The organism is Lysobacter rhizosphaerae (assembly GCF_054779795.1).
The window spans coordinates 512665-568193 of record NZ_BAAGXO010000007.1 but is presented as its reverse complement, the minus strand read 5'-3'; the positions used below and the strand labels follow the sequence as shown (position 1 = coordinate 568193).

At 68.6% G+C, this 55529-nt stretch carries 52 protein-coding genes and 1 pseudogene (2 of these 53 only partly in view); 24 read left to right on the top strand and 29 right to left on the bottom strand.

Going from position 1 to position 55529, the window contains the following annotated elements; translation table 11 throughout:
• A protein-coding gene (locus ACYVGE_RS11665) for an ATP-binding protein (RefSeq protein WP_460730058.1) crosses the window boundary here: on the top strand, window positions 1–683 show its final stretch. 4114 nt of this gene lie to the left of the window's left edge; 683 of the gene's 4797 nt are visible here — the last part of the coding sequence; its start codon lies off the left edge, out of view; its stop codon occupies window positions 681–683.
• A gap of 92 nt (window positions 684–775) precedes the next feature.
• Here the strand turns inward: ACYVGE_RS11665 and ACYVGE_RS11660 are convergent, their stop codons facing one another.
• Both ACYVGE_RS11660 and ACYVGE_RS11655 read right to left on the bottom strand, forming a co-directional pair.
• The gene (locus ACYVGE_RS11660) at window positions 776–3019 is read right to left on the bottom strand and encodes a M4 family metallopeptidase (protein ID WP_460730056.1); all 2244 of its coding nucleotides are present in this window, start codon (window positions 3017–3019) and stop codon (window positions 776–778) included.
• A gap of 717 nt (window positions 3020–3736) precedes the next feature.
• Window positions 3737–4288: an NADPH-dependent FMN reductase gene (locus ACYVGE_RS11655; RefSeq protein WP_460730054.1), complete on the bottom strand. Its 552-nt coding sequence runs from the start codon at window positions 4286–4288 to the stop codon at window positions 3737–3739.
• Between the two features lie 131 nt (window positions 4289–4419).
• Here ACYVGE_RS11655 and ACYVGE_RS11650 point away from each other — a divergent pair, with 131 nt between their 5' ends.
• Complete coding sequence (locus tag ACYVGE_RS11650; protein WP_460730052.1) at window positions 4420–4872, top strand: EF-hand domain-containing protein; 453 nt, start codon at window positions 4420–4422, stop codon at window positions 4870–4872.
• 108 nt (window positions 4873–4980) lie between these two features.
• Here ACYVGE_RS11650 and ACYVGE_RS11645 read toward each other — a convergent pair whose 3' ends face one another.
• From ACYVGE_RS11645 to acs, 7 genes are all read right to left on the bottom strand, one after another.
• Window positions 4981–6753 carry a GGDEF domain-containing protein gene (locus ACYVGE_RS11645; RefSeq protein ID WP_460730050.1) on the bottom strand — a complete coding sequence of 591 codons (1773 nt, stop codon included), beginning with the start codon at window positions 6751–6753 and terminating at the stop codon, window positions 4981–4983.
• 79 nt (window positions 6754–6832) lie between these two features.
• Window positions 6833–7111, bottom strand: coding sequence for a hypothetical protein (locus ACYVGE_RS11640; RefSeq protein WP_460730048.1), 279 nt, complete (start codon window positions 7109–7111; stop codon window positions 6833–6835).
• A 79-nt stretch (window positions 7112–7190) separates the two neighbouring features.
• A complete protein-coding gene (locus tag ACYVGE_RS11635; RefSeq protein WP_460730046.1) occupies window positions 7191–7388 on the bottom strand; it encodes a hypothetical protein in 198 nt (65 codons plus the stop codon).
• 35 nt (window positions 7389–7423) lie between these two features.
• Window positions 7424–8245 carry an SAM-dependent methyltransferase gene (locus tag ACYVGE_RS11630; RefSeq protein ID WP_460730045.1) on the bottom strand — a complete coding sequence of 274 codons (822 nt, stop codon included), beginning with the start codon at window positions 8243–8245 and terminating at the stop codon, window positions 7424–7426.
• 65 nt (window positions 8246–8310) lie between these two features.
• Complete coding sequence (locus ACYVGE_RS11625) at window positions 8311–8850, bottom strand: GNAT family N-acetyltransferase (RefSeq protein ID WP_460730043.1); 540 nt, start codon at window positions 8848–8850, stop codon at window positions 8311–8313.
• Window position 8851: 1 nt separating this feature from the next.
• Window positions 8852–10135 (bottom strand): pepsin-like aspartic protease, encoded by a 1284-nt coding sequence (locus tag ACYVGE_RS11620; protein WP_460730041.1) that lies wholly within the window; start codon window positions 10133–10135, stop codon window positions 8852–8854.
• A 301-nt stretch (window positions 10136–10436) separates the two neighbouring features.
• On the bottom strand, window positions 10437–12383 hold the full coding sequence (acs, locus tag ACYVGE_RS11615) for an acetate--CoA ligase (RefSeq protein ID WP_460730039.1): 1947 nt from the start codon (window positions 12381–12383) through the stop codon (window positions 10437–10439).
• A 150-nt stretch (window positions 12384–12533) separates the two neighbouring features.
• On the opposite strand from acs, the gene ACYVGE_RS11610 reads away from it, so the two are divergent.
• Window positions 12534–14192 carry an MFS transporter gene (locus tag ACYVGE_RS11610; RefSeq protein ID WP_460730037.1) on the top strand — a complete coding sequence of 553 codons (1659 nt, stop codon included), beginning with the start codon at window positions 12534–12536 and terminating at the stop codon, window positions 14190–14192.
• A 60-nt stretch (window positions 14193–14252) separates the two neighbouring features.
• Here the strand turns inward: ACYVGE_RS11610 and ACYVGE_RS11605 are convergent, their stop codons facing one another.
• The gene (locus ACYVGE_RS11605; protein ID WP_460730035.1) at window positions 14253–14981 is read right to left on the bottom strand and encodes a response regulator; all 729 of its coding nucleotides are present in this window, start codon (window positions 14979–14981) and stop codon (window positions 14253–14255) included.
• Window positions 14978–16474 (bottom strand): annotated as a pseudogene (locus ACYVGE_RS11600) (sensor histidine kinase); the annotation flags it as partial. The pseudogene ACYVGE_RS11600 and the gene ACYVGE_RS11605, both read right to left, overlap by 4 nt.
• Window positions 16475–16700: 226 nt before the next feature.
• Between ACYVGE_RS11600 and ACYVGE_RS11595 the strand changes: the two are divergent.
• Together ACYVGE_RS11595 and ACYVGE_RS11590 are read left to right on the top strand one after the other, a co-directional pair.
• Entirely contained in the window at window positions 16701–18593 is a 1893-nt protein-coding gene (locus tag ACYVGE_RS11595; protein WP_460730570.1) for a potassium transporter Kup, read from the top strand.
• Window positions 18594–18680: 87 nt separating this feature from the next.
• Window positions 18681–20789 (top strand): M13 family metallopeptidase, encoded by a 2109-nt coding sequence (locus ACYVGE_RS11590; RefSeq protein ID WP_460730033.1) that lies wholly within the window; start codon window positions 18681–18683, stop codon window positions 20787–20789.
• 70 nt (window positions 20790–20859) lie between these two features.
• On the opposite strand, the gene ACYVGE_RS11585 is transcribed toward ACYVGE_RS11590, so the two are convergent.
• Together ACYVGE_RS11585 and ACYVGE_RS11580 are read right to left on the bottom strand one after the other, a co-directional pair.
• Complete coding sequence (locus ACYVGE_RS11585) at window positions 20860–21564, bottom strand: SGNH/GDSL hydrolase family protein (protein WP_460730030.1); 705 nt, start codon at window positions 21562–21564, stop codon at window positions 20860–20862.
• A gap of 163 nt (window positions 21565–21727) precedes the next feature.
• A complete protein-coding gene (locus tag ACYVGE_RS11580) occupies window positions 21728–22543 on the bottom strand; it encodes an MBL fold metallo-hydrolase (protein WP_460730028.1) in 816 nt (271 codons plus the stop codon).
• 94 nt (window positions 22544–22637) lie between these two features.
• Here ACYVGE_RS11580 and pdxR point away from each other — a divergent pair, with 94 nt between their 5' ends.
• Window positions 22638–24116, top strand: coding sequence for a MocR-like pyridoxine biosynthesis transcription factor PdxR (gene pdxR / locus ACYVGE_RS11575; protein WP_460730026.1), 1479 nt, complete (start codon window positions 22638–22640; stop codon window positions 24114–24116).
• 22 nt (window positions 24117–24138) lie between these two features.
• Here the strand turns inward: pdxR and ACYVGE_RS11570 are convergent, their stop codons facing one another.
• The 4 genes from ACYVGE_RS11570 to ACYVGE_RS11555 form a co-directional block, all read right to left on the bottom strand.
• Window positions 24139–25044: a ParB/RepB/Spo0J family partition protein gene (locus tag ACYVGE_RS11570; protein WP_457096179.1), complete on the bottom strand. Its 906-nt coding sequence runs from the start codon at window positions 25042–25044 to the stop codon at window positions 24139–24141.
• On the bottom strand, window positions 25041–25847 hold the full coding sequence (locus ACYVGE_RS11565; protein WP_460730024.1) for a ParA family protein: 807 nt from the start codon (window positions 25845–25847) through the stop codon (window positions 25041–25043). The genes ACYVGE_RS11570 and ACYVGE_RS11565 overlap by 4 nt, the downstream gene beginning before the upstream one ends.
• Before the next feature lie 202 nt (window positions 25848–26049).
• A complete protein-coding gene (gene rsmG / locus ACYVGE_RS11560) occupies window positions 26050–26703 on the bottom strand; it encodes a 16S rRNA (guanine(527)-N(7))-methyltransferase RsmG (protein WP_460730022.1) in 654 nt (217 codons plus the stop codon).
• 29 nt (window positions 26704–26732) lie between these two features.
• The gene (locus ACYVGE_RS11555; RefSeq protein ID WP_460730020.1) at window positions 26733–27338 is read right to left on the bottom strand and encodes a 4'-phosphopantetheinyl transferase family protein; all 606 of its coding nucleotides are present in this window, start codon (window positions 27336–27338) and stop codon (window positions 26733–26735) included.
• Between the two features lie 98 nt (window positions 27339–27436).
• On the opposite strand from ACYVGE_RS11555, the gene ACYVGE_RS11550 reads away from it, so the two are divergent.
• Window positions 27437–28819: an AMP-binding protein gene (locus ACYVGE_RS11550; protein WP_460730019.1), complete on the top strand. Its 1383-nt coding sequence runs from the start codon at window positions 27437–27439 to the stop codon at window positions 28817–28819.
• Window positions 28820–29050: 231 nt separating this feature from the next.
• The gene (locus tag ACYVGE_RS11545) at window positions 29051–29323 is read left to right on the top strand and encodes a GlsB/YeaQ/YmgE family stress response membrane protein (RefSeq protein WP_310054585.1); all 273 of its coding nucleotides are present in this window, start codon (window positions 29051–29053) and stop codon (window positions 29321–29323) included.
• A gap of 87 nt (window positions 29324–29410) precedes the next feature.
• On the opposite strand, the gene xth is transcribed toward ACYVGE_RS11545, so the two are convergent.
• Window positions 29411–30205, bottom strand: coding sequence for an exodeoxyribonuclease III (xth, locus tag ACYVGE_RS11540; protein ID WP_460730016.1), 795 nt, complete (start codon window positions 30203–30205; stop codon window positions 29411–29413).
• Window positions 30206–30261: 56 nt separating this feature from the next.
• On the opposite strand from xth, the gene ACYVGE_RS11535 reads away from it, so the two are divergent.
• The 10 genes from ACYVGE_RS11535 to ACYVGE_RS11490 all read left to right on the top strand — a co-directional run bounded on the left by ACYVGE_RS11535 (window position 30262) and on the right by ACYVGE_RS11490 (window position 39734).
• Window positions 30262–30816 (top strand): gamma carbonic anhydrase family protein, encoded by a 555-nt coding sequence (locus ACYVGE_RS11535; RefSeq protein ID WP_460730014.1) that lies wholly within the window; start codon window positions 30262–30264, stop codon window positions 30814–30816.
• A gap of 80 nt (window positions 30817–30896) precedes the next feature.
• A complete protein-coding gene (locus tag ACYVGE_RS11530) occupies window positions 30897–31466 on the top strand; it encodes an RDD family protein (RefSeq protein WP_460730012.1) in 570 nt (189 codons plus the stop codon).
• A 29-nt stretch (window positions 31467–31495) separates the two neighbouring features.
• On the top strand, window positions 31496–32179 hold the full coding sequence (locus ACYVGE_RS11525) for an RDD family protein (protein ID WP_457096188.1): 684 nt from the start codon (window positions 31496–31498) through the stop codon (window positions 32177–32179).
• Between the two features lie 267 nt (window positions 32180–32446).
• Complete coding sequence (locus ACYVGE_RS11520) at window positions 32447–33457, top strand: stage II sporulation protein M (RefSeq protein ID WP_460730011.1); 1011 nt, start codon at window positions 32447–32449, stop codon at window positions 33455–33457.
• Window positions 33458–33494: 37 nt separating this feature from the next.
• Window positions 33495–35051 carry a DUF4129 domain-containing protein gene (locus ACYVGE_RS11515; protein ID WP_460730009.1) on the top strand — a complete coding sequence of 519 codons (1557 nt, stop codon included), beginning with the start codon at window positions 33495–33497 and terminating at the stop codon, window positions 35049–35051.
• Window positions 35048–36295 (top strand): DUF4350 domain-containing protein, encoded by a 1248-nt coding sequence (locus ACYVGE_RS11510; protein WP_460730007.1) that lies wholly within the window; start codon window positions 35048–35050, stop codon window positions 36293–36295. The genes ACYVGE_RS11515 and ACYVGE_RS11510 overlap by 4 nt, the downstream gene beginning before the upstream one ends.
• A complete protein-coding gene (locus ACYVGE_RS11505) occupies window positions 36292–37317 on the top strand; it encodes an AAA family ATPase (protein ID WP_460730005.1) in 1026 nt (341 codons plus the stop codon). The genes ACYVGE_RS11510 and ACYVGE_RS11505 overlap by 4 nt, the downstream gene beginning before the upstream one ends.
• 116 nt (window positions 37318–37433) lie before the next feature.
• The gene (locus tag ACYVGE_RS11500) at window positions 37434–38759 is read left to right on the top strand and encodes a DUF58 domain-containing protein (protein ID WP_460730003.1); all 1326 of its coding nucleotides are present in this window, start codon (window positions 37434–37436) and stop codon (window positions 38757–38759) included.
• A complete protein-coding gene (locus ACYVGE_RS11495) occupies window positions 38756–39193 on the top strand; it encodes a hypothetical protein (protein WP_460730001.1) in 438 nt (145 codons plus the stop codon). Before ACYVGE_RS11500 ends, ACYVGE_RS11495 begins: the two co-directional genes overlap by 4 nt.
• A gap of 238 nt (window positions 39194–39431) precedes the next feature.
• Window positions 39432–39734: a hypothetical protein gene (locus ACYVGE_RS11490; RefSeq protein WP_460729999.1), complete on the top strand. Its 303-nt coding sequence runs from the start codon at window positions 39432–39434 to the stop codon at window positions 39732–39734.
• A gap of 23 nt (window positions 39735–39757) precedes the next feature.
• Here the strand turns inward: ACYVGE_RS11490 and ACYVGE_RS11485 are convergent, their stop codons facing one another.
• Together ACYVGE_RS11485 and aroE are read right to left on the bottom strand one after the other, a co-directional pair.
• Window positions 39758–40015 (bottom strand): YkgJ family cysteine cluster protein, encoded by a 258-nt coding sequence (locus tag ACYVGE_RS11485; RefSeq protein ID WP_460729997.1) that lies wholly within the window; start codon window positions 40013–40015, stop codon window positions 39758–39760.
• Window positions 40016–40029: 14 nt separating this feature from the next.
• Window positions 40030–40884 (bottom strand): shikimate dehydrogenase, encoded by an 855-nt coding sequence (gene aroE / locus ACYVGE_RS11480; protein ID WP_460729995.1) that lies wholly within the window; start codon window positions 40882–40884, stop codon window positions 40030–40032.
• Window positions 40885–41108: 224 nt separating this feature from the next.
• Here aroE and ACYVGE_RS11475 point away from each other — a divergent pair, with 224 nt between their 5' ends.
• Complete coding sequence (locus ACYVGE_RS11475; RefSeq protein ID WP_460729993.1) at window positions 41109–42026, top strand: TolB family protein; 918 nt, start codon at window positions 41109–41111, stop codon at window positions 42024–42026.
• Window positions 42027–42093: 67 nt separating this feature from the next.
• Here ACYVGE_RS11475 and hemB read toward each other — a convergent pair whose 3' ends face one another.
• From hemB to ACYVGE_RS11445, 6 genes are all read right to left on the bottom strand, one after another.
• Window positions 42094–43083 carry a porphobilinogen synthase gene (gene hemB, locus ACYVGE_RS11470; RefSeq protein ID WP_457096198.1) on the bottom strand — a complete coding sequence of 330 codons (990 nt, stop codon included), beginning with the start codon at window positions 43081–43083 and terminating at the stop codon, window positions 42094–42096.
• A 121-nt stretch (window positions 43084–43204) separates the two neighbouring features.
• On the bottom strand, window positions 43205–44299 hold the full coding sequence (locus ACYVGE_RS11465) for a sulfate/molybdate ABC transporter ATP-binding protein (RefSeq protein WP_460729990.1): 1095 nt from the start codon (window positions 44297–44299) through the stop codon (window positions 43205–43207).
• A 117-nt stretch (window positions 44300–44416) separates the two neighbouring features.
• Complete coding sequence (gene cysW / locus ACYVGE_RS11460; RefSeq protein ID WP_460729988.1) at window positions 44417–45277, bottom strand: sulfate ABC transporter permease subunit CysW; 861 nt, start codon at window positions 45275–45277, stop codon at window positions 44417–44419.
• The gene (gene cysT / locus ACYVGE_RS11455) at window positions 45270–46136 is read right to left on the bottom strand and encodes a sulfate ABC transporter permease subunit CysT (RefSeq protein WP_460729986.1); all 867 of its coding nucleotides are present in this window, start codon (window positions 46134–46136) and stop codon (window positions 45270–45272) included. Before cysT ends, cysW begins: the two co-directional genes overlap by 8 nt.
• A 42-nt stretch (window positions 46137–46178) precedes the next feature.
• Complete coding sequence (locus ACYVGE_RS11450) at window positions 46179–47198, bottom strand: sulfate ABC transporter substrate-binding protein (protein WP_460729984.1); 1020 nt, start codon at window positions 47196–47198, stop codon at window positions 46179–46181.
• 16 nt (window positions 47199–47214) lie between these two features.
• Entirely contained in the window at window positions 47215–48660 is a 1446-nt protein-coding gene (locus tag ACYVGE_RS11445) for an OprO/OprP family phosphate-selective porin (RefSeq protein WP_460729982.1), read from the bottom strand.
• Between the two features lie 198 nt (window positions 48661–48858).
• Between ACYVGE_RS11445 and ACYVGE_RS11440 the strand changes: the two genes are divergently transcribed.
• Window positions 48859–49740 carry an ABC transporter permease gene (locus ACYVGE_RS11440; protein WP_460729980.1) on the top strand — a complete coding sequence of 294 codons (882 nt, stop codon included), beginning with the start codon at window positions 48859–48861 and terminating at the stop codon, window positions 49738–49740.
• 16 nt (window positions 49741–49756) lie between these two features.
• A complete protein-coding gene (locus ACYVGE_RS11435) occupies window positions 49757–51307 on the top strand; it encodes a dipeptide ABC transporter ATP-binding protein (RefSeq protein WP_460729978.1) in 1551 nt (516 codons plus the stop codon).
• A gap of 117 nt (window positions 51308–51424) precedes the next feature.
• Here ACYVGE_RS11435 and ACYVGE_RS11430 read toward each other — a convergent pair whose 3' ends face one another.
• The 3 genes from ACYVGE_RS11430 to ACYVGE_RS11420 form a co-directional block, all read right to left on the bottom strand.
• A complete protein-coding gene (locus ACYVGE_RS11430; protein WP_310054552.1) occupies window positions 51425–51673 on the bottom strand; it encodes a hypothetical protein in 249 nt (82 codons plus the stop codon).
• A gap of 149 nt (window positions 51674–51822) precedes the next feature.
• Window positions 51823–52827 carry a chorismate transformation enzyme, FkbO/Hyg5 family gene (locus tag ACYVGE_RS11425; RefSeq protein WP_460729976.1) on the bottom strand — a complete coding sequence of 335 codons (1005 nt, stop codon included), beginning with the start codon at window positions 52825–52827 and terminating at the stop codon, window positions 51823–51825.
• On the bottom strand, window positions 52824–54242 hold the full coding sequence (locus tag ACYVGE_RS11420) for an NAD(P)/FAD-dependent oxidoreductase (RefSeq protein ID WP_460729974.1): 1419 nt from the start codon (window positions 54240–54242) through the stop codon (window positions 52824–52826). Before ACYVGE_RS11420 ends, ACYVGE_RS11425 begins: the two co-directional genes overlap by 4 nt.
• Before the next feature lie 107 nt (window positions 54243–54349).
• Here ACYVGE_RS11420 and ACYVGE_RS11415 point away from each other — a divergent pair, with 107 nt between their 5' ends.
• The 3 genes in view from ACYVGE_RS11415 to ACYVGE_RS11405 are tightly spaced (at most 57 nt apart) and all read left to right on the top strand, a layout consistent with a single transcriptional unit that may run on beyond the window.
• Window positions 54350–54625 (top strand): phosphopantetheine-binding protein, encoded by a 276-nt coding sequence (locus ACYVGE_RS11415; RefSeq protein WP_310056185.1) that lies wholly within the window; start codon window positions 54350–54352, stop codon window positions 54623–54625.
• A gap of 32 nt (window positions 54626–54657) precedes the next feature.
• Complete coding sequence (locus tag ACYVGE_RS11410; protein WP_460729972.1) at window positions 54658–55353, top strand: COG4648 family protein; 696 nt, start codon at window positions 54658–54660, stop codon at window positions 55351–55353.
• A gap of 57 nt (window positions 55354–55410) precedes the next feature.
• Window positions 55411–55529, top strand: partial view of a hypothetical protein gene (locus ACYVGE_RS11405; protein WP_460729971.1) — the start only. The gene runs 175 nt beyond the window's last position; only the first 119 of its 294 coding nucleotides appear in the window; the start codon lies at window positions 55411–55413; its stop codon lies beyond the right edge, outside the window.

Genomic DNA, 55529 nt, shown 5'->3' with positions numbered 1-55529 from the left:
CCTGGGCTCTGTTGCAACACCACCCAGGGCGTTACGGCCTGCTGCTTACGGACGCACAGATGCCGCGGCTGGACGGCTATCAGTTGGCCGCACGCATTCGCGAACAGGAGCGCCAAGAGGGAGCGCGCCAGGGAGGAGCGCGCCTCAAGATCGTGATGATCACCGCCGGCGTGCTGGCAGGCGAACGGGATCGCTGTCTCGCGATGGGCATGGATGGCTTTCTGTCCAAGCCCCTGTCGCTGGACGCACTGAACGACAAACTGACCGAGCTGCTGCCTGCCGCCGAACCGGACGGAACCACGAAAGCGGTGGAGCCGCCGTCCGCGACCGCGGAGGCGGCACTCACGGACCTGCTGGATCTGCTCCAGGGCAACCGCAATAACTTCCGGCGGATACTGGAGATGTTCATCGATACGACGCGCACGGACATGCAGGCGCTGGAGAACGCAGCGCAACGCGGCGATCGCCGGCTGGCAGGCGAGATGGCCCACAGGCTCAAGTCCGCCTGCTCGCAACTTGGACAGCAGGCCGCGGGCCATGCGCTGGAAGAGATCGAAAGGGCCGCACTGTCGCCGAAGGCCGACGATGCCGCATTCGAGGGACTGGTGACGACAGCGATGCGGGAAGTGTCCCTCTCCCAGACGCTGGTCGAGCAGTACCTGATGGCCGGGTCGGAACAGTAAGGCTGTCGCAGCGAGCGCGGCTGAGCAGCCGCAAAAAAAGCCCCGGCCAAAGGCCGGGGCTCTGCATCACACGGAAGATGGAACCCGTCCCATCAGAACGTGACGCTCCAGCTGTCGATCTTGCCGGTGTCGCCGGCGGCGTTGTCGTTGACGCGCAACTTCCAGGTGCCGTTGAGCGCCTCGGTCGACAGGTTCAGCGTCACCGTCTTGTTGATGTTGTCGGTGCTCGACCCGGTGTGGTTGTGGATGTTGTAGAGCGTGCCATCCGGGGCCACGAGGTCGACCTTCAGGTCACCGATGTAGGTGTGCACGATCGCCACCGTCACCGACGCATTGCTCGGGGCGTTGCCGGTACGGCCGGAGACCGTGATCGGCGAATCCACCGTGGCGTTGTCGTTGATCGCGTAGTCGGTCGTATTGCTGTAGGTCTGCGTGCTACCGCCACCGCCAGTGCTGTAGCTGCCGGTCAGGCTCATGCCCGAGTAGGTGCTGTAGCCGTGGACCGTCACGTAGTACGTGCCGGCCTGCGCGGTGGTGATGTTGCAGGTCTCGGCGGTGGTGCTGCCTTCGGACTTGCAGTCGTACGACGTGGTGGTCGGCTGCGCGCCGAACTTGACGTACAGGTCGGCGTCGCCGGTGCCGCCGGCGGTGACGAACTTCAGGTTGGTCGCACCGGCCGGCACGTCCAGCTTGTAGAACTTGTCCGCACCTGCCGAGGCACCGATGCCGGTCGCCGCGACGCCATTGCTCAGCGCTGTCACCGTGCCGCCACCGCCACCACCCGTGCAGCTCACGCCCACGGCAGTGAACGCCGCGGTCACGTCGGCCTTGTTGAGGCCCAGGTCGGTCGCCGCGGTTTCAACACCGCACGCACCCTGGTTGAAGGTGGAGCTCGCGGTCCAGTACAGCGCGTTGGCGCGCGCCATCACCTTGAACGCCTTCGGCGTATCCCAGCCGGCGGTCTTGGCGAGGTTGCAGAACGCCTTGTTGTACACGCCCGAGGAGTAATGCACGTCCAGGCTGGAGGTGTAGTTGGCGGCATTGTCGATCGAGCCGCCGTCGGCGGTCGGGTTGCACATGTAACGCAGCGCGCCCGAGCCCGACTTGAAGATGTCGCGGCCCACGTCGAAGTCGTTGCTGCCCTTCCAGTAGAACTCGGTGGCTTCGCCGCCCATGTCGGAGAAGGCTTCGTTCATGCCGCCCGACATGCCCGAGTAGGTCAGGTTGGAGTGCTGCTCGGTGAAGCCGTGCGAGACCTCGTGGCCGGCCACGTCGACGCTGACCAGCGGATAGAACGTGGTGGCACCGTCGCCGAAGCTCATGTTGGAGCCGTTCCAGAACGCGTTCTCATAGCTCGTGCCGTAATGCACGCGCATGATCAGCTGGAAGTTCAGTGCGTTGTAGCCGGTGTAGGCCGGGTACATCTTGGTGATCACGCCGCCGAAGAAGTGCGCGTCGTTGATCGGTGCGTAGGCGCCGTTGATGGCCTTGGTGGTGTTGCGCGGGCAGGTGTAGGTCCACGCCGTGGTGCTGGTGCCGGTGCTGCCGTTGAGGTTCACCGACTTCACGTTGGTGTTGCTCATCGTGCAGGTGGTGCCGCTCTGGACCACGTCGAGGAAGCCGTAGATGCCGCCCGAACCCCACTCGTACTGGCCGGTCTTGGCGTTGCCGCCGGGGCCGGTGCCGATGTCGGCGTGGGTGAGGCCTTCCCACTGCTTGAGCACCTTGCCGTTGTTGGCATCGACGATCACGAACGGACGCGTCGGCGCGCCGCCCTGCGAGGAGTCGGCGAAGTAGGACACGACGTAGACCAGGTGCGCGCGGTCGTTGCCGTCGACCCAGACCATCTGTTCCGACTTCTCGTTCTCGGTGCGCAGCGTGGCGAGGCGGTTGCCCAGGCCGGCCTGCTTGCCGATCGCCAGCGCCTGGCCCTTGTCGAGCTTGGCGGCGGCCGCCGGGATCTCACGTGCGAGGCCATCGACGCGCTGGCCGAACATGGTGCGCACGTTGCCGTTGCGGTCTTCGGCGACGATCACCTGTTCGCCGAACACCGGCAGGCCGCGGAAGGTCTGCTGGTAGCGGCGGACGGTGCCGTTGCTGGTGTCGGTGCCGAGCAGCTTGAGGCTGGACTCGGCGTCCAGGCCCAGCATTTCGGCGTGGCGGTCGGCGGCATCGGCGGCGGCGCCTGCATGCGCGGTGGCGGCCTTGTACTGGGCCTCCATCTGCTTGGCGTCCTGCTTGTGCAGGTCGACGTGCGATGCCGCCAGCGCGGTACCGCACACGAGCGCGAGCGCCAACGGCGACAGCGCGAGTAGGTTCAACTTGCTGCGTTCCACAACTCTCTCCTTGGGTAACGAACTTGGGTAACGATGGGATGTCGAGACCGCCGCCGGCGCGTCGCGTCTTGTCTTTGCGCGGCGTCGGTTGCCTGGACCCAACAGGCATGGCGGACTCGGATGGGCGGGACACCGGGCGGAATCGGATTGCCATGGACGGCCAAAGGGAGGCCATCGCTTCAAGAAACTGCAGCTACTGCACACCGTGAGCGCTGCCGGCGCGCGTTCAACGGAGATCCACCCGCGGGCCTGGGCCTGCGGGCAAACGGATTTCGTCAGGACGGCATGGGCTCTAACGGCATGCGCGCGAACGGCATGGACGCGAACGGCACGGACGCACCGTGGCAACGGCGCGGGGCGGGCGGGGAGTGGGCGGGCTGCATGCGTGATTCCGGGGCTGAGGGACGACAGGTGTCATCACCCCGGGGCGAGAGCGCGGGCCTTCCTTCGCGACGGCAGGCGTGGCGAGGGTCGGACATCCTTGTGCTTTCGCGTCCTCTGCGTGCCGGCCCCGCGATGCCTGCCAGGCGGCAGCACACCAGCGCATCGGCCTGCACAGCGCCGAAGAGTCGGTACGGAAGGTGACGGCGAGTGGACGACCGGCCCCGGTCTCCACTCCTGCCGCGGCCCATGCGGCGCGCGCATCGTGCCCACCCGCTCCCGCGGGTGCACGCCGCATCGCAACAAATCCCGATCCGCGCGCGGATCGGGATTCCCTCAGCCCGCGCGTGCGCGGATGAAGGCGACGTACTTGTCCATCCAGCCCTGCACGAAACCGCGGCTGGCCGCGCCGATGTTGCCGTCGTTGTCGAAGAAGCCCTCCGTGGCCTGGAGGAACGCCTCCGGCTGGCCGAGCGTGGCCACGTCCAGATAGGCGAGCGTGTTGCGCAGGTGCTGCTGCGCCAGCGCGGTACCGATCGAGCCGACCGAAATGCCGATCACGCCCGCGGCCTTGCCCGCGAACGCGCTCTGTCCGTACGGGCGCGAGGCGTGGTCGATCGCGTTCTTCAGCACGCCCGGCATCGAGCGGTTGTACTCGGGGGTGACGAAGATCAGGCCGTTGGCGGCCTTGACCTCCGTCTTGAGGCGCAACACCTGCGGCGCCTGGTGCGCGTCGTCGTCCTGGTTGTACAGCGGCAGGTCGCCGATCTCGAGCTGGTTGAAGCGGAATTCCGCGGGCGCGAGCCGGGCCAGCGCGGTGGCGAGCTTCCGGTTGAAGGAATCGCGGCGCAGGCTGCCGACGAACACGGCAATGGCGTACTGGCTCATGCAGGTCTCCCGGGGAAAGGTCGCGCCATGCTGCACCGCGGCTCGTTAAGGCCGTGCGCGGCCGCTCACGGCCGGTTCGCGACGGCTACGGCGTTGCTCCCTGCAACACCTACCTGCTCCCGGAGCCCGCCATGCCTGCCGCCCTTCCGCGCCTCGCCGTGCTGACGTTCGCACTTGCCCTCGCGATGCCCGCGCTCGCCGGCGACCCGGGCACCGGGTCCAAGCCCCGCAGCACGCTGCCCGCCGGGGCGCAGGCCCGCTTCACCTTCCTCGACGTCAACCAGGACGGCGTCCTGAGCAAGTACGAATACGACAGCGATGTCGCATTCGAGACGATGGACGCTGACCACAACCACCGCCTGTCGGCCGCCGAGCTGCAGGCGGGCCTGGGGGCAGTGGAGCCCGGTTCGACTTCCGCCGCCGACCGCATCGTGATCGCCGACCTGGATGCCGATGGCGAACTCGACGATGCCGAACTCCGCCGCTCCACCGAACTGCGCTTCGGCTGGCTCGACCGCAACAACGACGGCAACCTGGACCTGGCCGAAATGCAGGCCGGCTACGCGGCGCGCGTGCGTCCATAAGCCCACGGCGCCGCCAACCTCGCGGCGCGATTTCCTGTCGCCCAAAAAACAACAGCGAAGCCATCGCTTCGCTGTTGTCGGAACCTCCCGCCCGGGCGGGTCGCGCGGTTACGCCGGCACGTGCAGGCGCAGCGGCACCGGGCGGTTGTCCTCGTGCATGCAGATGCGGTCGCGGCCTTCCGCCTTGGCGCGATACATGGCGCGGTCGGCGTGCATGAAGAGTTGCTCGAAGCTGTGGCCGCACAGGTTCGTGCTGGCGCAGCCGAAGCTGGCGGTGATCGCGGGAATGCCGCCGTCGATCGCCGACGCATCGATCGCGGCGAGGTACTCGCGGCACTTCTGCGCGATGCGTTCGGCCGTGTGCAGGTCGCCGCCGCAGGAGAGGATGGCGAATTCCTCGCCACCCAGGCGGCCGAACAGGTCGCCCTCGCGGCACGAGGCGTGGCACGCCGCGGCCACCTGGCGCAGCACCCAGTCGCCGGTGGCGTGGCCGTGGCGGTCGTTGATGCGCTTGAAGTTGTCGAGGTCGAGCAGCACCAGTGCGGCCTCGCGCTCGGCGGCCTCGCAACGCGCCAGTTGCGCCTCGGCCTGCGCGCGGAAGTGGCCGCGGTTGAAGATTCCGGTGAGGCTGTCCACCTGCGCCTGCTTGCGGAACATCACCTGCACGCGCTTGATCTTGTAGGCCCAGTAGGTGCCCACGCCGAGCACCAGCAGCAGCATCAGCACCAGCAGGCGGTTGTTGATCGCCGACTTCTTGGCGACTTCCTGCTGCAGGCGCAGCACGTCGTTCTGACGCTGCAGCAATTCGATCGCCTGGTTCTTCTGCTGCAGTTCGTTGCGGCTGAGCTGGAAGGCAAACTCACGCGCCTTGATCTCATCCAGGCGGGCCTTGTCCGCTTCGGCATAGCGACGGTACTGGTCCAATGCCGTAGCCAGGTCTTTACGGCGAAGCGCAACCTCATAAAGCACCTTATGTGCCGTCACCAGCGGCAGCGAGTAGGCATCGTTGCCACCGCCTGCCAGTGCGGAGCGCGCATGCCTTTCGGCGCCTTGGACATCACCCAGGATCAGGCGATATTCGGCGAGCAACCCATGAATTTCGCCGACAAGGCGCGGGTAATGGGAGGCCTCCACCTCTGCGAGGTGCGATTCGAGCAGTTCAATCGCGCGATCAGTCTGTCCCTTTGCAGCCCAGCGACGCGCCAGGTATCCGCGGAGGAGATTGGAGATGATGAATTCCCGTTGCGCCTCGCAATCGGCGATGCCCGCGTTGATTTCATCCTCGTCCAGTTCAGAGCCCAGGCCGTGGAGTGCCTCCACGCGAATCTGCCTGGCGAAACAGCGGTTCCTTGGTGCCGGGTCTTGCGATAAGACCTGGTCTGCGTAGTGCTGGGCGAGGGCGTATTGGCCATGCTGGTTGTACAGAAGCGCGGCGACGCCGAATCCGGTCTGGCGGAGTTCGCTGTCCTGTATAAGATCCTGCATGGCCAGCGCCGACTCAAGGTGGCGCAAACCCAGGGAAAAGTCCCGGGTGATCGCGGCGGTATTGGCGACCAGCAGGCCAGCCCTGAACTTGATTGCTACGTCCGACGTCTCCTTGTGCACCTCGAGCGCTTGCTGGATGGCGGCGTCATACCTGCCCCTCATCGCAGACTGATAGGCCCTAAGCAGACGGAACTGCCACTGCTGGCTGGGGCTAGCAGCGGCCTTTACCTTTTCGATTTCGTCCAGCGCCGATGCAAAGGCCTTGGGATCAGTGCTGCGTGCCGACTCGGCTTGTTTCAACAAGCTGCCAATGTCCTCGCTGGCGTGTGCCGACAGCGGCAACAGCATCGCCAAACAAAAACCCATCAGCAATTTCTTCATCGACACGATCGTCATGAGCGCTTTCCCTTGCTGGCCAATGCATCTCTATTGGTGATCTCGTCCGCCGTCGTGGCAGAAGCTGGTCCGCGTGATTTCAGGCTGCGCGGGAAGTCGTTTCCTGCTCCGGCGCTTCTCCGCCGTCTTCCTGTTCCTCGCCTTCGTTGGGTTCTTCGTTGTCGGCGGGAAAAATCGCGCAGAACATGGCGCTACGACCGCCAAGCTCCCGGCTCAGGCCTTGGACGTCACGTTCCAGCAATGCCTTTCGGATGACGGGATCGAGGTTGGCGCCCACGACGGCTGCTATGAACTCTTCGTGCGACAGCGGCTTGGGGTTGCGGGCGAGAGCTTCCAGGAACTGCACGACATTCGACATCTTCGACTCCTACTACTCGTTGGTTGGACCGCGGGTGTTAACGCCGAAGCGGCGCTCGGCCGCTTCGGCTCTATTCAAATCAATCGGGAACAAAAACGAAGCAACGGGTTTCGGTACGACCACCGATCACTCGATTGACCGCGTTGGCATCCCGCGCCAGCAAGGCATCACGCGCGGCATCATCCAGCCCCAGCGCTTCCACGGCATGGGCGTAGTTGGCGGCGGACATCTGGTTCGGCGCGGCGCCGAGGGTTTCGAGGAACTGCACGATGGACATCACTACTCTCCTTGTGGTGTTGCGGTGGTTGAAAGTCAGGCCTGTTCGGTGGCCGCGGTTTCCGCTCGCTCCAGCGCTTCGATCCTGGCCAGCATCGCTTCGTCGCGTTGCAGCGGCTCGCACGGCGGCACGACCAGGGTGGAATGCATGTACAGCGGCGTGTCGGGCAGGTCGCGCAGGGCGACGGTCTCCATGCGCGGCTGGGTGATCGGCAGCGTCGCTGCTTCGTAAACGGTGACCGGATGGTCGGCCGGGTAGTCCTCGCGCAGGCGCTCGACCAGCAGGCGGCGGTATTCGGAGCCGGTGGCGAAACGGCGATAGGTGCGGTCGCCGGCGATGCCGACCTGCCACAGGATCAGGTAGGCGGACGGGTCGATCCGGCGCCGGTAGAACATCAGCTGGCTGGCCTCGTAGTGCTGGCAGCCCAGGCGGCCCGGGTCGATGCCGAGGTCGGCGTACAGGCAGTCCTCGGCGGAGACGCCAGGCTCCATGTGCGCGGCGAAGCCTTCGCGGCGGGCCTGGGCGATGGCGTCGTGCGGGGCCTTGGCGAACACGCCGGGGTGGCCGTAGAAGGCGCCGACGACGGTGCGGCCGGCGCGGACTTCCACCAGCATGGACTCGACCATGTCGCGGTAGGTCTGGTGGCGCGGCTTGCCCTCGGCGTAATGCGGCTGGAGGCTGCGCACGTCCGGGTGCATCTGCTGCAGCCACAGCTCGACCACCGGATCGGACACGGCGACGAAGACCACGTCGGCCTGTTCGATCTGGCTGCGCGCACGCGGGCCTATATGGGCCCCAAGCATCATCCCCAGGCCGACGCAGACCAGGCTGCCCGGCTTTTCAGCAGTCGTTGACACGTTTCGTCCATCCCCCCGGAAGAGTCAGGACGATAACCGACCGGCCTGATTCTGCAAAATCGGTCTCAGTTCGCCTGGCGCGCCTGCCAGTGGGCGCGCGGCAGTTCCCAGCGGCACAGGGTCTTGTCGGTCACCTTGTCCGGCGTGCGCACGAAGCCGAACCTGGCGAGCAGCTTGTCGATGAGCAGGGCGTGGTCATCGTCCGGGCGCTGCGCATACACCAACGCCAGGCCCATGCCGTTGCCAGCGTGGTCGTTGAAGGCGTGCTCGAGCAGCGGCGCGAAGGCTTCGCTCGACACGCCGCGGTTCCACCAGCCATTGCGCAGCATCACGCCGAGTTCGGCGCTGTCGCCCGTGCGCAGCAGGGCGGCCATGCCGATGGCGGTGTCCGACTCTTTGTCGTCGATGGCCCAGAAGCGGTGGCCGGGCGTGTCCTTCGCGTTGTGCCCGCACGCGCGCTGGAAGCTTGCCAATGCCGCTTCGGCCGACAGCGGCGCGACGATGCGGCGCATGACATCGGGATCGGTGTAGAGGTGGCAGAACATCGCTTCGTCGCGCGCTTCCATCGGGCGCAGTCGCAGGCGCGGTGTATCGAGCACGGCCATCTCAGTTCGACCACGCCGCATCGGCACCGCGCGCCTTCGCGACGCGCACGCAGCCGCCGTTGGGCGCGCTGCGGTCGAACACGCAATAGCGTTCCGCCATCAGCGGCAGGCCGAGGATGGTCTGGTTCGGCCAGTTCTTCAGCTGGCTCGACAGCAGGCAGTACGCCTGCCCGGCGCGCATCGCGTTGCGCGGCCAGTAGTGTTCCTGCGTGCAGGTGAGCCTGGTCTCGCTGCCATCGGGGGCGCGCAGGAAGAAATGCAGCTCGGGCCAGTCGAGCGCGTCGACGTCGGCGTTCGGCAGGCCTTGTTGCTGCTGCGCGAACGTCTGCTGGAAGCGTTCGACCAGCGCCGGCAGGCGCGCATCGCGTTGCGCGAAGGCGGCGAGCACGGCGCGATAGAGCGTGGCTTCGAGGATCAGGAAGCTGCAGCCGGTATCGAAGAAGGCGTTGCTGGCGGCGCGGTGTTCGTACTTCGGATCCAGCGCCGGCGCGTCGATGCGTGGGCCGTCGCCGACCTGCACCGCGACCAGATGCGCGTTGTAGTAGAGGTCGTGGACGATCTGGATGTTGCCGAATTCGCCCTCGTGCAGCCGGTGCGGCTGGTCCGCGTCGTGATCGGCGGAGCCGCCGAGCACCATCACGCCCTGGTTGAGCGGGTCGGCGGCGAGCAATGTGGCGTCGGCGCTGTCGTCCTCGACGTGCACCAGCGGCCGGCGCAGCAGCAGCGCGAAGCGGTTGTCGATGCGATGGGCGTCCGCCAGCGCGGTGAACAGTGGCGTCAATGTCACCCGCGGCTGCTGCTTCAACAGGGTGGCGAAGTCGCTGAGGTTCTCGTCTTCGCGGTCGAACGGCCATGGCCAGGTCAGCGGTGGCTCGACACCGCGTTCGCTGAGGTAGTCGCGCACGTCGTGTGCGATGTCCAGCTCGCTGTAGGCGAGGCCAAACAGGCCGTCGGCGTCGTGCATGTCCTGCGCCTGGGCCTGGGCGCGCGAGAACTGCGCGGCCTCGAGGTGCACGCTTTCGTGCAGGCCATCGAAGTGCACGTCCGCGCGCAGCACCGGCCCGGCCCACACGCCCCCGCCGTAGCGCACTTCCTGCGCCCAGGTGGTCGGCGTGTGGCTGGCGTCCTGGTCGGGATCGTAGGCGTGCGGCAACACCACCAGCGTGCTGCTGCCGGTATCGAGGACGAAGTTGCCGGGGCGTTGGCCGCTGCCGATCGACAGGCGAACGGTGTAGGCGCCCTTGGCATGGGCGAGGGTGATGGGCAGGTGCAGGGCGCGGGTCATGGGTCGATTGGAGCAGATGGTGCGCGGGCGCGGCAGCCCCCATCCCAGCCTCCCCCGCGAGCGGGGGAGGGAGAATTGCAGCCCGCATCCCGGCCTTCCCCCGCGCTCGGGGGAAGGAGAAAAGCCGCGAGCGCGCGAAGGAAAAGATTGCTCCCTCCCCCGAGCGCAGGGGTAACGGCACTACGCCTTGCTCCCTCCCCCGCCTGCGGGGGAGGGTTGGGGAGGGGGTATGTGGCGGTGGAGGTATGCAAAGCGCCCCCATCCCGGCCTTCCCCCGCGAGCGGGGGAAGGAGTCATCGCGCTACGGCACTCTGCGCTGCTGCACCAGCGATTCCACCACCGACGGATCCGCGAGCGTGCTCGTGTCGCCAAGCTGCTCCGGTGCGTTCTCGGCGATCTTGCGCAGGATGCGGCGCATGATCTTGCCGCTGCGGGTCTTCGGCAGGCCCGGCGCCCATTGCAGATGATCGGGCGCGGCGATCGGGCCGATCTCGTTGCGCACGTGGACGATCAGTTCCTTGCGCAGCTCTTCGCTCTCGCGCTCGCCCGCGATCAGGGTGACGTAGGCGTAGATGCCCTGGCCCTTGATGTCGTGCGGGAAGCCGACGACCGCGGCTTCGGCCACCTTCGGATGCGAGACCAGTGCGCTCTCGACTTCGGCAGTGCCGATGCGGTGGCCGCTGACGTTGATGACGTCGTCGACGCGGCCGGTGATCCAGTAATAGCCATCGGCATCGCGGCGGCAGCCGTCGCCGGTGAAGTACATGCCCGGATAGGTCTTGAAGTAGGTGTCGATGAATCGCTGGTGGTCGCCGAAGACCGTGCGCATCTGCCCGGGCCAGGAATCCAGCAGCACCAGGTTGCCTTCGGCCTCGCCTTCGAGCAGCACGCCGTTGGCGTCGACCAGGGCCGGCTGCACGCCGAAGAACGGCAGCGTCGCCGAACCCGGCTTGAGGTCGGTCGCGCCCGGCAGCGGCGAAATCAGGATGCCGCCGGTTTCGGTCTGCCACCAGGTATCGACGACCGGGCAACGCGAATCACCGACGACTTCGTAATACCAGCGCCACGCTTCCGGATTGATCGGTTCGCCGACGGTGCCGAGCAGGCGCAGCGATGCGCGCGAGGTCTTCTGCACAGGCGCCTCGCCCTCGCGCATCAGCGCGCGGATCGCGGTGGGAGCGGTGTAGAAGATGGTGACCTTGTGGCGGTCGATCACTTCCCAGAAGCGCGAGACCGTCGGGTAGTTGGGCACGCCCTCGAACACCAGCGAGGTGGCGCCGTTGGCGAGCGGCCCGTACACGATGTAGCTGTGGCCGGTGACCCAGCCGACATCGGCGGTGCACCAGTAGATGTCGTCCTCGCGCAGGTCGAACACGCTCTCGTGCGTGTAGGCGGCCCACACGAGATAACCGCCGGTGGTATGCAGCACGCCCTTGGGTTTGCCAGTGGAACCGGAGGTGTAGAGGATGAACAGCGGGTCTTCCGCGTTCATGCGCTCGGGCTCGCAGGTGGCCGGCTGGTCGTGGACGACGGCGTCGTACCAGCGGTCGCGTGGCATCTGCATGTCGACCGCGGCGTGCGTGTGGCGCACGACCAGCACCGTTTCGACCGAGTTGGTGCCGGGCAGCTTCAATGCGGCGTCGACATTGGCCTTGAGCGGCACCTTCTTGCCGCCGCGCAGGCCCTCGTCGGCGGTGATGATCAGCTTGGAGCGGCAGTCGTGGACGCGATCGGCGATGGAGTGCGGTGCGAAGCCGCCGAACACCACCGAATGCACCGCGCCGATGCGTGCGCAGGCGAGCATCGCCACCGCGGCTTCGGGAATCATCGGCAGGTAGATCGTGACGACGTCGCCCTTGGCCACGCCGAGCGCACGCAGGGCATTGGCAAGGCGGCACACGCGCGCATGCAGGTCGCGGTAGGTGACGTGCTGCGCGGGCTGGGTCGGGTCGTCGCGCTCGAAGATCAGCGCGGTCTTGTCGCCACGCGTGGCGAGGTGGCGGTCGAGGCAGTTGACGCTGGCGTTGAGTTCGCCGTCGGCGTACCAGTGGATGTGGAAATCGTCGAGCTGGTAGCTCACGTCCTTGACCTGCGTCGGCGGCCGGAACCAGTCGATCCGTTCCGCCACCCGGCCCCAGAACGCATCCGGCTGCGCCACCGATGCGGTGTACGACTGCTCGTATTGCGCGCGGGTGATGCGGGCCCCGGCGGCGAATTCGGCGCGGACGGGGTAGACGGCTTGCGTCATGGGAGTACGGCTCCGGCGTGGGGCATCGGGAAGGTCCTTCCGATTGTGCCGCATCGGCCAGCGCGATCGGGGGATCGGGGATCGTTGCGGCGGCAATCATTCCGGAGCCATGGCACTCTTGGGCCCGGTCCAGGCCAGGGGAAACCGCCGATGTCCACCGCGTCCGCCGTCGCGCCCGCACGCGCGCTCACGCAAGACCACAAGAAAGTGATCTTCGCCTCGTCGCTGGGCACCGTGTTCGAGTGGTACGACTTCTACCTGTACGGGTCGCTCGCCTCGATCATCGCCAAGCAGTTCTTCAGTGGCCTCGATGAAACCAGCGCCTTCATCTTCGCCCTGCTCGCCTTCGCCGCCGGTTTTGCGGTGCGGCCATTCGGCGCGCTGGTGTTCGGCCGCCTCGGCGACCTGGTCGGGCGCAAGTACACCTTCCTGATCACCATCGTGATCATGGGCGCGTCGACCTTCCTGGTCGGCCTGCTGCCGAGTTACGCGAGCATTGGCGTCGCCGCGCCGGTGATCCTGATCGCGCTGCGACTGCTGCAGGGGCTCGCGCTCGGCGGCGAATACGGCGGTGCGGCGACCTACGTCGCCGAGCATGCGCCGCACGGCAAGCGCGGCCTGTACACCAGCTTCATCCAGACTACCGCCACGCTCGGCCTGTTCCTGTCGCTGCTGGTGATCCTGGGCGTGCGCAGCCATGTCGGCACCGAGGCGTTCGAGGCGACGTACTGGCGCGTGCCGTTCCTGCTGTCGATCGTGCTGCTTGGCGTGTCGGTGTGGATCCGCCTGCAGCTGAGCGAATCGCCGCTGTTCCAGCAGATGAAGGACGAGGGCCGGACCTCGAAGGCACCGATCACCGAGAGCTTCTTCTCCCGCAACGGCAGGATCGTGCTGCTGGCACTGTTCGGGGCGACCGCGGGCCAGGCGGTGGTGTGGTACTGCGGCCAGTTCTACGCGCTGTACTTCCTGACCCAGTCGTTGAAGGTGGATGCGACCACGGCCAACCTGCTGATCGCCGGCGCGCTCGCGCTGGGTACGCCGTTCTTCATCCTGTTCGGCTGGCTGTCGGACAAGGTCGGCCGCAAGAAGATCGTCATGGCCGGCTGCCTGCTCGCCGCGCTCACCTACTTCCCGCTGTTCAAGGCGATCACCCACTACGCCAATCCGGCGATCGAGGAAGCGAGCGCGACCCGCCCGGCGGTGGTGCATGCCGATCCCCATACCTGCTCGTTCCAGTTCGATCCGGTCGGCAAGAAGGTCTTCAGCAATTCCTGCGACATCGCCACGGCCGCGCTGGCCAAGGCGGGCGTGCCCTACACGATCGCGGCGGCACCGGCCGGCAGCGTCGCCAGCGTGGCGATCGGTGGCATCAGCGTGCCGGGCTACGAAGGCGCGGGCCTGGGCAAGGACGAAGGCAAGGCTCACGGCGAAGCGTTCACCGCCGCATTGAAGTCGGCGTTGGGCACCGCCGGTTATCCGGAAAAGGCGGACCCGGCACGCATCGACAAGCCGATGCTGTTGCTGCTGCTCACCCTTCTCGTCGTGTACGTGACGATGGTCTACGGCCCGATCGCCGCGTGGCTGGTGGAGCTGTTCCCCACCCGCATCCGCTACACCTCGATGTCGCTGCCGTACCACATCGGCAACGGCTGGTTCGGTGGCTTCCTGCCGACCATCGCGTTCGCGCTGGTCGCCGCCAGCGGCAACATGTACCAGGGCCTGTGGTATCCGATCATCGTCGCGCTGGTGACCTTCGTGATCGGCTCGCTGTTCCTGCGCGAGACCAGGGACGTGGACATCCGCGAGTAGGCGGATGCCGCGGCGGCGCTTTCAGTTGGCGCCGTCAGTCGGCGCCGTCAGTCGGCGCCGTCAGTCGGCGCCGTCGAAGCGCACGAAACGCAGGCCCACGCCCGGCTCGGTCACGATCCAGCGCGGCGCCGCCGCATCGTCGCCGAGCTTCTGCCGCAGTTTCGCCACCAGGATGCGCAGGTAGTGCGTGTCCTGCTGGTGCGTGGGGCCCCACAGTTCGCGCAGCAGTTGCGGCTGGGTGACGACGCGCCCGGCGTGGCGCACGAGCAGGGCCAGCAGGGCGTATTCCTTGCGCGACAACGCAAGCGTTGCGCCGGCGAGGCGGACTTCGCGCCGCGCCAGGTCGACATGCAGATGGCCATCGTCGTACAGCGGCGGCGCATCGAGCGGTTGCGCGTTGGTACGCAGCAGTGCGCGCACCCTTGCCATCAACTCGGGCACGCCGAAGGGTTTGGTGACGTAGTCGTTGGCGCCGGCATCCAGTGCGGCGACCTTTTCGGCTTCGTTCGAGCGCACGGTAAGCACGATTACGGGGGCCTGCGACCACTGCCGCAGCGTCTGCAGCACGGCGTGGCCGTCGAGGTCGGGCAGGCCCAGGTCGAGGATGACGAGGTCGGCGCCATGCGTGGCGAGCGCGTCGAGTCCGGCCTGTCCGCTCTCCGCGAGCGTCACCGCATAGCCCTGCGCGCGCAGGCTGATCTCGAGGAAACGGCGGATCTGCGGCTCGTCGTCGATCACCAGCAGGCGTGCCGGGGTCGATGTCGCGACGTCGGCGGGCAGCGGGCTCATGGCGCGTCCCGGGCCGGTTCGATCACCGGCAGGGTGATGCGCAACGTGGTGCCGATGCCATCGCGGTTGGGCAACGCCTCCACGTCGCCGCCATGCGCGCCGATCATGCCGCGGCAGATCGCCAGGCCGAGGCCGGTGCCCTCGCCGCCGCGGTCGCCGCGGCTGACGCTGTAGAACATGTCGAAGATGCGCTGGCGCTCGGCATCGGGGATCCCGGGGCCGCGGTCGCGCACGTCGATGCGCAGGCGGTTGTCGGGCAGGCGCATGGCTTCGATCACGATCGCCTCGCCCGCCGGCGAGAAACGCGCGGCGTTTTCGATCACGTTGAACAGGGCCTGCTCCACCAGCGCCGGGTGCACCCAGATCAATCCGGCATCGCGCGCGACCTCGACGTGGAAGCGTGCGCCCGCCTGGTAACGTTGCAGGCGGCCGATGGCCGAGCCGATCAGCTCATCGACGCCGATCCAGTCGCGATGCAGGGTGAGCCCACCGTGGCCCAGGCGGGTCATGTCGAGCAGGTTCTGGATGTAGCGGTCGAGGCGTTCGCCCTCGGCGTGGATCGTTTCGAGCAGGCTGCGGCGGTCGTCGGCGGTCATCGCCTCGCCGTAACTGTCGAGACTGCCGGCCGCCCCGATGATCGCGGCGAGCGGTGAGCGCAGGTCGTGCGATACCGAGGACAGCAGCGCCGAGCGCAGGCGTTCGGTCTCGTTGGCCATGCGCTCGGCTTCCAGGTCGGCGACCAGGCGCGTGCGCAGCAGGGCCTGCGAGATGTCGTCGGCCATCGCGCGCGCGAGTTGCCGCTGCGTTTCGTCGAGGCGCGGCGCGTGCGTGGCGCGCTTGAGGCCGATCACACCGAGTGATGTAACGCCCAGCGAGGCCTCGGGCGCGCGCAGCGGCAGGAACCACCAGCCGTGCTCCTCCACCGATTCACGCGGTGCGGTGGCGGCATTCATGGCATCGGCAAGACGCAATGCGGCCGCATCGGGTGGCTGCGTGCCCGCGGTGTGCAGGCTGCGCTGATCCAGCCGCAACCATACGTCGGCATCCAGGCTGTGGCGGAACACCGCGTGCGCGGCCTCGACCACGGCGCTCTCGTCCGCGGCGACGGCGAGGCGCTGGGCGAGGTCCTGGCGTGCATGCGCGTGGCGGTTGGCGACACGCAGCGCCTGCACCTGCATCGCCAGCTGCGACGCCATGCGCCCCGCGAGCAACGCCGCCGCCAGGAACAACGCGACCGTGGCCACGCCCTCCCACGCGGTGATGTACAGCGTGTAGCGCGGGGCGATGAAGAAGAAGTTGTAGGCGAGGAAGCACAGCACCGCCGTCAACAGCGCGGGGCCGGTATGCGTGCGCGACGCGACCACGAGCACGGCCAGCATGAACACCAGGGACACATCGCGCAGGCCCAGCCAGCGCTCCGTGGCGACCGCCACGAGGACGGCGGCCACCGCGCCGGCGATCGCCAGTACATAGCCGCCGGCGGGCTGGGAGGGCTCGGGCGATGCGGCGGGCGCGGTCATCGGCATGTGCGCATTGTGCGCGCTATTGATGAAACGCCACCCGCCTGTTGCAGGGATGAGCGCCGCAGGCGCGAAGAATTTACGCGGAATTTACGCGCCCGGCGGCGCCAGCGGCTTCTGCCTTTATGCCCTGCAGGAAAACACTGGCGCCCTGCAATCGCCACGCCTCGTGGCGTCGGGAACATACGTGAACACCGCCATCACCCACTCCGTCTTCGAGCATGGCAGCGAGCGCCAGGCGAGCTTCCGCGCGATGATGCTGGGCGCCATCGGTGTCGTCTTCGGCGACATCGGCACCAGCCCGCTGTACACGATCAAGGAAGCGTTTTCGCCGCACTACGGCCTGTCGCCCGACTCCGCCACCGTGCTCGGCATCCTCTCGCTGGTGTTCTGGTCGCTGGTCATCGTGATCACGGTGAAGTACGTCGCGGTGATCATGCGTGCCGACAACGAGGGCGAAGGCGGGATCATGGCGCTGACCGCGCTGGCCCAGCGCACGCTGTCGCCGAAGGCGGCATACGTGATCGGCATCCTCGGCGTTTTCGGCGCCGCGCTGTTCTTCGGCGACGGCGTGCTGACGCCCGCGATCTCGGTGCTGTCGGCGGTGGAGGGCCTGCAGGTGGCGGCGCCGGCGCTGCAGAGCTGGGTGCTGCCGATCACGATCGGCGTGCTGCTGGTGCTGTTCGCCACCCAGCGCTTCGGCAGCGACTTCGTCGGCAAGGCCTTCGGGCCGGTGATCGTGGTGTGGTTCCTCGCACTCGCGGCGATCGGCGTGCACAACATCAGCGCGAATACCACGGTGCTGCACGCATTGAACCCGTGGTGGGGCCTGCGCTTCTTCCTCGCCCACGGCTGGCACGGCCTGTTCATCCTCGGCGCGGTGGTGCTCGCGGTCACCGGCGGCGAAGCCCTGTATGCGGACATGGGTCACTTCGGCCGCCGGCCGATCCAGTACGCATGGAACTTCATCGTGCTGCCTGCTTTGACCATCAACTATCTCGGACAGGGCGCCCTGCTGCTGGCCGATCCCCACGCGGTGGAGAATCCGTTCTATCTCGGCGTGCCGGCGTGGGCGCTGTATCCGATGGTGGCACTGGCCACCGCCGCGACCGTGATCGCCTCGCAGGCGGTGATCAGCGGCGCGTATTCGGCGACGCGCCAGGCCATCCAGTTGGGCTACCTGCCGCGCATGGCGATCCGCCACACCTCGCAAGCCACGATCGGGCAGATCTACGTTCCGTCGATCAACTGGCTGCTGATGCTGGCGGTGATCGCCACGGTCGTCGGTTTCGGCAGTTCGACCGCGCTGGCCACGGCGTACGGCGTCTCGGTGACGGGCACCATGCTGATCACCAGCATCATGCTGATCGTGGCGATGCGCGCGCGCTCGGCGCTGCCGGCGTGGCTGTTCTGGCCGCTGGCCACGCTGTTCGTCCTGGTCGACGTGGCATTCCTGTCGGCCAACCTGGTGAAGTTCTTCGATGGCGCGTGGTTCCCGATCGCGCTGGGCGTGCTGGTGTTCATCGTGCTGCGCACCTGGGGCCGCGGCCGCAAGCTGCTGCAGGCGGAAATCCTCAAGGACGGCATCCGCCTCGACACCTTCCTGCCGGGACTGATGCTGGCGCCGCCGACGCGCGTGCCGGGTACGGCGGTGTTCCTCACCGCGCAGCGGAACATCGTGCCCAGGGCGCTGCTGCACAACCTCAAGCACAACAAGGTCCTGCACGAACGCAACGTGCTGTTGACGGTGGAGACGCGCGCCGTTCCGTACGTGCCGGCGGGCGAGCGCCTCAGCATCGACGCCATCGGCGACGACTTCTACCGGGCCATCGTCCGCTTCGGCTTCATGGAGACACCGGACGTGCCGCTGGCGCTGATGCGCTCCGGCGACTGCGGCGCGCTGTGCTTCGACCCGATGGATACGACCTATTTCGCCAGCCGCGAAAGCATCGTCGCGCGCCCGCGCCGCGGCATGCCGATCTGGCGCGACTGGCTGTTCGCCTTCCTCCACCGCAATGCCGCGCCGGCCACGGATTTCTTCCGCATCCCGACCACGCGCCTGGTCGAACTGGGCGCTCCGGTGGAAATCTGAACGGTGTCGCGGTTTCGTGCCTTCCTGCACATGCAATGGCGCGCCATCCGGGCACCATCGCGACTTCTCCAGTGACTCCAGACGGCCATGCACCTGAACCGCAACCTGTTGAACCGCAACCTGTTGTTCCTCGCGCTCGCCTGCAGCCTCGCCGCGTGCAAACCCGCCTCCAACGAAACCGCGACCCCGGCCACCCCCGCGGCCACGGCCGCCGTGGCACCGGCGATGGGCGTCGACCTCGCCGGCATCGACAAGAACGTGAAGCCGGGCGACGACTTCGACGCCTACGCCAACGGTGCGTGGCGCAACGCGGCGCAGATTCCCGACGACCGCTCCAGCATCGGCACCGGCTACGAGGTGCAGAAGAAGGCCGAGCAGCGCAATGCCGACCTGATCAAGGGGCTGGCCGCGACCAACCCGGCCGCCGGCACCGACGCGCGCCGCATCGCCGATTACTACGCCGCGTACATGGACGAAGCCGGCATCGAGGCGCGCGGGCTGGAACCGCTGAAGCCGGAACTGGCGAAGATCGATGCGATCGCGTCCAAGACCGACCTCGCGCGCGTGCTCGGCAGCGGCCTGCGCGCCGACGTCGATCCGCTCAACGCGACCAACTACCACACCGAGAACCTGTTCGGTCTGTTTGTCGCCCAGGGACTGCAGGATCCCGAGCACAACGTCGCCACGCTGATGCAGGGCGGCCTGGCGATGCCGGATCGCGAGTACTACCTGTCGAACGACAAGGAGATGGTGGAGACGCGGCAGAAGTACCTCGAGTACGTGACCGCGCTGCTCAAGCTCGCCGCCGTCGAGGATGCCGACGCCAAGGCCAAGTCGGTCGTCGCGCTCGAGACCAAGATCGCCAAGGCGCACGCCTCCATCGTCGACACGCAGGACGTGCACAAGGCCAACAATCCGTGGGAGATGTCCGCGTTCGCGAAGAAGGCGCCGGGCCTGGATTGGACCGCGTATTTCACCGCCGCGGGCCTGTCCTCGCAGAAGACGATCGTGGCGTGGCAGCCGGCCGCGATCACGCACCTGTCCGCGCTGGTCGGCAGCGAACCGCTGCAGGCATGGAAGGATTACCTCACCTTCCACGCGCTCAACCACAGTGCCGGTCTGCTGCCCAAGGCCTACGCCGACCTGGGCTTCGGCTTCTACGGCACCACGCTGCAGGGCACGCCGAAGCAGAAGGAGCGTTGGAAGCGCGCGCTGGATTCGACCAACAACGCCCTGGGTGACGCGGTCGGCAAGCTCTACGCCGAGAAGTATTTCCCGGCGTCTTCGAAGGCGCAGGTCGAGGGCATGGTGAAGAACATCCTCGCCGCCTTCGGCGAACGCGTGGACACGCTGGAATGGATGACGCCGGAAACCAAGGCCAAGGCCAAGGCGAAGGCGGAGACCATGCGCGTGGGCGTGGGTTATCCGGAGACGTGGCGCGATTACGCGGCGCTGGAGATCCGCGCCGACGATCCGCTCGGCAACCGCCTGCGCGCCGAAGCGCAGGAATACAAGCACCAGGTCGCCAAGCTCGGCGCGCCGGTCGACCGCGGCGAGTGGTGGATGACGCCGCAGACGGTGAACGCGGTGAACCTGCCGCTGCAGAACGCGATGAACTTCCCCGCCGCGATTCTCGAAGCGCCGTACTTCGATCCCAACGCCGATGCCGCCGCCAACTACGGTTCGATCGGCGCGGTGATCGGCCACGAGATCAGCCATGGCTTCGACGACACCGGCGCGGAGTTCGACGCGCAGGGCCGCCTCGCCAACTGGTGGACGCCGGAGGATGCCAAGCACTTCAAGGCAGCCACGGCCAAGCTGGCGGCGCAGTACGACGCCTACGAGGCCCTGCCGGGCCTGCACATCAACGGCGAGCAGACGCTGGGCGAAAACATCGCCGATGTCTCCGGCCTGACCATCGCCCACGAGGCCTACAAGAAGTCGCTCGGCGGCAAGGAAGCGCCGGTGATCGACGGCCTCACCGGCGACCAGCGCTTCTTCCTCGCCTTTGCGCAGTCGTGGCGTTCGAAGATGCGCGACGCCGCGCTGCGCCAGCGCGTGCTCACCGACGGCCACTCGCCGGGCCGCTGGCGCGCGCAGACCGTGCGCAACATCGATGCGTGGTACGACGCCTACGGCGCGAAGCCGGGCGAGCAGCTGTACCTGGCGCCGGCGGACCGGGTGAAGATCTGGTAAGCCACCGCGTCACTGCTTCAACAGAAACGGCCGCATTGCGGCCGTTTCTTTTTTCCGGGTACGCATCGCGCTAGCACCAGCGGTTCACGATTCGCCAGGACAGGTGCTGCGCCCACCACGCGTAGGCGTCGGGGGCGGGATGGAAGCCGTCGGAAGCGATGAAGCGACCTTCCGGCACGTAGCCGGGGTCGACGAACTCGCAGCGCGGGTTGCGTTGCACTCGGTCGAGCGTGAGCTGGTTGAGGTGCGCGCTGCGCTTGCCCAGGTACCAGCCCAGCGGATGCGGCAGCGCCGGGAAGTACTGCATCGGGGGGATGCAGGCGAACAGCAGGTGCCGCACTTCGAACTCCATCGTCAGCAGCTCCACCAGCTGGCTTTGCATTTGCAGCCAGCGGCGCGCGCTGGTGCCGCCGGTGACGTCGTTGACGCCGACCGAGAGCACGGCGACATCGAAGGCCTGGCGCGGCGCGGCGTCGAGCTGTTGCACCAGGTCGGCGATGGCGATGCCGGTGCGCGCCATCAGCTGCCAGGACACGCAGAAGTGGTGGGCGAGCCCCGAGACGAGCCGGCCGGAAAGCGCGGCCGCCTGGGTCGCGGCGCCCACGCCGGCGGCGGCGGAGTCGCCGGCGATCAGCAGGCGCAGCGGCCGGCCTGCGCCGGTCGAGCCCTGGCGTGGCCCCGGGGGCTCCGGCAGTCGCGGGGTCACCCGGCGTGTGTATGCAGCCTGCGCGAGCAGCACAGGGGCCAGTCCGATTGCAGCAAGCCGGTAGGCCATGACGGCTGCTCCTCATACGCAGCGAAACATACGCGGCAGAACCGGCGAGCCGCACCAGATGCGGACTCGCCGGGTTTATCCGGGTAAACGTGGTTTGCCCCGGCAAGCGGCATTTTCGTCCGGCCGGCGCGAAGGTCCGGTCAGCGCTGCCAGGTCGTGCCCCTCACGCCGCGATGGCCCGCAGGTAACGCGCAAACGATGCATCCACGGCGGCACGGGCGCCGCCGATGATGTTGCGCTGCCAGGTGTAGCCGAACACGTCGTCGAAGTCGTAGCCGGCGAGCAGCGCCTGCATGTGGTGCACGTCGGACGGCTTCATCGGCATGTAGTTGGGATAGCTGTACATGAAGGCGACGTGGCGGCGATCGGACGCGACCTGCAGCGCATCGCCCGGCAGCAAGGTCGCGCCGCGCGGTCCGCGCTTCCAGTGCAGCGCGGTGCTGCCCTCGAAGTGGCCGCCGACGCGCAGCAGGGTGACATCGCCCGACAGCCTGAGTTCGTCGCCGCGCCAGAAGCGGATGTGCTTCGACGGCCGCTGTACCCAGGCCTGGTCGGCTTCATGCAGCAGGATGGGGATTCCACCGAGCGCTTCGCTCCATTCCACCATCGACGTGTAGAAGTGCGGATGCGAGATGACGATACGGTCGATGCCGCCGCGCGCGCGCAACGCGTCCACGGCTTCGGCGGTGACCAGGCTGACGCATTCCCACAGCACGTTGCCGGCATCGGTCGGCAGCAGCAGCGCGCGTTGCGGGATGGCGAAGTCGCCCGGCAGGCCGATGCCGAGCAGGCCGTCGTCGTCCTCGAGGCGCAGGCGGTACTTCCCGGCGAGCGCGGCGTGGGTGGTCCAGCGCTGTCCGTTCCATCCGACGTACTGGCGTTCGTCCTCGCACACGACGCAGCGTGCCGGCGGCGCGGCCGGTCGCGAGGGTGATTCCGCGTACTGGGTGCCGCAGGTCTCACAGAGAAAGCAGGTCATGGCGGGGTCTCCGTACGTGTCACGAAAGGCGGGGCTTGGTGCCGCGATGGGCTTACCGTAGGCTTGGACTGGCTCTGGAAGCAGGCCAGTAACGATGAGTGCGCAGGAACCAGTCTTCGAGTTCCCCATCCACTTCGACGAGGGTGGCGGCAGCGGCGGCCAGCACCAGCGCACCCGTCGCCTGCACGAGCAGCTGCGCGCCGCGATCCTCGACGGACGCCTTGCCGCCGACGCGTCCCTGCCGTCGACGCGGCAGGTGGCGGCGGGCCTGGGCATCGCCCGCAACACGGTGATCGCCGCCTACGACCTGCTCATCGCCGAGGGCTATGTGCTGCCGCGCCCGGGAGCGAAGGCCGTGGTCGCCGACGTCGCCATGCGCATGCACACGCGCGCGCAATCGCGGGCCGACGCCGGCGCCGATGCCCGGCTCAATCCGCAGTGGCGCCAGCCCGTGGGACTGGCGTCGCCGTCGCGTTCGCTGCCACCGCGCAACTTCCGCCTCGGCGTGCCCGACCATCGCCACTTCCCCCACGCGATCTGGCGCCGGCTGATGGCGCAATCGCTGCGCGCATGGTCGAAGACCGCGTTCGGCTATCCGCCATCGGAGGGCATTCCGGTGTTGCGGGAGGCGATCGCCAAGCACGTCGCGTTCGCGCGCGCCGTCGCGTGCACGGCGGAAGACATCGTCGTCACCTCCGGCGCGCAGCAGGCCTTCGACCTGCTCGCGCGCCTGCTGGTAACGCCCGGGGAAACCGTGGTGGCGGTGGAGGAGCCCGGCTATCCACCGGTCCGCGCCGCGTTCGCCGCCGCGGGCGCGAAAGTGCTGCCGGTGGCCGTGGACGACGAAGGCTTGTGCGTCGAGCGCCTGCCGCCGGGCGTGCGCGTCATCAGCGTGACGCCGTCGCACCAGTCGCCGACCGGGGTGGCCTTATCGCTGCGCCGCCGCGCCGCGCTGCTCGACTACGCGCGCGAGCACGACGCGGTGATCATCGAGGACGACTACGACGGCGAGTTCCGCTACGGTGGCCGTCCGCTCGACGCGCTGCAGATGCTGGACCGCGAGGCGCGCGTGTTCTACGTCGGCACGTTTTCCAAGAGCCTGTTCCCGTCGCTGCGCAAGGGTTTCGTGGTCGTGCCGGCGTGGGCGCGCGAGGCCTTCATCGCGGTGAAGCACATCGCCGATTCGCACTGCGACACCATCACCCAGTCGGTGCTCGCCGCCTTCATCCGCGACGGCCACCTGGCGCGGCACGTGCGGCGGATGCGGCCGGTGTATGCGGCCCGGCGCGAGGCGTTGCTGGCAGGCCTGCGCACCGAACTGGCGCCGTGGCTGGAGCCGATTCCGTCGGAAGCCGGCCTGCACCTTGCGGCGCGCATCCGCGATCCGAAGCAGGCCAGTCGCATCATCGCCAAGGCGCGGCAACACATGCCCGGCGTGCAGTCGATCGCCGAATACGCCGCGGCAACGCCGGAGCAGCCGGCGCTGGTGTTCGGTTACGGAGTGATCGACGAGGAGGCCATCGCGCCGGCACTGCGGCAGCTGCGCGAGGCGCTGGAAGGCGGCGCCTCTTAAAACGGTTTTAACTCGCGTCGCTTTAGTCGGTCTTGGCGCGCAGGCGTTCCAGCACGCCGTCGAGCGAGTCCAGGTCGCTGTAATGGATCACCAGGCGGCCCTTGCCGCCGCGGCCGTGCAGCACGTTGACCTGGGTGCTGAGCGATTCGGACAGTTCGCGTTCGAGCGCGGCGATGTCGGCCTGCGGCTTGGGCTTGACCGGCTTGGCCTTGGCGTTGCCTGCGCCCATCACCTTGCCGGCGGCGAGCAACTGCGCGCGGTGCTCGACTTCGCGCACCGACCAGCCGTTGTCCGCGGCCTGGCGGGCGAGCGCGATCGCGGCCTGCGGTGCCAGCGTGAGCAGGGCGCGGGCGTGGCCCATTTCCAGCGACTTGGTTTCCAGCAGCACGCGGATCTCGACCGGCAGTTCCAGCAGGCGCAGCAGGTTCGATACCGCCGCGCGCGAACGGCCGACCGCGTCGGCGGCCTGCGCATGGGTGAGGTCGAATTCGTCGATCAGGCGCTGCAGCGCGATCGCTTCTTCCAGCGGGTTGAGGTCCTCGCGCTGGATGTTCTCGATCAGCGCCATCGCGACCACGGTGCGGTCGTCGACTTCGCGGATCACTACCGGGATTTCGGTGAGGCCGGCCAGTTGCGAGGCGCGCCAGCGGCGTTCGCCGGCGATGATCTCGTAGCTCTTGCCGCCGAGGTCGCGCACGACGATGGGCTGGATCACGCCCTGCGCCTTGATCGATTCGGCCAGCTCGCCGAGCTTGCCCTGGTCCATCGTGCGGCGCGGCTGGTACTTGCCGGGCGTGAGCGAGTCGACCGGCAGCGTGCGCAGCATGTCACCGGGCTGGGCTTCCAGCGGCGGCACTTCGGCCGCGGCCTTGGGGCCGAGCAAGGCTTCCAGCCCGCGGCCGAGGCCGCGCTTCTTGGCCGTGCTCATGCCGCCGTCTCCGGCACGGCCGCCTTCGCGGCCTGGTCGCGCTCGCGCTGGCGGCGCAGCACTTCACCGGCGAGGCCCAGATAGGCGATACCGCCGCGGCTGGCCCTGTCGTAGCCGACGATGCTCTGGCCGTGGCTGGGCGCTTCGGCCAGGCGCACGTTGCGCGGCACGATGGTGCGGAACACGCGGTCGCCGAAGTGCTTGGTCAGTTCCGCGGAGACCGCATTGGCGAGGTTGTTGCGCACGTCGAACATGGTGCGCAGCACGCCTTCGATCTCCAGTTGCGGGTTGAGCCGCGCCTTGAGCGCGTCGATGGTGTCGAGCAGGGCGCTGATGCCTTCCAGCGCGTAGTACTCGCACTGCATCGGCACGACGATCGAATCGGCGGCGGTCAGCGCATTGAGCGTGAGCAGCGACAGCGCCGGCGGACAGTCGATCAGGATGTAGTCGTAATGCACGCGCAGCGGCGCGAGCGCGGCCTTGAGGCGCTGCTCGCGATCGGGCTCGCCCATCAGGCTGATTTCGGCCGCGGTGAGCTCGATGTTGGCCGGCAGCAGGTCGAAGTCCTCGGCGGTGCGCTTGAGGATCTTGGAGGCATCGGCCTCGCCCAGCAGCACGTCGCAGATCGTCTCATCGATCTCGCGCTTGTCGATGCCGCTGCCCATGGTCGCGTTGCCCTGCGGGTCGAGGTCGACCAGCAGGACGCGCTTGGGCGTCTTGGCCAGGGCAGCGGCCAGGTTCACGGCGGTAGTGGTCTTGCCGACTCCGCCTTTCTGGTTGGCGACAGCGATGATGCGGGCCATGCGGCTCGTTGCCTCGGAAATACGGTGGTTGGCCGCAAGGACGGCCGGACCGGGATTATGCGTTATCACAGGCGCGGAACGCGCCGCGATAACCGCCGCCGGTGCAACCGCCCTGCCGGTCGGTAAAACGCCGGCGGCGCGGGCGCGTGTTCAGGCGCTGGGCGCGCATCAACGCTTCGAATTATGAGAAGCCGGTCACAGATCAGCCGGCGCTGCTGCGCTGGACGACGATCAGATGGCGTTCGGCATCGACGCCAGGCACGCGCAGCGGGTGCGACGCCGCCAGTCCCCAACCGGCGGGCAGCGCGGCGATCTCGTCGGCGGGATACACGCCCTTCATCGCCAGCAGGGTGCCTTCCGGCTTCAGCAGGTGGCCGCCGAGTTCCAGGATCAGCGGCAAGGTCGCCAGCGCGCGCGCGGTGATCGCATCGAAGGTGCCGGGTTCATCCACGGCTTCGATCCGAGCTTCGGCCACGCGCACATCCTTCAGGCCGAGCTGGCGCACGGCCTCGCGCAGGAAGCGCGCCTTCTTGCCGTTGCTCTCGACCAGGGTCACGTGCAGGCCCGGCTTGACGATAGCCAGCGGGATGCCGGGCAGGCCGGGGCCGGTGCCGAGGTCGGCGAGGTGGCCGCCACGGCGGGCGAGGTCGTCGACGAAGGGATGCATCGCCAGCGAATCGAGCAGGTGCTTGCCGACCATCTCCTGCGGATCGCGTACGGCGGTGAGGTTGTAGGTCTGGTTCCAGCGCGCAAGCAGGGCGAGATAGGCCAGCAGCGGTTCGGCCAGCGTCGGCGCGAGGCCGAGCTCGCGCAGGCCGGCCTCGAGGGTGGGGCGCAGGGTGGCGGGCAGGTTCATCGCGAAAGTATGACTGGCGCGGCGCCGGCTCAGCGCCAGGCGAGGGCGGCGACGTAATCCGGTGCAGGGGTGAATTCGTGCAGCGACCAGTCGCGCGCGGCGCCGAGGCCGGCGTCGCATTCGACCAGCACCAACGCGGCGCCGGCTTCGGCGAAGCGCAGTTTTTCCAGGCCGAACGACAGGCCATGCCCATGCGCCTTCAGTACCGCCTCCTTCGCGCACCACAGGCGCAGGAAGGCGAGGTCGCGCACCGCACCGGCGGCGAACGACGCCAGCCAGTCGTGCTCGGGCGCGGTGAAGAAGCGCTGCGCCAGCTCGAGTGCGCGCGGTCGCGGGCGAACGCGTTCGCAGTCCACGCCCAGCTGCACGCCTTCGCCCAGCGCGATCAGCAGGCCGTCGCCGCTGTGGCTCCAGCTGCAGTCGAAGCCCTCCTGCGGCGGTCCCAGGCGCGGGCGGCCGCGCGGTTCGCGGCCGAGGTTGAGCGCATCCGGGGCCACGTCCAGCGCCGCGGCCAGCCAGGCCTTGGCCACCGGATCCGTGGGCGTGCCGTGCGCATGCGCATGCCAGCTCCAGCGCAGGGGGCCCTGGGCCGGGAACTCGGTGGTGACGGCCGATGAAGGCATTTCGACGGGCATTGACGCGGGTGCCGGTACCATAGCGCAGGGGAAAGCGACCCAGGACGGGTTACGCGCTCCAGGGGGCGCGGTTCGAACACGCATTGTCCGGGAAACGCATGTCGGCAGTTGTACAGAGCATCACGGGGTTGTTGCATCGCCATGAAGCCACCGCCCTGACCAGGGGGGCGGCGGCGCGCCTGTTCGCGTTCGACGCGGCGGGAGCGATCGACCTGGGTCGTTTCGCAGGCGAGGTGCGCGCGGTCGCCGACCTGCTGCCCGACGCCCGCTTCGCCATGAACCTGTGCGAGGACCGCTACCGCTTCATGGTCGCGTTGTGCGCCGCGGCGCTGCGTGGACAGACCACCCTGTTGCCGCCGTCGCGCGCGGCGGCGGTGGTGGAGGATGTGCTGGCCCAGCATCGCGACAGCTATGTGCTCGGCGACGCTCTGATGCAGGGCGACGCCGCGATGGCGGCGAGCCACCGGCATTGGCAGCTGCCACCCACGCTGCCATGGCGCGACGGCGAAGCGCTGGAGATTCCCGAGGACTTGCAGCTGGTGATCGGCTACACCTCGGGCAGCACGGGACGGCCGAAGCCGAACCCCAAGAGCTGGACGTCGTTCCGCGCCAGCACCGCACAGAACCTGGCGGCGCTCGACGACCTGCTCGACCCCGCCGCCGTCACCCCGCTGGTTGCCACGGTTCCGCCACAGCACATGTACGGCATGGAGATGTCGGTGCTGTTGCCGCTGCTCGGACCCGTCGCGGTGCATGGCGCACGTCCTTTCTTTCCCGGCGACATCGCACGCGCGCTGCGCGACGCGCCCTCCGCGCCGCTGCTGGTCACCACGCCGGTGCACCTGCGCGCGCTGGTGGAATCCGATGCCTCGTTGCCGCCGCTGCGCGGCATCGTCTCGGCCACCGCGCCGCTGTCGCGCGAACTCGCGCTCGCGGCGGAGCAGCGCTTCGCTTGCGAGGTGCGCGAAGTGTTCGGTTCCACCGAGACCTGCGTGATCGCGCGCCGCCGCACCGCGCACGAGTCGGCCTGGACGCTGTTGCCCGGCGTGCAGCTCACGCCACAGCCCGACGGCACGGCGGTGCAGGGCGACCACCTGGCCCATGCGGTGGTGTTGGCCGACCTGGTGGAAGTGCACGACGACGGGCGCTTCGAACTGCGTGGACGCAATGCCGACCTGATCGAGATCGCCGGCAAGCGTGCTTCGCTCGGCGATCTCACCCGGCGCCTGCTGGCCGTGCCGGGCGTGCGCGATGGCGTGGTGTTCCAGCTCGATCCCTGCCCCCGAACGGGGGTGGCGCGCATCGCCGCCCTGGCGGTCGCGCCCGGGTTGCGTGAAGCGCAGGTGTTGGCCGCGCTGCGCGAACACGCCGACCCGGTGTTCCTGCCGCGTCCGTTGCGGCTGGTGGATGCGTTGCCGCGCAACGAAACCGGCAAGCTTCCGCGCGCTGCGCTAGCGGTCCTGCTGCGCCACGAGGATTGATTGGCGTCGGGCGGCCGTTGTACTGGTTGTTGCGCTGCGCTTTTTACGTTTTTTTCATTACGCGCAAACCCCTGCAAAGCCGGTTCACACCACTGACGCTGCCATCACGTTGCGGCGCACAGACTCGCTTTGCCCACGATACAAAGGCACCGGTTTCCTCATCGGATTCCCTCTCATCGGGGTTTCCTCGTCGGATCCCCCACACTCGCAGCTGGAAGGAGAACGCACATGATGGGTTTCATTATTTGGCTGATCGTCGGCGGCGTCATTGGCTGGCTTGCGAGCCTGGTCATGAAGACGGACGCCCAGCAGGGCCTGTTCCTCAACATCGTGGTCGGTATCGTCGGCGCCTTCCTCGGCGGCTGGATCGGCAGCATGCTCGGCATCGGCGGCGGCGACATCAACAACGGCGCCTTCAACCTGACCAGCCTGTTGCTGGCACTGGTGGGTGCGATCGTGTTGCTGGCCATCATCAATCTGTTCCGGCGCGGTCGCGTGCGCTGATCGCACGCTCGCGCGGTATGCAAAGGCCCGGTATCCCCGGGCCTTTGTTTTTGTATCGGGTTTGCCGGCGCGCTCCGGCGTGTTGCGTCAGGCCAGCTCGACCCACACCGGCGTGTGGTCGCTGGGGCGCTCGCGCTCGCGCGGCGCGGTATCGATGCCGGCGGCGACGCAACGCGCGCGCAACGCCTCGCTGACCAGCACGAGGTCGATGCGCAGGCCCCAGCCGCGCTGGAACGCCGCCAGGCGGTAATCCCACCAGCTGAAGTGGCCGCCGTCCTCGTTATGCAGGCGGAAGCTGTCGTGCAGGCCGAGGTCGAGCAGGCTGCGCAGCGACTCGCGTTCCGGCGTGGAGCACAGGATCTTTTCGCGCCAGCGCTTGGGATCGTGTACGTCGCGGTCGTCGGGTGCGATGTTGAAGTCGCCGAGCACGACCAGGTTCGGATGCTGGCGCATTTCCTCGCGCAGCCACTCGCGCACCGCGGCGAGCCAGCGCAGCTTGTACTCGAACTTCTCGCTGCCCACGGCCTCGCCGTTGACCACATACAGATCGACGATGCGGATGGCCTGGGCCGGATCCGTGGATCCGGGAGCGCCGATCGTGGCGGCGAGCACGCGCTTCTGCGGATCGTCGAAACCGGGAATCGCGGTGACGCATTCGCTGGTGAAAGGCAGGCGGCTGACCAGGGCCACGCCGTTGTAGGTCTTCTGCCCGCAGAACACGCTGCGATAGCCCAGTTCGGCCAGTGCGGCGTCGGGGAACCTGCTGTCCTCGAGCTTGGTTTCCTGCAGGGCGACCACGTCCGGCGCGAAGTCCTGCAGCCATTGCTGCAGGTGCGGCAGGCGCACGTTTAGCGAATTGACGTTCCAGCTGGCGATTTTCATGGCCGGCAGTGTAACGCGGCGGTTTTCGCTTCCGGCGCGAGTCGTACAATTGGCGCATGAACATCGTGCCCATGAACGTCCGACCCTACCTCGACAAGATGCCGGTTCTCGGCGAGCGCAGCTACGTCGACCCCGCCGCCACCGTGATCGGCGACGTGATCCTCGGCGAGGATGTCTCGATCTGGCCCGGCACCATCGTCCGCGGCGACGTCAACTTCATCCGCGTTGGCGCGCGCACCAACATCCAGGATGGCACCGTGGTGCATGTCAGCCACGACGGCCCGCACGCCAAGCTCGGCGGCTTCGCCACCGTGATCGGCGAGGACGTGACCATCGGCCACAAGGCGATCATCCACGCCTGCCGCATCGAGGATGCGGTGTTGATCGGCATGGGCGCGATCCTGCTCGACGGCGCAGTGGTGAAGAAGCACGGTTTCGTCGGGGCCGGTGCCCTCATCGCGCCCGGCAAGGTGGTTGGCGAGGGCGAGCTGTGGCTGGGCAACCCGGCGAAAAAGGTACGCATGCTCAGCGACGAGGAAATCCAGGCGCTGTATTACTCCGCGCAGCACTACGTACGCCTGAAGAACCAGTACCTCACCGGCGCTGCCTGACGGCGCGTCGCGCGCACGGGTTCCTCTCGGCCAGTCTCTGCGGCTAAAGTCCGTCCAGGGAACACTCACCAAGGGGAAACATGGATCCGTACAACACCGCGGGTGCGCACGTGCCTGCCCAGCCGCCGGCGATTCCACCAGCGATCCCGCCGGCCAATCCCTATGCGGCGCCGGCCGCGCGTCTCGCCGAGGCGTACGGCGACGTTGATTTCGTCACATCGTCGCGCGGTGCGCGTCTCGGTGCGGTCATGCTCGACGGGCTGATCGTGGCCGTGCCCGCCATGCTCGTGGCGATGATCCTCCCGGCGCTGGGTAGCGGGTCCAGCGGGCGGTCGTCGGCCGCTGCGTTCGTGCTGTTCAGCCTGCTCGGAATGGGCTTCATTGCCTTCATAGCCATCCAGTTGGTGCTGCTGCATCGCCATGGGCAGACCATGGGCAAGAAGCTGGTCGGCATCCGCATCGTGCGCTCGGACGGGAGTCGCGCCGGCCTGGGCCGCATCTTCCTGCTGCGCTCGCTGGTGCCGGGCCTGATCGGTGCAATCCCGCTGCTCGGAGCGGTCTTCGGCCTGCTCGATCCGTTGTTCATCTTCGGCGCCGACAAGCGCTGCCTGCACGACATGATCGCGGACACGATCGTCGTCGACGCCTGATTTCGAACGACTGATCCCCTCGACGCCTGATGCTCGACACCTACCGCGAAGTAGTCACGCCCGAAGGCGTGGCTCTGCACCTGCCTGCGGCCGGGCCGGTGCCGCGTGCGCTGGCGTGGGCGATCGACCTGGCCATCCGCATAGGGGTGCTGATGGTCGCGAGCATGGTGCTGGCGATGCTGGGCACCGCGGGCTTCGGGCCGTATGCCGTGCTGATGTTCGTCGTGTTCTGGTTTTACCCCGTGCTGTTTGAAGTCCTGGATCGCGGCCGCACGCCGGGCAAGCGCGCATTGGGCCTGCGTGTCATCGCGGCCAACGGCGCGCCGGTGGGCTGGCTCGCCGCCTTCACCCGCAACCTGCTGCGCACGGTGGACATGCTGCCGTTCGGTTACGCGACCGGACTGGTCGCCAGCCTCACCGATCCCTGGGGCCGGCGCCTGGGCGACATGGTCGCGGGCACGCTGGTGGTGCACGACGCGCGCCCGCACGAACCGCAGGCGGCGCCGGTGGGCGCAGCGCTCGCGCCCGCCGTACCGTTGCGACCGCACGAACAGGCGGCGCTGGTCGCCTTCGCCGAACGCGGGCCGCAGCTCACGCAGGAACGCCAGGTCGAGCTCGCCGATATCGCCGAGCCGCTGGTGCAGGCCCGTGGCCCGCTCGCTGTGGCACGCCTGTACGGCATCGCGAACTGGCTGCTGGGAAGGCGGGGCTAGGGCCTGCTAATGCTTATGGCACATGTCGCATTGCCCCTCGGTGGCCGTCAGGTGGCGTTGCGCAGCGCAGCGCCTTGCTGCCTGCAAGGTCAAGCTGTGCGGCGCCGCATGGCGGCCACTGAGGGGCAACCCGAAGGGCCGGGCCTGAGGCCGCGCGGCGCGGCGTCATCGCTCGGTCGCGTATCGACATACGCTCCCTCGCTCTTCCTTGCTCCGCACGGCCTCAGGCCCGGTGCGGCATGCGCCATAAGCATTAACAGGCCCTAGATGAGGCAGGAAATATTCGTCCGTCGCCACCAGGCCGAATGGGTCGCGCTCGAGCAATGGCTGGACGCGCGTGGCGACAGCGCGCGCAAGGCGCGTGCGCACCGGCGCGATTGGCACGGCCTCGCCGACCACGAAATGCCCGCGCGGTACCGCCGCCTGTGCCAGCAGCTTGCGCTGGCGCGCCGCCGCGGCTACAGCGCGGTGGTGACCGAGCGCCTGCAGCAGCTGATGCAACGCGGCCACGGCGTGCTGTACCGCACGCCCGCGCCGCGCTGGCGGCGTGCGGTGGAATTCGTGCTGGCCGGGTTCCCGCGCCTGGTGCGCGCGGAGAAGGGCGTGATGCTGGCGGCGATGCTGCTGTTCGTGCTGCCGCTGGTGGCGATGTACACCGCGATCCAGATCCAGCCCGATCTGTCGAGTGCGATGTACGACCCGGTGCAGCTCGCCGGTTTCGAGGACATGTACGACCCGAACGACCCGCAGCGCGCGCTCGGCCGCGATAACGGCACCGACGTGGCGATGTTCGGCTTCTATATCTGGAACAACATCAGCATCGGCTTCAAGGTATTCGCCAGCGGATTGCTGGTCGGGCTAGGTCCGGTGCTCGCGCTGGCGAACGAAGGCATCCGCGCCGGCGCCGTGGCCGGCCACCTGCAGGCGGTCGGCCATGGCGATCCGTTCTGGCGCTTCGTCTGCGGCCATGCGGCGTTCGAGCTGACCGCCATAGTGATTGCCGGCGGCGCGGGACTGCGCCTGGGCCTCAACCTGATCGCGCCGGGACAACGGCGACGCATCGATGCCCTGGTCGAAGGCGGACGCCGCGGCGCGCTGCTGAGCGTGGGCGTGCTGGTGATGTTGCTCGTCGCCGCCTTCATCGAGGCGTTCTGGTCCTCGATCGGATGGATGCCGGCCACGGTGAAGTACTCGGTGGCAGCGGTGCTGTGGAGCGCCGTGTTCGTGTGGCTGCTGGCCGGCGGGCGCAACCGTCGCCATGCGGAGTTGTCGCCATGACGCCGTGGCATCGCCTGTGCACGGGAACGCGGCGCGCATGAGGATCGAGGATCTGACCGTCGCCCTGCGGCCACGCACTGCGTGGGAAGCCGTCGAACTCGGCACCGCGCTCGTGCGTCGCCATGCCGGCGCGGTGTGGAAGCCGTGGCTGCTGGTGTCGCTGCCGATGCTGGTGCTGGTCAATGCATTGTGCTGGTGGCTCGGCGTGGTCTGGCTGGCCGGTCTGGTGATGTGGTGGCTGAAGCCGCTGTTCGACCGCATCCCGCTGTACGTGTTGTCGCGCGCGGTGTTCGGCCACGTGCCGACGCCGCGCGAAACCGTGCGCGCGCAATGGAGTTTCGGCCGGCGCTGGATGCCAGCCTATCTCCTGTGGCGCCGGCTGGGGCCGGTGCGCGCGGTGTACCTGCCGGTGGACCTGCTCGAAGGCGGCGTCGGCGAGGAAGCGCGGGCGCGGCGCCGGGCCCTGGGTTCGCCGGTGTACGGCGTGGCCTCGCTGGTGCTGCTGGTGTTCGCGCATTTCGAGGTCGCGCTGCTGCTGGGCGCGGTGTCCACGGTGATGCTGTTCGCGCCCAACGACCTGGTGCAGGAAACCGCGGCGCGGATGTGGAACGTGTTCGAGTCGCAGCAGGACTGGGTGCAGTTCACCAGCAACGCGCTGATGTGGGCATCGACGAGCGTGCTGGAGCCGTTCTATGTCGGCGCCGGCTTCGGCCTCTACCTCAACCGGCGCACCGAGATCGAGGCCTGGGACATCGAGATGGTGCTGCGGCGCCTGCGCGCGCGCCTGAGCCATGCGGTCGCGCCGCTGCTGCTGTTGTGTGCACTGGGGCTGGGCGTGCTGCCCGCGCATGCGCAGCAGGAAGAACCCTTCGTCCAGGAGACACCCGCGCCGCCGGCCACGGAGGTTGCGGCGCGGCAGACACCACGCGCCGAATCGACCCTGCGCGAAGTCTTTGGCCCGCAGGTCGTCGACGACGATGGCTGGCGCCAGGCGATCAAACGTACGTACGAAGATCCGGCCGTCAGCCCCCGGCGCACCGTGACGCAGTGGGTGCCGAAGAATCCCGACAGCCCGCGCCCACCGGCCGACTTTGGCCGCTTCGGTGAATGGCTGGCGTCCATCGGCGAGTACGGTCTGTGGATCGTGGTCGGTGCCCTGGTGTTGGCGCTGTTGGTTACTGCGCCGAAGTGGCTGGGCTGGATCCGCGATCCGGAGCGCCGGCGCGCGCGTGACCCCGACGAAGTGCAACGCGAAGCCGTGGTGGAGGAATCGCCGCTGCCGGAGGATGTGCCGGCCGCCGCGCGCCGCCTGTGGCGGGCGGGCCGCGAACGCGACGCGCTGGCCCTGGTGTACCGCGCCAGCGTCGAGGCGATGACGCGGCGCGCGCAGGTCGTGCTCGTGCCCGGTGCGACCGAGGCGCACACGCTGCGCGCGTCGCGCCAGTTGCCGGCCGCGGCCGATCGCGAGGCATTCGCGCGGGTCGTGCGCGTGTGGCAGACCGCCGCCTATGCGCACGGCCTGCCCGCCGGCGAGGAATTCGAGGAACTGCTGACACAGTTGGCGCAGCGGTTCTGGGCGGGAGCGGCGGCATGAACGCAACGTCCTCCCTGCGTCCCGGCTCGATGCGCATCGCGCTGCTGACCCTGCTGGGCATCGTCGTCCTCGGCGGACTGGCAGCGTGGTGGCTGCATACGCACGAACGTGTCGAGCGCCGCATCCAGATGCCGCGTACCGGCGAGGCGCGGCGCAATCCGCTGTACGCGCTGCAGCTGTCGCTGCAGAAGGACGGCGTGGCCGTGCGGTCGCGCCGGCGCCTGCAACTGTTGCCCGGCGCCGGCAAGGAGGAAGCCAGCGTGCCGCTGGCCACGCGCGACACCGTCGTGATCTACAACGACCCGCGCACGCTGACGGCGCCGGAAGTCGCCGGACTGCTGCGCTGGGTGGACGCCGGCGGCCACCTGATCGTGCGCACGCCACCGCTGGGGCTGCTGGCGACGAACACGCCCGTACCGTTGTTTGCCGACCTGCAGCTGATGCCGATGGGCCGCGACAACAGCGAGTGCGCGGAGATGAAGGGAAACCGCGCCGCCACGGACGCGGCGGCGGACGAGGCCGTGACGGTGCAGACGGACGCGGCGGCGCCGGCGGAGCGCGTAGAAGACCTGGGCCTGCTGTTCTGCGGGGCGCGCCGGTTCACCCTCACCGGCGCCAATCCGGTGTACAGCTGGGGCGACCTGAAGGCGGGCTACGTGTTCGCGCGCATCCGCCGCGGCAACGGCAGCGTCGATGTGCTGGCCGACCTCGATTTCCTCGACAGCGACGACCTCGAAGACCCCGCCAGCTTCCTGCTGGCGCGCCAGCTGCTGCAGCCCAACTATCGCGCCGGCACCGTACACCTGGTCTACGCCGCGCAGATGCCGTCGCTGTGGGCGACGATCATCCGCCACAGCTGGATGGCATGGGGGCCGCTGCTGCTCGCGCTGCTGTTGTGGCTGTGGCGGCGCATGCAGCGTTTCGGGCCGCGGCTGCCGGCGCCATCGACCGAACGGCGTTCGCTGCTCGAGCACATCGTCGCCAGCGGCGAACTCGCATACCGCTACGGTTACGCGCACCTGCTCTACGACGCGGCGCGCAACGCCTTCCTCGCGCGCCTGCGCCGCCGCGATCCGCAGGCCGCCGCCTTGCAGGGCGAGCCGCAGCTGATGCTGCTCACCGAACGCTTCAACGACGTGCCGGCGGCGGAGATCCGCGACGCCCTGCTGCCGCCGTTCGCCAATGACCACACCGCCTTCCGTACCCGCATCGCCACCCTGATCCGACTGAGAAACCGACTATGAGCGACACGCTGATTCCTCCCCTGGCTCCGGATCACGTGGCCGCGCCGCGCACGATCACGCCGATCACGGGCGAAGCGCTGGCGCAACGCGCCGCCGCGATCCGCGACGAGGTCGGCAAGGCCTTCATCGGCCAGGCCGATGCGCTCGACCATGTGCTGATCGCGCTGCTCGCCGGCGGCCATGCACTGATCGAAGGCGTGCCTGGCCTGGGCAAGACCCTGCTGGTGCGCGCGCTGGCGAAGACGCTCGACTGCGGCTACGCCCGCGTGCAGTTCACCCCGGACCTGATGCCCTCCGACATCAGCGGCCACGCGGTGTACGACCCGAAGACGGAGACCTTCAACATCCGCCGCGGCCCGGTCTTCACCAACCTGCTGCTCGCCGACGAGATCAACCGCGCACCGGCGAAGACGCAGTCGGCGCTGCTCGAGGCGATGCAGGAAATGCAGGTCACGATCGAGGGCCACAGCTTCGAGCTGGCGCCGCCGTTCCTGACCCTGGCCACGCAGAACCCGGTCGAGCAGGAAGGCACCTATCCGCTGCCGGAAGCGCAGCTCGACCGCTTCCTGCTCAAGGTGCTGATCGGTTATCCCTCGCGCGCCGACGAGAAGAAGATGGTGGTGGCGGTGAGCCAGGGCCGCATGGCCTCGGACTTCGATCTGTCGCAGGTGCGGCGCGTGGTCGGGCCCGGGGAAATCGTGGCGATGCAGCTCGGCACCGCGCTGGTGACGGTCGACGACGCGGTGATCGACTACGCCGTGCGGATCACCGCCGCGACACGCGACTGGGCCGGGATCGCGCTCGGCGCGGGTCCGCGCGGCAGCCTCGCCCTGGTGCGCGCGGCGCGCGCGCAGGCGGTGCTCTCCGGCCGCGACTTCGTCACTCCCGACGACGTGCGCGAAATCGCCAAGCCGGCGCTGCGCCATCGCATCGCCCTGGCACCGGAATTGCAGATCGAAGGCCAGGAACCCGACGACGTGCTGCATGCGTTGCTGTCGAAGGTGGAAGCTCCACGGCAATGACGCGCACGAGCACCGCACACGCCTTCCGCCCCTTCCCCCGCTTGCGGGGGAAGGGGCCCAACCCTCCCCCGCAAGCGGGGGAGGGTGTAGCGGACCGGAATTGAATGGAACGCCCGATGCTTCCATCGCGCATACGCAGCCTGCCCCGTCCCGCGCCGGCGCTGCTGGTGCTGCTCGCGCTGTGGGCGGCGCTGGGGCTCGCCGCCAGCATCGAGTACGCACCGGTGTCGGCATGGCAGGCCGCCGGCGTGGCCTTGCTGCTGGTGGCGGCGTTCGACGCACTCCGCGTGACGCAGAGCGCCACGCCCGATGTGCAGCGGCGTGTTCCGGACACCTGGCCGATCGGCGTCGAGCGGCCGGTGGCACTGAAGCTGCAGGCCAGCCGCGCGCAGCAGGTCGACGTATTCGACCTGCATCCGGGGAGCTGGGCCATGCAGGGCCTGCCGCGCCGCCTGAGCCTGCGGCGTGGCGAAGCCGCGAGCCTCGACTACACCCTGCGTGCCACCGCGCGCGGCGACTTCGTCTTCGACGGCGTGCAGCTGCGCCTGCATTCGCCGTGGCGGTTGTGGTGGCAATCGCGCGTCGCTGGTGCGGCGCAACGGGTGCGGGTGTTCCCCAACTTCGCACCGCTCGCGCGCTTCGCGATGTTCAGCGCGGAACAGGCCTCGCGCCTGGTCGGCGCGCACGTGAAGCGGCGCCGCGGCGAAGGCACCGACTTCCATCAGATGCGCGAATACCGCGTCGGCGACAGCCTGCGCCAGATCGACTGGAAGGCGACGGCGCGCGCGCGGCGCCTGATCTCGCGCGAATACCAGGACGAAAAGAACCAGCAGCTGGTGCTGATGCTCGATACCGGCCGGCGCCTGCTCGCGCGCGACGGCGAACTCGCCCACTTCGACCACGTGCTGGATGCGTCGCTGGTGGTGTCGTACCTCGCGCTGCGCCAGGGCGATGGCGTCGGCCTGCTGGCCAGCGGCGGCGACAGTGCCTGGGTGCCGCCGCAACGCGGCGTCGGCGCGATCGACAATCTGTTGCGCGCGACTTACGCGCTGCAGCCCAAGCCCGTCGCCACCGATTTCCTGCAGGCCGCGACCGAGTTGTCGTTGCGCCAGCGCCGCCGCGCGCTGGTGATGCTGGTGACCAACCTGCGCGACGAGGACATGGACGACCTGCTCGCGGCGGTGCAGATGCTGCGCAAGCGCCACCTGGTCTGCGTCGCCAGCCTGCGCGAGGGCTCGCTCGATGCCACGCTGGCGCAGGACGTGCACGACCTGCCGTCCGCCATCCGCGCCGGGGCCACGGCGCAGTACCTCGCCCAGCGCAACGCCGCGCACGATGCGTTGCGCAGCCACGGAGTGATGGTGCTGGATGTGGCCTGCGGGCAGCTAGCCGCGGCGCTGGTGGAGAAATATCTCGCAATCAAACGGGACGGACTGCTATGAATCCAAACATCACCGGAATTTCCCTGCTCCTGCTGTCTGTTTCCATGGCGGGCTGCGTGTCACAGCCCACCACCTTCCGTGCCAACACCAGTATCAATCCAGCGCGCTATCGCGTGGTCTGTGAGGGCGAATACGAGGAACCGCCGCAGCTGGCCTCGGGCAAGGCGCCGGTATATCCGATCAGCATGTTGAACCCGGCGCTGATCGAGGATCGCAAGGTCCGTCATCTGCCGATGGAATGGCCGGTGACATCGACCTTCACGGTAGGTGCCGATGGCAGTACGGATGCCATCCAGTCCACGGTTACTACGCCCGTGTCGTTTGGCGAGCACATGACTTTAGCGGTGCGCTCGTGGCGCTTCACGCCCGCGCGGGCCGGTGACGAGGCCGTGCCGGCAAAGTGCAAGGCGGGCTTCACTTTCACGCTGGGTTGAAGACGGGGTAGCAGCGCGCCTGCGATTTCAGGGTGTCGATGCGCGCAGCGCGAAAGGCGGCCACATCGCAGGGCGGCCTGCAACGAGCGAATACGCACGCGCGGGTTTTTATGCGCTGACGCTGCATGCATGCCGGTCACGGCGGTGAAGCCGCACTGAAGCTCCTTGCGCGACTCGCCTGCACTTCACGTCGTCGGCACAGCCGGCGACGTGCAATGGGTCCCCCGCAGGAAGACCCATGGATACCACCATTGCCACCGCCCGCTGGGCAAAGCTCGCCTTGACCTTCGCCGGGATCATCGCGGCCATCGTGCTCGGCGTTGCCACCAGGATCGGGCTGGACATGGCGAACTACTTCGAAACCGAGACTGTGCTGGCCCGCGACGGCGGCGCCACCGGGGCGGCAACTCCAGCTTCGCCGCATGCGCCTGCCGGGGTCGTGCCGATCGTGGCAGCGGCGGGAATGCCCCCGGTCGAAGTACACAACGACGATGCGGCCGACCTGCAGCACTCGACGCCGGCGGCCGGGACTGTGCCGTAGGCCAACCGTGCCGCGTCGCGTCCTCAGTCCGGACGCGTGGCGTACTCGAGCTCGGTCAGCGTCGTCATGGCCTCGTCGCGCGATGCACCGCACATGGACGCGTGCGGTTGCAGCGAGGCACAAAACGCAGGTCGCTCGGGTTTGCCGAACAGCCGGCAGCGCAACGCATCGTCCAGCTGCACGCACGGAATGCCCGCCGGCTTGCCATGCGGCATGCCCGGGATCGGCGAGGTGATCGAAGGCGCGATGCAGCACGCGCCGCAGCGGTCGCGGCAGTCCATCGAACGGCGTCGCCTCAGTCGGCGGTCACGAGGATCGGTTCGCGATCCCGCAACTTCGCGTAGACCGCATCGGTTTCCGGACGGACCTTGTGCCAGCGCTGGAAGCTCTCCGCGGCCTGTTCGACCAGCATGCCCAGGCCATCGATGCAGTCGTGCGCGCGGGCCGAGCGCGCCCAGGCGAGGAAGGGGATCGCCGCTTCGCCGTAACTCAGGTCGACCGCGGCGCCACGCGGCGCGATGAGGTTGACCGGCAGCGTCGGCAACGATTGCAGCGGGTCGCCGCGCGAGGCCGACGTCGCATTGATGACGAGATCGAAATTGCCCAGCGTGCCCACGTCCTTGAGGTAGCGCGGATGCACGCGGCCGGGCAGGGCGAGCATGTCGGCGAGCGCGTCGGCGCGTTCGGGAGTGCGGTTGACGATGTAGAGACCGCCGATCCCGGCATCGAGCAGGGCTGGCGCGACGCCGCGCGCCGCGCCACCGGCGCCGATCAACAGGGTGCGGCGCGCGCGCAGGTCGAGGCCGTGGCGCTCGGTGAGGTCACGCACCAGGCCGACGCCGTCGGTGTTGTCGCCCTGCCAGCCCGTCGCTGCGCGAGTCAGCGTGTTCACCGCGCCGGCGCGTTGCGCCGCTTCGCTGAGATAGGTGCAGATCTGCGCGGCACGAAGCTTGTGCGGCAGGGTGATGTTGGCGCCGACGCCACCTTCGGCGGCGAATGCGGCCAGCGCGGCATCGAAGTCTTCCGGCGCGGCATCGATCGCGGCGTATTCCAGTCCGATGCCGGTCTGGCGCGCGAAGGCGGCATGGATGCGCGGCGACAGCGAGTGGGCGACGGGATGGCCGATGACGGCGTAGCGCTGGACGGACATGAAAGCCTCGCGCGAATGGATGAACGGTTGGGCCGGCCGCGTACCGGTCGGGGTGCGCTGCGCAGCCGTGCGTACTGGACGGAACGCGAAGCGAATGGCGGGCCGGCCGCGTCGGCTGCGAGTCTACGCCTGCCATCGCGAACTGTGCGCCAGCGACAGGTTTTGCGATGGCGGGGAGTCAGCAAGTCCGGCACATTGACGCCTCGTTCACGAGGGACGCCACGATGCGCCGCCACTCCGCCTCCTTGACCGGATCTTCCTTGACCGGATTGGTCCTGCTCGCCGGCCTGCTCTCGTTCGGCGCCCACGCCTACCTGGCCGAATTCGGCATCGAGGGCATGCACGTGGTGTCGACGCCGGCATCGGAAGTCCGCGCGACGGTCACCGCCGACGGCCAGCGCATCGTCTGGGGCAGTACCGATCGCGCCGGTGGCAAGGGTGGCTGGGACCTGTGGCAGGCGACCCTCAAGCAGGGGCGCTGGCAGGACCCGCAACCCTTGCCGATCAACACGACGGCGAACGATTTCGATCCGGCCTTCAGCGCCGACGGGCGCTGGCTGTATTTCTTCTCCAATCGCGATGGCGGTGTGGGCGGCGACGACCTGTACCGGGTCGCGGTGCGCGCGGACGGCGGCTTCGGCAACGCGGAGAACCTCGGTCCCGGGGTCAACAGCAAGGGCGACGAATGGGCGCCGGCGCCCAGTCGCGACGGCAAGTCGCTGCTGTTCGCCAGCAACGGTTTCGGTGGTGCGGGACGCCACGACCTGTTCGTCGCGCGCTGGGACGGCAGCGCGTTCGGCGACCGCAAGCCGCTGCCGGGCGTGAACACGCGCGGCGATGAGTTCGATGCGGCGTGGCTGGACGGCGGCAAGGCGATCGTATTCACCCGTTCGGACAATGCCGACGACAAGCCGATGCAATTGTTCCTCGCGCAATGCGACGGCCAGCGTTATGCCGACGCGGCAGCGCTGCCGTTGTCGTTCAACAGCGCCGAGGCGTGGACGCTGGGTCCGGGCATCGACTGGAACAAGCCGGGCGAACTGCTGGTCACCGGCAAGGCCCGCGCGCCCAGTGCCGGCAAGCTCGACATCTACCGGATGAAGGCGCCGACGGTCAGCGGCAAGCCCGGCTGCGTGCAGTAACGGGCGTGCAGTAACGGGCGTGCAGTAACGGGCGTGCAGCAGCGGGCCGGCGTTAAAGCAGGGCCGGTCAGTCTTCGCGCAACCAGCGCGCCGCATCCAGCGCGAAATAGCTGAGCACGCCATCGGCACCGGCGCGTTTGATCGAGGTCAGCGCCTCGAGCGCGCACGCGCGTTCGTTGATCCAGCCGTTGAGCGCGGCCGCCTTGAGCATCGCGTACTCGCCGCTGACCTGGTAGACGAAGGTCGGAACGCCGAATTCGTCCTTCACCCGCCGCACGATGTCGAGATAGGGCAGGCCCGGCTTCACCATCACCATGTCCGCGCCTTCCTGCAGGTCCTGCGCGACTTCCTGCAGGGCCTCGTCGGAATTCGCCGGGTCCATCTGGTAGGTGTACTTGTTGCCCTTGCCGAGCGCGGCGGCGGAACCCACTGCATCGCGGAACGGCCCGTAGAACGCACTCGCGTACTTCGCGCTGTAGGCGAGGATGCGCGTATGGACGTGGCCTTCGCCTTCCAGTTCGCCGCGGATGGCGCCGATGCGGCCGTCCATCATGTCGCTGGGCGCGACGATGTCGGCGCCGGCGCGCGCGTGCGACAGCGCCTGCTGCACCAGTGCCTCGACGGTCTCATCGTTGAGCACGTAGCCGCTCTCGTCGATCAGGCCGTCCTGGCCGTGCGTGGTGTAAGGATCCAGGGCGACGTCGGTAATCACGCCCAGTTCCGGGAAGCGCTGCTTGAGCGCCTGCACCGCGCGCTGCACCAGGCCGTCGTCGGCCCACGCGGCTTCGGCGGTCAGCGACTTGGCTTCCGGCGCGGTGACCGGGAACAGAGCGAGCGCGGGCACGCGCAGTTCGCTGGCCTGCTCGGCGACCTTCAGCAGCTCGTCGATGGAGACGCGCTCGATGCCGGGCATCGAAGCGATGGCTTCGCGGCCCTTGAGTTCGTGGACGAAGACCGGGTAGATCAGGTCGTTCGCGGTGAGCACGGTCTCGCGCATCAGCCGGCGCGAGAAGTCGTCGCGGCGCATCCGCCGCGGGCGGGTGTAGGGATAGCTCATGCGGCAATTCTACGCTGCGCCCGCGGTGCGGGCCTTGCGCGAACAGGACACAGCGGTTCCAAGGCCGGGCAGGACCGAGGGCCGCGCCCGGGGTTGTTGCGGCGAAACCGACCGCATGCCGCTACCGCCCCCGCGGCGCGCCTGGGGTGGTTGCCGGCGCGGACGGATAGACCCGGTAGCGCAGTGGTGCGACGGCGATGGTCTGGCCCACGGCGGGGATTTCGACGTCCGGGGTGGCTGCGAAGTCGAGTTCCAGCGGGCGCGGCTGGTGCTCGACATCGAGCTCCAGGGTGATGCGATCGGCGAGGCGGTGCGCGGCCGCGACCCTCGCGGACCAGCCTTCGTCCGTGGGGACGATGGCGAGGTCGTGCGGGCGCACGTACAGGCGCGCGGGTTGCGTCGACCCGGCCAAGGGTGCGCCGCCTTCGATCGGCAGCCGCAGCTCGTGTCCGATGGCGACGAAGTTGCCGCCGTCGAACCGGCCCTCGACGGCATTGGCGCGGCCGATGAAATCGAACACGTATTCCGACGCCGGCGCGCTGTAGATCTCGTGCGGCGTGCCGACCTGCTCGATGCGGCCTTCGCGCAGCACCACCACGCGGTCGGCGAGTTCGAGCGCTTCCTCCTGGTCGTGGGTGACGAACAGCGTGGTCTGTCCAGTCTGCTCGTGCAGGCGCCGCAGCCAGCGGCGCAGGTCGACACGGACTTTGGCATCCAGCGCGCCGAAGGGTTCGTCGAGCAGCAGCACGGTGGGGTCGATCGCGAGTGCGCGCGCCAGGGCGACGCGCTGGCGCTGGCCACCGGACAACTGCTCCGGATAGCGTTCGCCCAGTTCCGCCAGCTGGATCAGTGTCAGCAGTTCCTCGACGCGGCCCGCGATCGTCGCCTTGTCCGGACGCTTCGAGCGCGGCCGGCTGCGCAGGCCGAAGGCGACGTTCTCGGCCACGGTCATGTGCTTGAACAGCGCGTAATGCTGGAACACGAAACCGACGTTGCGTTCGCGCAGGCTCAGGCGCGTGGCATCGGTGTCGCCAAACAGCACCTGGCCGCTGTCGGCGTGCAGCAGGCCGGCGATCACGCGCAGCAGCGTGGTCTTGCCCGAGCCCGAGGGGCCGAGCAGCGCGACCAGTTCACCCGAAGCGATGTCGAGGTCGACCGCGTCCAGCGCGGCGACATCGGTGTAGCGCTTGCTGAGCTGGCGAATGTGCAGGTCCATTCCGCGCCGCGCTGCTGGAAGGGTGGGGTCATGTTGTACCAGCACCGGCGCCCCGGGTGGAAAATTCCCGGTGCGTGGCGCTTTGGCCTTCTCGAAATCTACCCGAACAACGTTCATTCAATGCCTCCGATGCGTCTTAGCCAGCGCATCGCCATGCCTGGCCTCCAGCCAGAACTTGATGATCAAAGTCACCAGCGCCAAGCCGCTCAACAACGACGCCGCCGCGAACGCCGCCGTGCTGTCGAACTCGTTGTAGAGGATCTCGATGTGCAGCGGCAGCGTGTTGGTCAGGCCGCGGATGTGCCCGGACACCACCGATACCGCGCCGAACTCGCCCATCGAGCGCGCGCCGCACAGGAGCACGCCGTAGAGCAGACCCCACTTGATGTTGGGCAGGGTGACGCGGCGGAACATGGTCCATGCCCCCGCGCCGAGCGAACGCGCCGCGAGTTCCTCGTCGCTGCCCTGCTGCTGCATGAGCGGGATCAGCTCGCGCACCACGAACGGGAACGTGATGAACAAGGTGGCCAGTACGATGCCCGGTCGCGCGAACAGGATCTTGACGTCGAAGTGTTCGAGCAGCGACGCGAACCAGCCATGGGTCGTGCTGAACAACAGCACCAGGCACAGGCCAGCGACGACCGGCGATACCGCGAACGGCAGGTCGATCAGCGACAGCAGCAGTTTCTTGAAGCGGAAGTCGAAGCGCGTCACCGCCCACGCCATAAGCGTGCCGAAGACCGCGTTCACCGGAATCACGATCGCCGCGGTGAACAAGGTCAGTCGCAGCGCCGCGCGCGCATCGGGTTCGCGCAGGGCCGTCCACCACGCCTTGAAGCCTTCGCCGAACGCGGCGCCGAGCACCATCAGCAGCGGCAGCACGACCAGGCCGAGCATGATCAGCACGGCAAGCACTATTAGCGCCGTGCGCAGCCACGTCGGTGAGTGCAGGGCGCCGTCGACGTTCGCGTCAGCCATGTGGTTTCTCCCGGCGCTCGTGCGCGAACAGCGACGGGATCGCATTGATCGCCAGCAGGCAGACGAACGATGCCGCGAGCAGCAGCGCGGCGATGGCGATCGCGCCGTTGTAGTCGTACTCCTCCAGGCGGATGGTGATCAGCAGCGGCGCGATCTCGGTCGCGTACGGCTTGTTGCCGGCGATGAAGATCACCGAGCCGTACTCGCCCAGCGCGCGCGCGAAGGCCAGCGAGAAACCGGTGAGCAGGGCCGGCAGCAGTTCCGGCAGGATCACCCGGCGCAACGTGGTGAAGCGCGAGGCACCCAGCGATGCCGCGGCTTCCTCCTGTTCGTGGCCCAGCGCTTCCAGTACCGGCTGCACCGTGCGCACGGCGAAGGGCAGGCCGATGAACACCAGCGCGATGACGATGCCGATCGGTGTGTAGGCGATCTTCAGTCCCGCCTGCTCGGTGAACCGTCCCACCCAGCCGTTGCCGGAATAGATCGCGGTCAGGGCGATGCCGGCGACGGCGGTGGGCAAGGCGAACGGCAGGTCGACCAGCGCATCGAGCACGCGGCGACCGGGAAAGCGATAGCGCACCAGCACCCAGGCGACGATCGCGCCGGCGACGAGGGCGAGCAGCGCCGCTGCCAGTGCGGCGCCGAAGCTGAGCTTCAGCGCCGCCTGCACGCGCGGGTCGTGGATCGCGCGCAGCCAGCCATCGCCGCCGAGCCCGGCCGCACGCACGGCGAGCGCGAGCAGCGGCAGCAACACCACCACGCCGAGCCAGGCCATGCCCAGTCCGAGGCTCAGCCCGAACCCGGGCAGCGGGCGGCGGCTGCGGAACGGAATCAGCGGGGACAGGACGGCGGCGGTCATGGCGGGGCGGTCATGGCAGTGTCCAGCGGGCGAGCACGGGGCTCACTTCGGCTGGTAGATCCGGTCGAAGAAACCGCCGTCCGCGAAATGCTCCGCCTGCGCCTTCTTCCAGCCGCCGAAGGCCTCGTCGATCGTCACCTGCGGCAGCTTCGGAAAGCGCGCCAGTTCGGCGGCGTCGACCTTGTCGGGTTCGGCCGGTCGGTAGAAATGCCTGGCGGCCAGGCGCTGGCCTTCCGGCGAATACAGGAAGCGCAGGTAGGCCTCGGCCTGCTTGCGCGTGCCGTGCTTGGCCACGTTCTTGTCGACCCAGGCCACCGGCGGTTCGGCGCGGATGCTGATCGATGGCACGACCACTTCGAACTTGCCGCGCGTGTCCGGTTGCGAAACCGTCAGCAGCGCTTCGCTCTCCCACGCGACCAGCACGTCACCGATGCCGCGTTCGACGAAGGTCGTGGTCGCGCCGCGCGCCCCGGTATCCAGCACCGGCACGTTCTTGAACACGCGGGTGAGGTAGTCGACGACCTTGCCGCCGTCGCGGTACTCGCGCGACGCCCACGCCCACGCGGCGAGATAGTTCCAGCGCGCGCCGCCGGAGGTCTTCGGATTCGGCGTGATCACGGCGACGCCCGGCCTGGCCAGGTCGTTCCAGTCCTTGATGCCCTTCGGATTGCCCTTGCGGACGAGGAAAACGATCGTCGAGGTATAAGGCGCGCTGTTGTGCGGCAGGCGCGATTGCCAGTTCGCCGGCAGCAGCTTGCCCTTGTCCGCGATCGCGTCGATGTCGGCGGCGAGCGCCAGCGTGACCACGTCGGCTTCGAGGCCGTCGATCACCGCGCGCGCCTGCTTGCCGGAACCGCCGTGCGAGGCGCGCACGTTGATGGTTTCGCCCGTTTCCTGCTTCCACTGCGCGGCGAAGGCGCGGTCGACTTCCGAATAGAGCTCGCGTGTCGGGTCGTAGGAGACGTTGAGCAGTTCGACATCCTTCGCCACCGCGTTGCCGCCGATGAGGACGGCGGCAAGCAGCGCGGAACGAAGGGCCATGCGGAGCGTGGGGGAGGTCATGGGGGGCCTTGGGTGTCTAGAACGAAAGCTGCGCGCGGGTGAAGAAGGCTTTCTCGTCCTCGCGGTCGGCGCCGGCCGCGGCGCCGCCCTCGAACGTGGTCTGGCTGTAGTTGGCGACCAGCTTCAGGTTCTGGGTGAGGTACCAGTTGAGGCCGACGGTCCACGCCTGCGCGCGGCTCGCGGACGTGGCGGGATTGGCGAACAGCGGGAAGGCGTCGTCGTCGACATCGAGTTCTCCGTAGCGCGCGACCAGTTCCAGCGCGCCCCAGCCTGCCGCACCGGTCGTAAACGGTTGGTTAGGCCGGGCGACGCCGCGGTAGGAGGCGTCCTCGCCGGTCAGGACCCAGCTGCCGCTGAGTTGCCACGCGTTGTTCTCCAGGTGCTCCACACGGCCGGCGCTGGCGCCGGCTATCAGGCGCACTTCCTGTTCGGAGGTGACGTATTCGCCGAGCAGGCCGAGCGGGCCGTTGTAGTAGTACGCCTGCGGCGACCAGCGCCGGTGCAGGCCGTCGGCGGCGGCTTCGGCGCGATAACCGAAGAACTGCACCTGCCCCGGCGTGCGGTAGCGCGGCAGGAAATTGGGGCCCGCGCCGAAGTTGTCGCTGACGCTGGTGGCGATGCCGACGCCCAGGCCCGACCAGGCATTGGCGGCGTTCTTGTAGGGCTCCCAGAACACGCGCGCGGTGGCTTCGAATTCGTTGTCCGGGTTGGAGGCGACTGCGTCGCGGCCATCGACGACGCCGTTGAACACACCGACGGCGTAGTTCAGCGTGCTGCCGGCGAATTCACCCTGCAGCTGCACGCCAAGATCGCGGCCCGGCGTGAGTTCGGTGGGCAGGCCACGCTCGATGGCGGCGAGGCTGCCGGCGGACTGCAACTGCTCCAGGCCGAAGGGCTGCTTGTACTTGCCCACGCGCAGCGTCGCGCGCGGATCGAACTTCAGGTCGAGGTAGGCATCGTTGAGCGTGGCGCTGTCGCCCGCCAGCTGCGCCTGCAGGCGGAAGCCAAGCAGCGGGCCCCAGGTGCCTTCGATGGTGGGCTCGACGCGACGCAGCAGAAGGGTATCGTTCTGCGGAAGCTGCTCGTCATCCAGGTAGAGGCGACCGTCGGCCTGCACCAGTGCCTTGAACTTCACCTCGATGCCATCGCTCGCCGGCGACTTGACCGACAGGCCCTTGGGACTGAGGCTCACGACCGGTTCCTTGGCGGCCTTCGCGGCGGACTCCTCGGCCTGCAGTTCCAGCTTGCGTTCGATCACGCGCAGGCGCTGGTCGAGGTCGGCCAGGGCGGCGCTGTCGGCGGTGGTCGCCGTCACGCCGAGGCGCTGCTCGAGTACCTGCAGGCGCTTAGCCAGTTCTTCGACCGTGACTTCGGCCGCGTGGGCGTGCAGGGGCAGCAGCACGAACGCGAGCGCGGCGAACATCGGGGTGCGGCGCAGGGACGTGGTGGGACGTGCGGGCATGGAGATCACCAGGGTTGGAAGGACACAGTGGCGATGCGCGCGGCTGGGCGGAAACGGTCATGCCTCATCTGCATATGCCGGTTGCGCATCTGGACGAGGCAGGGTGCCGATGTAACGGCCCGCCGGCAATGACCGCGATCAAGCGGGACGGCGCCGTCGCGGGCAGGCAGGCCACGCGCAGACCGTAAGATGGCGTCGATGCCCGTCCGCTACCGTCCCCTGCCGCCGCTGGCGCGCACCTGCCTGATCGCGCTGGCCGTGCTGGCGCTGCTGTGCTGGCTGGGACCGTTGGCGACCCGCTTCGATCCGCACACGCCGGACTGGGGTGCGATGTCGGTGCGGCCCGGCGTGGGTGGGCACTGGTTCGGCACCGACGCGATCGGCCGCGATGTCTTCGCCCGCACGCTGGCCGGCGGACGCTTGTCGCTGACCGTCGGCCTGCTCTCCAGCATCGTCGCACTGGTGATCGGCCTGGGTTACGGCGCGATCGCCGGACTGGCCGGCGGCCGCGTCGAGCGCGCCTTGCTGCGCGTGCTCGACGTCTTCAGCGCGCTGCCCTTCCTGCTGGTGGTGATCCTGCTGTTGACGCTGTTCGAGCGCTCGCTGGGACTGCTGCTGGCGGCGATCGGCGGTTACGTATGGATCGACCTCGCGCGGGTGATGCGCGCCGAAGCCGCGCGCCTGCGCGAGGCGCCATTCGTGCTCGCCGCACAGGCGGCCGGCGCGGATTTCGGCCAGCGCCTGCGCTGGCACGTGCTGCCGAACCTGTTGCCCCTGGCGTTCGTGTACCTCGGCCTGATCCTGCCGCAGGCGATCCTGGTGGAGAGCTTCCTCGGCTTCCTCGGGCTCTCGGTCGATGAGCCATCGGCGAGTTGGGGCACGCTGTTGAGCGAAGGCGTGCAGGAACTCGACAGCGCGCCGTGGACACTGTTGTTTCCGGCGGTGTTCCTGGTGGCGACGCTGGCGGCCTTCCAGTTCCTCGGCGACGGCCTGCGTGACTGGCTGGACATCCGCGGTGACAGCGGCCGCGGTGACAGCGGCGGCGCCGCGCGCGTCGAACGCGAGAGTGCGGCGGCATGAGCATGAGCAGGCTGGCATGAGCAGGCCGGTGCTCGCCATCGACGGGTTGTCCATCGCGGCCGGCGGGCGGTCGCTGCTCGACGCGCTGGCACTGCAGTTGCACGCCGGCGAATGCCTCGGCCTGGTGGGTGAAAGCGGCAGCGGCAAGAGCCTCACCGCGCTGGCGCTGCTCGGGTTGCTGCCCGTCGGACTACGCGCACGGGGGCAGTTGCGGCACGAAGACCGCGCGATTGCCTTGGGCTCGCCTGAGCACGCGGCGCTGCGCGGGCGCGTGCTCGGCTGGGTCCCGCAGGATCCGCTCGCCAGCCTGCACCCCTTGCGCAGCGTCGGTGCCCAGCTGGTCGAGACGTTGCGCGTGTTGCGGGGGCTGTCGCGGGCCGCGGCGCGGCGCGAGGCCGAAGCCTTGTTCGCTCGCGTGCAGCTGCCCGAACCCGCGGCGGCCCTGCGCCGGTACGCACACGAATTCTCCGGCGGCCAACGCCAGCGCATCGCTATTGCCTTGGCGCTGGCGGCGCAACCGCGCGTACTGGTCGCGGATGAGCCGACGTCGGCGCTGGACGCGCGCATCGCCCGCGACATCCTCAACCTGCTCGACACGCTGCGGCGCGAGGAAGGTTTGTCGCTGCTGCTGATCAGCCACGACCTGCCACTGGTGGGCGCGTACGCGCAGCGCCTGCTGGTACTGCAGCGCGGCACGGTGGTCGAGCAGGGCGATACGCGTGCGGTGTTCGCCAACCCGCGGCACGCGTACACGCGCGAACTGCTGGCGGCCGACCGCCTCGATCCGTTGCCGGCGATGGACACTCCCGCGCCGGTGCTGTTGCGCGGCGAACGCCTGCGCCTGCGCTATCCGCGCGCGCCGCGCGATGCCCTGCATGACGTCTCCATCGAGTTGCGCCGCGGTGAAGGCCTCGCCCTGGTGGGCGAAAGCGGCAGCGGCAAGAGCACGCTTGGCCGCGTACTGCTGCGCCTGCTGCGCGGCGCGCACGGCAGCGTGCGTTTCGATGGCGTCGAACTGACCACGCTCGGCCGCGCGCAACTGCGCAGGCTGCGGGCGCGCATGGGCGTGGTGTTCCAGGATCCCTACGCTTCGCTCGATCCGCGCCTGCGCGTGGCCGACATCATCGCCGAGCCGCTGCGTATCCACGGTCGTGGCGATGCCGCATCGCGTCGCGCCAAGGCGGCGGAACTGCTGGTCGCGGTGGGCCTTGAGGCGGACATGCTCGACCGCCACCCGCACCAGTTCAGCGGCGGCCAGCGCCAGCGCATCGCGATCGCGCGCGCACTGGCGACCGCGCCCGAACTGCTGGTCTGCGACGAAGCGGTCTCCGCCCTGGATGCGCACCACCGCGCCGCCATCCTCGCCTTGCTGGCACGGCTCAAGCGCGAGCGCGGGCTGGCGCTGCTGTTCGTCACCCACGACCTCGCGGCCGCGGCCGCGGTGGCCGAGCGCATCGCCGTGCTCGATGCCGGCTGCATCGTCGAAACCGGCGCGACCATCGAGGTGCTGCGCCAACCGCAGCACGCGCACACGCGCGCACTGCTGGCGGCGCGTCCCGCGACGTAGGCGGGACGCACACTCAGGCCGTGGTCTTTCCTTCGCGCACTTGTGGCTTGCTCCTTCCCCCGCTTGCGGGGGAAGGCCGGGATGGGGGCACCCTCCCGCGCGCGGGGGAGGGAGCAATCAGATCAGCCCGCCGCCCAGGCTCAGGCGGATCGCGGCGACCACGATCACGATGCCATTGAGGATCAGGCCCGTCTTCGCGCGCCCGCGGTTCTCGCTGCGGGTGAACAGGATGCCGATCGCCGCGATCATGGCGCCCACCGCGGCAAACGGAATCAGCAGCCAGTTGGTGAGGCCGATGACCGGTATCAGGGCCAGCACCATCCAGCACAGGGCGAGGATGCCCCACAACACACTGATCAGCCCCATGGTTGCCTGCTCCCGGGCCGCGGCGCGGCCGATACGCACAAGATGGCGCTGCCGCGGCGCCGCTTCAAGTAAACCGATGGCCCATCCGGCTGCTCCATGCGTGTATCGCGACGCGTAGCTCGCGCCGGCGCGTGCTCAGCGGCGCGTGCTCAGCCGACGGTGTCGTGGACGCCGTCGATCTCCACCCGCAACTCGCGGCGGCAGATCGCCGCGTGCAGGACCACGAAGCGCACGCCTGGATCGACTCGCTCGCGCAGCAATGCCGACACGATGTCGAGGTCGGCGCGATCACGCACATAGGCCTTCAACTGCGTGCCCGCGCCCATGCGCGCCGGCAGCTCGGGACGGCGCGCATGTGCGGCGGCGATGAGGCTGTCGAGGTTGGCCAGCGTTTCATCCAGCTGCGCGCCGATATCGTCGGCGTGGCGCGATTCATGGCCGACGATTGCCGCGGTACCGGAGATCAGCAGCGGCATCACCGTGCCGGGCGGCAGCATCGCGCGGGCAAAGCTCGGCGGCTGCGGGCCGTACTGGCGCGGGTAACGGTAGGCGCTGATCTGGCGCGGATTCTCCAGGGGCGTGCCCGGCGTGCGCGCTGCCAGCCAGTAGACCTGCAGGCGTTGCGCGCCGGCCGCGCTCGAGTGGCCGATCGCGGTGGCCGCCGGCAGCGCCTGCGGATCGAATTCGCCCAGCCCGCGCGCGCGGCCAACACAGAAGATGCGGTAGCGCTCGGCGTCGCCGTCGCCATGGGTGATGCCGTCGAGGTAGTTCCACACGCGCAGCAGGTGCGGGTAACCGCGCGCCTGCGTGAACGCGCCCAGCCTGGCGTAGGCGGCGCTCGCGGCGGCCTCGATGTCGCCTTCGTCCTCGTCCAGTTCGATGGCACCGAACTGCAGCGCGCCGTCTTCCGCCCACGCCACGCCGGCGTCGCGGCCGCGCGCGACCGGGCCGTGCGCACGCCAGTGCTCCAGCGGCGCCGCGCCGTGCGGCTGCAACGCGACGCGCAGGTAACGCGGGTCGTCATGGGCGGGGGCGCCGTCGCCAAAGCCGATCACGGCGAGCGTGTCCGGCGCGGCCAGCAAGGCTTCAGCGGTCGCATCGGTGTAGCCGATGTGGAGGTGCGAAGGCAGCACCAGCGGTTCCACTGCGCTCATGGATTGCCCTGCTGCAGGGTGTCGCCGCTGAAAGCTTCGCGCGCCGCGCGCCGGCGCCGCAGCCAGCCGCGCAATGCGCTGGGCATCTGTTGCAACGCGGTCAGGGCATAGATCACCCGGAACAGGCGCAGTCGTCGCACCACCGCGGGGTTGTCGAAGACATCGCCCGCCAGCATCGAGATCACCGCCTGTTCCACCTGCCAGGCGTTGCGGGGGTTGTTGAACAGGTGCTTCATCACTGGCGTGTTGAAGCGATAGATGAACCACTGGAACCAGCGCAGGCCGCGGACCATGCGCCGGGCCATCGCCGCCTGCAGCGCGGCTTCGCGCGCCGGTTCGCGCAGCGCGCCGTCGACGACCTTCGCCGCCTGCTCGGCGCTGTCCATCGCCAGGTACACGCCGGAGGAGAAGATCGGATCGACGAACGCATAGGCATCGCCGGCCATCAGCCAGCCGGGCCCCGCCATGCGCGTGCAGCTGTAGGCGTAGTTGCCGGTCACGTGCACCGGGGCGACGCGCGTCGCGCCCTGCATGCGTGCCGCGACCTGCGGTTCGCCCAGCAGGGTGTCCATGAGAAAGCGTTCGCTCTCGCCGCGGCGCTGCTTGAGATAGGACGGGAAGCACACCGCGCCGATGCTCATCACGCCGCGCGGCAGCGGGATCAGCCACATCCAGCCGTGGGCGAAGCGCTGCACGGTGATGTTGCCGTCATCGCCGCCGGGGCGACGCTGCACGCCGTCGAAGTGGCTGAATATCGCGGCCGACTGGTGCCTCTCGTTCTTGCGCTTGAGCTTGAAGCGGTTGCCGAGGAAGGTGTCGCGGCCGCTGGCGTCGATCACATAGCGCGGCCGCACTTCCAGGGCGGCGCCATCCTCGCTGCGCGCATGCACGCGCTCGGGGCGGTCGTCCGCGCCGAATTCGATGCGCTCGACCTTCACTCCCTCGCGGGCGTCGACGCCGCAGCGCCCGGCATGGGCAAACAGCAACTGGTCGAATTCCTCGCGGTGCACCTGGTAGGCGTGCGGGAAGACCGGATTGAGCGCGCGGTCGAAGCGGAAGGTGTTGTAGTCCGTCCCGTCGGGATTGCGGCACGCCAGCGGGAAATCCGCGCCGGCCTTGAAGGTGCCGATCGCGTGGACCTGCTCCAGCACGCCCAGGCGCTCGAGGATGGGCAGGTTCATCGGCAGCAGCGATTCGCCGATATGGAAGCGGGGGTGGTGGTCCTTTTCCAGCAGCAGCACCTTCCAGCCCTGGCGGGCGAGGAACGTAGCGGCGGTGGTGCCGGCGGGTCCGCCGCCGATCACCAGGACGTCGGTTTCCACTACGTGACCCAGCACGTGGGCATCGCTGGCGGCGTCCGTGGCCTGTTGGCGGGGGGCCGCGGAGCGGGCGTCGGGCGAATGGGGATCGGTCATCCGGTCATGATAGTCGGTGCCCGTCAAGGCGAGGCTTGCACCACGGGGCGCGATGCTGGATCGTTGCGCCCCCGTACCTGTATTGCCCGGATTTACCGATGTCTGAAATGCTCACCTCCGCCCAGACCGCTGCCGAAGCCGAACTGGCCCAGTTGCTGGTCGAGAGCCTGAATCTCGAAGGCACCGATCCCGCCGGGATCGATCCGGAGGCGCGCTTGTTCGGTGAGGGCCTGGGGCTGGATTCGATCGACGCCCTGGAACTGGCGCTGGCGGTCTCGAAGAAATACGGCTTCCAGCTGCGTTCGGACAACGACGAGAATCGCCGCATCTTCGGGTCGCTGCGCGCGCTGTCGGCGCATATCGAGCACAACAAGGCGGCCTGACCGGGCCTGCCCATCACAACCCGGCCCAACGCATGAACCGTTCAGTCGTGGCGCGGACGGTGTTCGCGCTCGCCTACCCGCCGCTGGCCTTCTGGGCGACGCGCGCCGGCAGCGGCGACGCGGCGGCGCTGGCCCTGGGCGACCTGATCCTGGTTTTCCTGGTCGGGCCCTTGCTACGCCCGCGCGCTTGGGCATGGGGACTGGCCGCGTTGCTCGCGGCGGGCCTGCATGCCCTGGCCCGCACGGAAATCCCGCAGTTGCTGCTGCTGGCGCCGCCGGTCCTGATCCTGGCGACGCTGGCGTGGCTGTTTGGCCGCAGCCTGCGCCTGCCGCGCGAGGCGCTGATCACCCGGATAGTGGCTGCGATACACGAGCGGCCCGCGCAGGACCTTCCGGCCGACCTGCTGCGCTATACGCGCCGGCTCACCGCGGCGTGGGCGCTTTTGCTGGGCATGCTGGCGGTGGTCAATGGCGTGCTCGCCTTTGCCGAGGTGCCCGGCGGCGTGCTGGCACGGCTGAGCCATGCGCCGGCATGGGGCATCGCGCGCGAGCAGGGTTTGATGCTCGCCAACCTCATCAACTACGGCGTGGTCGGGACCTTCTTCGTCGGCGAATACCTGCTGCGTGGTCGTTTCTTCAAGGAGGAACGGCCCTACCGCAACTTTGCCGATTTCATGCACAAGATGGCGCGGCTGGGACCGGAGTTCTGGCAGGGATTCCTGCGTTAGCGCGCCTGCGGAGCGGGTGACCCGGTGCGGTCCGCCGGCAACCGCCATAATTCGCGCATGCGCTTCACCATTCCCCACGACCATCCGAGCCTGCCCGGCCATTTCCCCGGCCGCCCGCTGGTGCCGGGCGTGCTGCTGCTCGATCGCGTGGTGAGCGCCATAGAAACCGCGCACGG

Excerpts from the sequence above, each read along its gene's own strand:
- ACYVGE_RS11545 (WP_310054585.1), top strand. The coding sequence starts at position 29,051 with ATGGGTTTCATTATTTGGCTGATCGTCGGCGGCGTCATTGGCTGGCTT.
- ACYVGE_RS11640 (WP_460730048.1), bottom strand. The coding sequence starts at position 7,111 with ATGTCGAATGTCGTGCAGTTCCTGGAAGCTCTCGCCCGCAACCCCAAG.
- ACYVGE_RS11530 (WP_460730012.1), top strand. The coding sequence starts at position 30,897 with ATGGATCCGTACAACACCGCGGGTGCGCACGTGCCTGCCCAGCCGCCG.
- ACYVGE_RS11510 (WP_460730007.1), top strand. The coding sequence starts at position 35,048 with ATGAACGCAACGTCCTCCCTGCGTCCCGGCTCGATGCGCATCGCGCTG.
- ACYVGE_RS11620 (WP_460730041.1), bottom strand. The coding sequence starts at position 10,135 with ATGACCCGCGCCCTGCACCTGCCCATCACCCTCGCCCATGCCAAGGGC.
- hemB (WP_457096198.1), bottom strand. The coding sequence starts at position 43,083 with ATGAGCTATCCCTACACCCGCCCGCGGCGGATGCGCCGCGACGACTTC.
- ACYVGE_RS11485 (WP_460729997.1), bottom strand. The coding sequence starts at position 40,015 with ATGGACTGCCGCGACCGCTGCGGCGCGTGCTGCATCGCGCCTTCGATC.
- acs (WP_460730039.1), bottom strand. The coding sequence starts at position 12,383 with ATGACGCAAGCCGTCTACCCCGTCCGCGCCGAATTCGCCGCCGGGGCC.
- ACYVGE_RS11645 (WP_460730050.1), bottom strand. The coding sequence starts at position 6,753 with ATGACGATCGTGTCGATGAAGAAATTGCTGATGGGTTTTTGTTTGGCG.
- ACYVGE_RS11625 (WP_460730043.1), bottom strand. The coding sequence starts at position 8,850 with ATGGCCGTGCTCGATACACCGCGCCTGCGACTGCGCCCGATGGAAGCG.
- aroE (WP_460729995.1), bottom strand. The coding sequence starts at position 40,884 with ATGTCCGTCCAGCGCTACGCCGTCATCGGCCATCCCGTCGCCCACTCG.
- cysW (WP_460729988.1), bottom strand. The coding sequence starts at position 45,277 with ATGGCTGACGCGAACGTCGACGGCGCCCTGCACTCACCGACGTGGCTG.
- xth (WP_460730016.1), bottom strand. The coding sequence starts at position 30,205 with ATGAAAATCGCCAGCTGGAACGTCAATTCGCTAAACGTGCGCCTGCCG.
- ACYVGE_RS11410 (WP_460729972.1), top strand. The coding sequence starts at position 54,658 with ATGAACCGTTCAGTCGTGGCGCGGACGGTGTTCGCGCTCGCCTACCCG.
- ACYVGE_RS11465 (WP_460729990.1), bottom strand. The coding sequence starts at position 44,299 with ATGGACCTGCACATTCGCCAGCTCAGCAAGCGCTACACCGATGTCGCC.
- ACYVGE_RS11520 (WP_460730011.1), top strand. The coding sequence starts at position 32,447 with ATGAGGCAGGAAATATTCGTCCGTCGCCACCAGGCCGAATGGGTCGCG.
- ACYVGE_RS11535 (WP_460730014.1), top strand. The coding sequence starts at position 30,262 with ATGAACATCGTGCCCATGAACGTCCGACCCTACCTCGACAAGATGCCG.
- rsmG (WP_460730022.1), bottom strand. The coding sequence starts at position 26,703 with ATGAACCTGCCCGCCACCCTGCGCCCCACCCTCGAGGCCGGCCTGCGC.
- ACYVGE_RS11500 (WP_460730003.1), top strand. The coding sequence starts at position 37,434 with ATGCTTCCATCGCGCATACGCAGCCTGCCCCGTCCCGCGCCGGCGCTG.
- ACYVGE_RS11550 (WP_460730019.1), top strand. The coding sequence starts at position 27,437 with ATGTCGGCAGTTGTACAGAGCATCACGGGGTTGTTGCATCGCCATGAA.
- ACYVGE_RS11475 (WP_460729993.1), top strand. The coding sequence starts at position 41,109 with ATGCGCCGCCACTCCGCCTCCTTGACCGGATCTTCCTTGACCGGATTG.
- ACYVGE_RS11650 (WP_460730052.1), top strand. The coding sequence starts at position 4,420 with ATGCCTGCCGCCCTTCCGCGCCTCGCCGTGCTGACGTTCGCACTTGCC.
- ACYVGE_RS11555 (WP_460730020.1), bottom strand. The coding sequence starts at position 27,338 with ATGCCCGTCGAAATGCCTTCATCGGCCGTCACCACCGAGTTCCCGGCC.
- ACYVGE_RS11445 (WP_460729982.1), bottom strand. The coding sequence starts at position 48,660 with ATGCCCGCACGTCCCACCACGTCCCTGCGCCGCACCCCGATGTTCGCC.
- ACYVGE_RS11435 (WP_460729978.1), top strand. The coding sequence starts at position 49,757 with ATGAGCAGGCCGGTGCTCGCCATCGACGGGTTGTCCATCGCGGCCGGC.
- ACYVGE_RS11655 (WP_460730054.1), bottom strand. The coding sequence starts at position 4,288 with ATGAGCCAGTACGCCATTGCCGTGTTCGTCGGCAGCCTGCGCCGCGAT.
- ACYVGE_RS11440 (WP_460729980.1), top strand. The coding sequence starts at position 48,859 with ATGCCCGTCCGCTACCGTCCCCTGCCGCCGCTGGCGCGCACCTGCCTG.
- ACYVGE_RS11610 (WP_460730037.1), top strand. The coding sequence starts at position 12,534 with ATGTCCACCGCGTCCGCCGTCGCGCCCGCACGCGCGCTCACGCAAGAC.
- ACYVGE_RS11515 (WP_460730009.1), top strand. The coding sequence starts at position 33,495 with ATGAGGATCGAGGATCTGACCGTCGCCCTGCGGCCACGCACTGCGTGG.
- ACYVGE_RS11590 (WP_460730033.1), top strand. The coding sequence starts at position 18,681 with ATGCACCTGAACCGCAACCTGTTGAACCGCAACCTGTTGTTCCTCGCG.
- ACYVGE_RS11605 (WP_460730035.1), bottom strand. The coding sequence starts at position 14,981 with ATGAGCCCGCTGCCCGCCGACGTCGCGACATCGACCCCGGCACGCCTG.
- ACYVGE_RS11495 (WP_460730001.1), top strand. The coding sequence starts at position 38,756 with ATGAATCCAAACATCACCGGAATTTCCCTGCTCCTGCTGTCTGTTTCC.
- ACYVGE_RS11570 (WP_457096179.1), bottom strand. The coding sequence starts at position 25,044 with ATGAGCACGGCCAAGAAGCGCGGCCTCGGCCGCGGGCTGGAAGCCTTG.
- ACYVGE_RS11450 (WP_460729984.1), bottom strand. The coding sequence starts at position 47,198 with ATGACCTCCCCCACGCTCCGCATGGCCCTTCGTTCCGCGCTGCTTGCC.
- ACYVGE_RS11425 (WP_460729976.1), bottom strand. The coding sequence starts at position 52,827 with ATGAGCGCAGTGGAACCGCTGGTGCTGCCTTCGCACCTCCACATCGGC.
- ACYVGE_RS11490 (WP_460729999.1), top strand. The coding sequence starts at position 39,432 with ATGGATACCACCATTGCCACCGCCCGCTGGGCAAAGCTCGCCTTGACC.
- ACYVGE_RS11580 (WP_460730028.1), bottom strand. The coding sequence starts at position 22,543 with ATGACCTGCTTTCTCTGTGAGACCTGCGGCACCCAGTACGCGGAATCA.
- ACYVGE_RS11635 (WP_460730046.1), bottom strand. The coding sequence starts at position 7,388 with ATGTCCATCGTGCAGTTCCTCGAAACCCTCGGCGCCGCGCCGAACCAG.
- ACYVGE_RS11415 (WP_310056185.1), top strand. The coding sequence starts at position 54,350 with ATGCTCACCTCCGCCCAGACCGCTGCCGAAGCCGAACTGGCCCAGTTG.
- ACYVGE_RS11420 (WP_460729974.1), bottom strand. The coding sequence starts at position 54,242 with ATGACCGATCCCCATTCGCCCGACGCCCGCTCCGCGGCCCCCCGCCAA.
- ACYVGE_RS11525 (WP_457096188.1), top strand. The coding sequence starts at position 31,496 with ATGCTCGACACCTACCGCGAAGTAGTCACGCCCGAAGGCGTGGCTCTG.
- ACYVGE_RS11585 (WP_460730030.1), bottom strand. The coding sequence starts at position 21,564 with ATGGCCTACCGGCTTGCTGCAATCGGACTGGCCCCTGTGCTGCTCGCG.
- ACYVGE_RS11505 (WP_460730005.1), top strand. The coding sequence starts at position 36,292 with ATGAGCGACACGCTGATTCCTCCCCTGGCTCCGGATCACGTGGCCGCG.
- cysT (WP_460729986.1), bottom strand. The coding sequence starts at position 46,136 with ATGACCGCCGCCGTCCTGTCCCCGCTGATTCCGTTCCGCAGCCGCCGC.
- pdxR (WP_460730026.1), top strand. The coding sequence starts at position 22,638 with ATGAGTGCGCAGGAACCAGTCTTCGAGTTCCCCATCCACTTCGACGAG.
- ACYVGE_RS11430 (WP_310054552.1), bottom strand. The coding sequence starts at position 51,673 with ATGGGGCTGATCAGTGTGTTGTGGGGCATCCTCGCCCTGTGCTGGATG.
- ACYVGE_RS11565 (WP_460730024.1), bottom strand. The coding sequence starts at position 25,847 with ATGGCCCGCATCATCGCTGTCGCCAACCAGAAAGGCGGAGTCGGCAAG.